41 protein-coding genes (1 of these 41 only partly in view) are annotated in these 48,620 nt (G+C 49.9%); 21 read left to right on the top strand and 20 right to left on the bottom strand.

Going from position 1 to position 48,620, the window contains the following annotated elements; translation table 11 throughout:
• The first annotated feature begins 393 nt into the window (after positions 1-393).
• Positions 394-1,119, top strand: a complete 726-nt coding sequence (cobB, locus tag L975_RS02260; protein WP_010863809.1) for a Sir2 family NAD+-dependent deacetylase — start codon at positions 394-396, stop codon at positions 1,117-1,119.
• A gap of 211 nt (positions 1,120-1,330) precedes the next feature.
• Here the strand turns inward: cobB and potD are convergent, their stop codons facing one another.
• From potD to potA, 4 genes are all read right to left on the bottom strand, one after another.
• On the bottom strand, positions 1,331-2,383 hold the full coding sequence (gene potD, locus L975_RS02255) for a spermidine/putrescine ABC transporter substrate-binding protein PotD (protein ID WP_010863808.1): 1,053 nt from the start codon (positions 2,381-2,383) through the stop codon (positions 1,331-1,333).
• A 114-nt stretch (positions 2,384-2,497) separates the two neighbouring features.
• Complete coding sequence (potC, locus tag L975_RS02250; protein WP_010863807.1) at positions 2,498-3,271, bottom strand: spermidine/putrescine ABC transporter permease PotC; 774 nt, start codon at positions 3,269-3,271, stop codon at positions 2,498-2,500.
• Positions 3,268-4,125, bottom strand: a complete 858-nt coding sequence (gene potB / locus L975_RS02245; RefSeq protein WP_010863806.1) for a spermidine/putrescine ABC transporter permease PotB — start codon at positions 4,123-4,125, stop codon at positions 3,268-3,270. The genes potC and potB overlap by 4 nt, the downstream gene beginning before the upstream one ends.
• Positions 4,109-5,227: a spermidine/putrescine ABC transporter ATP-binding protein PotA gene (gene potA, locus L975_RS02240; RefSeq protein ID WP_010863805.1), complete on the bottom strand. Its 1,119-nt coding sequence runs from the start codon at positions 5,225-5,227 to the stop codon at positions 4,109-4,111. Before potA ends, potB begins: the two co-directional genes overlap by 17 nt.
• A 454-nt stretch (positions 5,228-5,681) precedes the next feature.
• Here potA and L975_RS02235 point away from each other — a divergent pair, with 454 nt between their 5' ends.
• From L975_RS02235 to L975_RS02200, 8 genes are all read left to right on the top strand, one after another.
• Positions 5,682-6,374, top strand: coding sequence for a DUF2987 domain-containing protein (locus L975_RS02235; protein WP_047706939.1), 693 nt, complete (start codon positions 5,682-5,684; stop codon positions 6,372-6,374).
• Between the two features lie 67 nt (positions 6,375-6,441).
• Positions 6,442-7,677, top strand: coding sequence for a peptidase T (gene pepT / locus L975_RS02230; protein WP_047706938.1), 1,236 nt, complete (start codon positions 6,442-6,444; stop codon positions 7,675-7,677).
• A gap of 375 nt (positions 7,678-8,052) precedes the next feature.
• Positions 8,053-8,427 carry an Hpt domain-containing protein gene (locus tag L975_RS02225; protein WP_052181210.1) on the top strand — a complete coding sequence of 125 codons (375 nt, stop codon included), beginning with the start codon at positions 8,053-8,055 and terminating at the stop codon, positions 8,425-8,427.
• Positions 8,428-8,453: 26 nt separating this feature from the next.
• Complete coding sequence (locus tag L975_RS02220) at positions 8,454-8,981, top strand: molybdopterin-dependent oxidoreductase (protein ID WP_225624416.1); 528 nt, start codon at positions 8,454-8,456, stop codon at positions 8,979-8,981.
• Positions 8,982-8,997: 16 nt separating this feature from the next.
• Positions 8,998-11,259, top strand: a complete 2,262-nt coding sequence (locus tag L975_RS02215; protein ID WP_052181209.1) for a response regulator — start codon at positions 8,998-9,000, stop codon at positions 11,257-11,259.
• 353 nt (positions 11,260-11,612) lie between these two features.
• Entirely contained in the window at positions 11,613-12,578 is a 966-nt protein-coding gene (locus L975_RS02210; protein WP_047706965.1) for a DUF808 domain-containing protein, read from the top strand.
• A gap of 356 nt (positions 12,579-12,934) precedes the next feature.
• Positions 12,935-14,515 carry a multicopper oxidase family protein gene (locus tag L975_RS02205; protein ID WP_177326614.1) on the top strand — a complete coding sequence of 527 codons (1,581 nt, stop codon included), beginning with the start codon at positions 12,935-12,937 and terminating at the stop codon, positions 14,513-14,515.
• A 114-nt stretch (positions 14,516-14,629) separates the two neighbouring features.
• Positions 14,630-15,226 (top strand): antibiotic biosynthesis monooxygenase, encoded by a 597-nt coding sequence (locus L975_RS02200; protein WP_047706936.1) that lies wholly within the window; start codon positions 14,630-14,632, stop codon positions 15,224-15,226.
• Positions 15,227-15,300: 74 nt separating this feature from the next.
• On the opposite strand, the gene L975_RS02195 is transcribed toward L975_RS02200, so the two are convergent.
• Positions 15,301-16,623, bottom strand: coding sequence for a Na+/H+ antiporter family protein (locus L975_RS02195; protein WP_010863796.1), 1,323 nt, complete (start codon positions 16,621-16,623; stop codon positions 15,301-15,303).
• Between the two features lie 314 nt (positions 16,624-16,937).
• Here L975_RS02195 and rlmG point away from each other — a divergent pair, with 314 nt between their 5' ends.
• The 4 genes from rlmG to L975_RS02180 all read left to right on the top strand — a co-directional run bounded on the left by rlmG (position 16,938) and on the right by L975_RS02180 (position 22,555).
• Positions 16,938-18,059, top strand: a complete 1,122-nt coding sequence (gene rlmG / locus L975_RS02190; RefSeq protein ID WP_047706935.1) for a 23S rRNA (guanine(1835)-N(2))-methyltransferase RlmG — start codon at positions 16,938-16,940, stop codon at positions 18,057-18,059.
• 349 nt (positions 18,060-18,408) lie between these two features.
• Positions 18,409-18,825 carry an H-NS family nucleoid-associated regulatory protein gene (locus L975_RS02185; protein WP_010863794.1) on the top strand — a complete coding sequence of 139 codons (417 nt, stop codon included), beginning with the start codon at positions 18,409-18,411 and terminating at the stop codon, positions 18,823-18,825.
• Positions 18,826-20,417: 1,592 nt separating this feature from the next.
• Positions 20,418-20,594, top strand: a complete 177-nt coding sequence (locus tag L975_RS18015; protein ID WP_156121064.1) for a hypothetical protein — start codon at positions 20,418-20,420, stop codon at positions 20,592-20,594.
• Positions 20,595-20,695: 101 nt separating this feature from the next.
• A complete protein-coding gene (locus L975_RS02180) occupies positions 20,696-22,555 on the top strand; it encodes a U32 family peptidase (protein ID WP_047706933.1) in 1,860 nt (619 codons plus the stop codon).
• A 102-nt stretch (positions 22,556-22,657) separates the two neighbouring features.
• On the opposite strand, the gene L975_RS02175 is transcribed toward L975_RS02180, so the two are convergent.
• From L975_RS02175 to L975_RS02165, 3 genes are all read right to left on the bottom strand, one after another.
• A complete protein-coding gene (locus L975_RS02175) occupies positions 22,658-23,092 on the bottom strand; it encodes a lecithin retinol acyltransferase family protein (RefSeq protein WP_047706932.1) in 435 nt (144 codons plus the stop codon).
• Between the two features lie 176 nt (positions 23,093-23,268).
• Positions 23,269-24,318, bottom strand: a complete 1,050-nt coding sequence (locus L975_RS02170; RefSeq protein ID WP_047706930.1) for a 3-deoxy-7-phosphoheptulonate synthase — start codon at positions 24,316-24,318, stop codon at positions 23,269-23,271.
• A gap of 149 nt (positions 24,319-24,467) precedes the next feature.
• A complete protein-coding gene (locus tag L975_RS02165; protein ID WP_047706928.1) occupies positions 24,468-25,301 on the bottom strand; it encodes a pyruvate, water dikinase regulatory protein in 834 nt (277 codons plus the stop codon).
• 293 nt (positions 25,302-25,594) lie between these two features.
• Between L975_RS02165 and ppsA the strand changes: the two genes are divergently transcribed.
• Positions 25,595-27,976, top strand: a complete 2,382-nt coding sequence (gene ppsA, locus L975_RS02160) for a phosphoenolpyruvate synthase (RefSeq protein ID WP_047706927.1) — start codon at positions 25,595-25,597, stop codon at positions 27,974-27,976.
• Between the two features lie 113 nt (positions 27,977-28,089).
• On the opposite strand, the gene gdhA is transcribed toward ppsA, so the two are convergent.
• Positions 28,090-29,439 (bottom strand): NADP-specific glutamate dehydrogenase, encoded by a 1,350-nt coding sequence (gdhA, locus tag L975_RS02155; RefSeq protein WP_047706925.1) that lies wholly within the window; start codon positions 29,437-29,439, stop codon positions 28,090-28,092.
• Positions 29,440-29,950: 511 nt separating this feature from the next.
• Between gdhA and L975_RS02150 the strand changes: the two genes are divergently transcribed.
• Together L975_RS02150 and L975_RS02145 are read left to right on the top strand one after the other, a co-directional pair.
• Positions 29,951-33,016 (top strand): FAD-binding and (Fe-S)-binding domain-containing protein, encoded by a 3,066-nt coding sequence (locus L975_RS02150; protein WP_047706962.1) that lies wholly within the window; start codon positions 29,951-29,953, stop codon positions 33,014-33,016.
• A gap of 37 nt (positions 33,017-33,053) precedes the next feature.
• Positions 33,054-33,491 (top strand): hotdog fold thioesterase, encoded by a 438-nt coding sequence (locus L975_RS02145; protein ID WP_047706923.1) that lies wholly within the window; start codon positions 33,054-33,056, stop codon positions 33,489-33,491.
• Between the two features lie 112 nt (positions 33,492-33,603).
• On the opposite strand, the gene L975_RS18005 is transcribed toward L975_RS02145, so the two are convergent.
• Entirely contained in the window at positions 33,604-33,780 is a 177-nt protein-coding gene (locus L975_RS18005; RefSeq protein ID WP_156121062.1) for a hypothetical protein, read from the bottom strand.
• A 162-nt stretch (positions 33,781-33,942) separates the two neighbouring features.
• Here L975_RS18005 and zntB point away from each other — a divergent pair, with 162 nt between their 5' ends.
• Positions 33,943-34,950, top strand: coding sequence for a zinc transporter ZntB (gene zntB / locus L975_RS02135; RefSeq protein ID WP_081995574.1), 1,008 nt, complete (start codon positions 33,943-33,945; stop codon positions 34,948-34,950).
• Positions 34,951-35,502: 552 nt separating this feature from the next.
• On the opposite strand, the gene L975_RS02130 is transcribed toward zntB, so the two are convergent.
• Together L975_RS02130 and rnt are read right to left on the bottom strand one after the other, a co-directional pair.
• On the bottom strand, positions 35,503-36,081 hold the full coding sequence (locus L975_RS02130; RefSeq protein ID WP_010863783.1) for an alkylphosphonate utilization protein: 579 nt from the start codon (positions 36,079-36,081) through the stop codon (positions 35,503-35,505).
• A 232-nt stretch (positions 36,082-36,313) separates the two neighbouring features.
• A complete protein-coding gene (gene rnt, locus L975_RS02125) occupies positions 36,314-36,988 on the bottom strand; it encodes a ribonuclease T (protein WP_010863782.1) in 675 nt (224 codons plus the stop codon).
• A gap of 132 nt (positions 36,989-37,120) precedes the next feature.
• On the opposite strand from rnt, the gene L975_RS02120 reads away from it, so the two are divergent.
• Positions 37,121-37,993 carry an OmpA family protein gene (locus L975_RS02120; RefSeq protein ID WP_047706917.1) on the top strand — a complete coding sequence of 291 codons (873 nt, stop codon included), beginning with the start codon at positions 37,121-37,123 and terminating at the stop codon, positions 37,991-37,993.
• A 117-nt stretch (positions 37,994-38,110) separates the two neighbouring features.
• Here the strand turns inward: L975_RS02120 and gloA are convergent, their stop codons facing one another.
• A complete protein-coding gene (gloA, locus tag L975_RS02115; protein ID WP_010863780.1) occupies positions 38,111-38,515 on the bottom strand; it encodes a lactoylglutathione lyase in 405 nt (134 codons plus the stop codon).
• A 428-nt stretch (positions 38,516-38,943) separates the two neighbouring features.
• On the opposite strand from gloA, the gene L975_RS02110 reads away from it, so the two are divergent.
• From L975_RS02110 to L975_RS02100, 3 genes are all read left to right on the top strand, one after another.
• Entirely contained in the window at positions 38,944-39,168 is a 225-nt protein-coding gene (locus L975_RS02110; RefSeq protein ID WP_010863779.1) for a hypothetical protein, read from the top strand.
• A 256-nt stretch (positions 39,169-39,424) separates the two neighbouring features.
• On the top strand, positions 39,425-39,790 hold the full coding sequence (locus L975_RS02105; RefSeq protein ID WP_047706915.1) for a YcgJ family protein: 366 nt from the start codon (positions 39,425-39,427) through the stop codon (positions 39,788-39,790).
• Between the two features lie 127 nt (positions 39,791-39,917).
• On the top strand, positions 39,918-41,438 hold the full coding sequence (locus tag L975_RS02100; protein WP_072033002.1) for a cyclic di-GMP phosphodiesterase: 1,521 nt from the start codon (positions 39,918-39,920) through the stop codon (positions 41,436-41,438).
• Positions 41,439-41,560: 122 nt separating this feature from the next.
• Here L975_RS02100 and L975_RS02095 read toward each other — a convergent pair whose 3' ends face one another.
• From L975_RS02095 to mnmA, 7 genes are all read right to left on the bottom strand, one after another.
• A complete protein-coding gene (locus tag L975_RS02095; RefSeq protein ID WP_156121059.1) occupies positions 41,561-42,157 on the bottom strand; it encodes a phosphatase PAP2 family protein in 597 nt (198 codons plus the stop codon).
• A gap of 281 nt (positions 42,158-42,438) precedes the next feature.
• Complete coding sequence (locus L975_RS02090; protein WP_047706914.1) at positions 42,439-43,575, bottom strand: cupin domain-containing protein; 1,137 nt, start codon at positions 43,573-43,575, stop codon at positions 42,439-42,441.
• Positions 43,576-43,598: 23 nt separating this feature from the next.
• On the bottom strand, positions 43,599-45,080 hold the full coding sequence (phoQ, locus tag L975_RS02085) for a two-component system sensor histidine kinase PhoQ (protein WP_047706912.1): 1,482 nt from the start codon (positions 45,078-45,080) through the stop codon (positions 43,599-43,601).
• Entirely contained in the window at positions 45,077-45,754 is a 678-nt protein-coding gene (gene phoP / locus L975_RS02080) for a two-component system response regulator PhoP (RefSeq protein WP_010863773.1), read from the bottom strand. Before phoP ends, phoQ begins: the two co-directional genes overlap by 4 nt.
• A 290-nt stretch (positions 45,755-46,044) precedes the next feature.
• Positions 46,045-47,412: an adenylosuccinate lyase gene (purB, locus tag L975_RS02075; protein WP_010863772.1), complete on the bottom strand. Its 1,368-nt coding sequence runs from the start codon at positions 47,410-47,412 to the stop codon at positions 46,045-46,047.
• A 27-nt stretch (positions 47,413-47,439) separates the two neighbouring features.
• On the bottom strand, positions 47,440-48,066 hold the full coding sequence (gene hflD, locus L975_RS02070; protein ID WP_010863771.1) for a high frequency lysogenization protein HflD: 627 nt from the start codon (positions 48,064-48,066) through the stop codon (positions 47,440-47,442).
• Between the two features lie 4 nt (positions 48,067-48,070).
• A protein-coding gene (mnmA, locus tag L975_RS02065) for a tRNA 2-thiouridine(34) synthase MnmA (RefSeq protein ID WP_010863770.1) crosses the window boundary here: on the bottom strand, positions 48,071-48,620 show its 3' portion. The gene runs 554 nt beyond the window's last position; only the last 550 of its 1,104 coding nucleotides appear in the window; its start codon lies beyond the right edge, outside the window — the gene reads right to left on this strand; its stop codon occupies positions 48,071-48,073.

The raw sequence follows: 48,620 nt of genomic DNA, 5'->3' as shown, positions 1-48,620 counted from the left end.
TGTGTAAATATCGTTGCGGCTTGGCCGTTTTTCGCACGACTCAAACCCGAATACTGACCTTGGTGTGTGTTCGGGTTTTTCTTTGTCTGCGGATGGGTTACCGAGTGTGTGCAGATTTATTATGGACTAAAGGCGAACTTTATTTTTATCCCTAACAGTGACATGGTAATAGCTCTACTTATTGCGGCCGTGGTTTGCGCATCTTGATGGTAGAACAACAAACGGCACGCAAGATACCCGTGGTACTGAATGTAAATGACACACCTGATGACAACACGCGTCCGTCGGCGGCGGCATCTCTGGCAGTTTCAATGTCAGCGTCGTTCGTCTTGTAATCTTGGCCGCGGGGAATGCGGTGACACGCACGGTGAAATGAATCTAGGGAGTAAAACTATGCAGCATCAGCATATCGGCAAGGTTGTCGTATTGACTGGCGCCGGGATTTCCGCCGAATCCGGGATCCGGACTTTTCGCGATCAAAATGGGTTGTGGGAAAACCATCGGATTGAAGATGTCGCCACCCCTGAAGGTTATTTGCGCGATCCAGAGCAGGTGCAGCATTTTTACAACCTACGTCGTCAAGAGTTGTTGTCGGAAGACTTAGAGCCAAATCCTGCGCACGTGGCGTTGGCGACTTTGGAAGCGGCGCTGGGGGATAACTTCCTGCTAGTGACGCAAAACATCGATAACTTGCACGAACGTGCCGGAAATCGTCGGATTATTCATATGCACGGTGAATTGCTCAAAGCGCGTTGTCCGGAGTCAGGGCAAACCATTGAGTGGCGCGGCGATTTACATACCGATGATCATTGTCATTGTTGCCAAATTCCTTCTCCGCTGCGTCCACACGTGGTGTGGTTTGGTGAGATGCCAATTGGGATGGATAAGATTTACACCGCGTTAGCGCAGGCTGACTTGTTTATTGCGATTGGCACGTCGGGCAATGTGTATCCGGCGGCGGGGTTTGTGCATGAGGCGCGCTTGGCGGGGGCGCACACCGTTGAGCTAAATTTAGAGCCGAGCCTCGTGGAAAATGAGTTTGCTGAGAAGCTATATGGCAAAGCCAGTGACGTGGTGCCAGCTTTTGTGAATCAGCTATTGGCGGGCGAATATCGCTAATCACAAGAGTGGATCAAGTTGGGGCAATTTTTTGCACAACATTCGCTTTCACCAAACATCCGCTTTTGCCAAATATCAGTGAAGCGTCCGTGAAACACGAGTGACATTGTCGTGAAGTATCTTCGTGACGCATGCAGGTAGGGCAGATAAAAAAACCGAGCAGAGCTCGGTTTTTTAGTCATATCTAAATCAGTGAACTGAAATCAGACGATTAACGACCAGCTTTCAGCTTCTGGAAATAGGTTTCGTACAGTTCGTTGGCTGAACCCACATCACTTTGCCACTCACCGGCCATGATGGTTTTTTCATCAGGGTAAATGGTTTTGTCTTCTACCATCTCTTTTGGCAGCAGAGGCTGGGCAGCTTTGACTGGTGTTGGATAACCAATTTCTTTCGCGACTTTTGCCGCTACATCAGGACGCATCAGGAAGTTGATCAGCTTCAGTGCACCTTCTTTGTTACGGGCGTCAGCAGGGATAGCCAAGCTGTCCATCCAGAAGATAGCGCCTTCTTTTGGCCATACGATCTGTACTGGGGTGCCTTCTTGGCGCGCCATATAGGCAGAGCCGTTCCACAGCATACCCAGATTCACTTCACCGGCAATATAAGGATTCGCAGGGAAGTCAGAGTTGAAGGTCAGCACGTTTGGCATCAGCTTTTGCAGCTCATGGTAGGCTTCTTCAATCTGCTTTGGATCTGTGGTGTTAGCAGAGTAGCCCAGCTTGCGCAGTGCAACGTGGAAGAACTCACGCGCATCATCCATCATCAGCAGGCTACCGGCGTATTCCGGCTTCCACAGATCGGCCCAAGAGGTAACGGTTTTCGGATCAATTGCATCCGTATTCACGCCGATACCGGTCGCACCCCAAATATAAGGGATGGAGTAATCGTTATTCGGGTCAAACGGCTTGTTCAGCAGAGCGGGATCCAAGTTCTTATAGTTTGGCAGCTGGCTCTTGTCGATCTTTTGCAGCATGCCTTCTTTGCGCATTTTATCGACATAATAGGTAGACGGTACGACCAAATCGTATGCGTTTTCTTTATTCAGCGTTTTCAGCTTGGCATACATGGTTTCGTTGGATTCATAGGTGGAATAGATCACCTTGATCCCCGTTTCCTGCGTGAACTCTTCCAATAGACCAGATGGGATATATTCCGACCAGTTGTAGAAGTACACTACGTTATTGTCGTTGTCTGCCGCATTCGCAACTTGAATGCCGAGCGCCATCATCCCCACAGCAAGAAGACGTGACCATCGTTTCATTCAAGACTCTCCTATAAGTTAAGGTTAAAAAAGCGGGGTAGAGCCATTTCTCCCCCCGCAGATATGGATAAGTAACAGGTATCGCCTGTTTACAGCTTAATCTGCATCCGCAGATCAGGCATGTTTTTTACGCAGTAACAGCTGGCTGGTGATAATCAAAATCAACGAGCCGCCCAGCATCAGTGTCGCCAACGCATTCACTTCTGGTGATACGCCCACCTTCACCATTGAGTAAATTTTCAATGGTAAGATTTCATAGGTTGGGCCGGTCACAAATGAAGAGACCACCACGTCATCTAACGACAGGGTAAAGCTCAGCAACCAACCGGCGGCTACCGCAGGCATCGCCAGTGGCAGCAAGATCTTGCGTAAGATGACGGTTTCACTGGCGCCTAAGTCTTTGGCCGCTTCTAGCATCCGCACATCAAAGCCTTTGAGGCGCGAATACACGGTAACCACCACAAACGGCAAGCAGAATGTGATGTGGGCGAACAGCAGTGACCAAAAGCCCAGTGATACGCCAACTACCACAAACAGTGCTAACAGTGAAATGGCCATCACGATATCTGGCGACATCATCACCACAAACAGCATGCCGCTGACAAACGGCTTGCCGCGAAAACGATAGCGAAACAGTGCCACCGCAGTCATCGCGCCAATCAGGGTTGAGCAGGTTGCCGACAAAATAGAAATCGTCAGCGAGTGGCTCGCGGCCTGAATTAAGCTGTCATTGTTAAATAGGCGTTCATACCAGTTAAGGCTGAAACCTTCCCATTTAATGCCGTATTTCGAGCTGTTAAACGAGTTCGCGATCAGAATGCCAATCGGGATATACAGATAGGCATAGACCGTCACCATAAAGCTGCCACGCAGCAGTCGACCGATCATTCTAACTCACCTTTTCTGTTCAGCAGCTTACCAACGCGGTAGTACACCAGCAGCAGCAAGCCCATCAATACCGTCAGTGTTACGCTGGTTGCTGCGCCAAACGGCCAGTCACGGATGTTGAGGAACTGGCTTTTGATCACGTTACCGATCAACAAGTTCTTGGCTCCGCCCAGCAGGTCAGAAACGTAGAACATGCCCATCGCAGGCAACAGTACCAACACGCAACCGGCAACAATGCCTGGCATGGTCAATGGCAAAATCACGCGGATAAATGTCTGGAACTTGCTGGCACCCAGATCTTTGGCCGCTTCGATATAAGCATGATCCAGCTTTTCGATGCTGGAGTAGAGCGGCAGGATCATAAACGGCAACAGGATATACACCAGACCCATGATCACGGCCTGTTCGGTGTACATCAGCTTCAGCGGTTTATCGATCAAGCCAATGGAGAGCAAAATGGTGTTCAGCAGCCCTTTGGTGCCGATAAAAATTTTCAGCCCGTAGGTCCGGATCAGGGAGTTGGTCCAAAAAGGAACAATCACCAAAAACAGCATGATCGGACGCCACTTCGGCTTCATTTTGGCAATAATATACGCAAACGGGTAACCGATGATCAGACACAAGGCCGTGGCCAGCATCGCCATAGAAAGCGAGTGCCACATGACCTCCGCATACAGCGGATCGAACAAACGGGTATAGTTATCCAGCGTAAAAGTCAGCTGGATCAGGTTTGCGTCATCCCGCACCAGAAAACTGGTGGCGATGATCATCAGGTTGGGAATAAAGACAAAAATAGTCAGCCAGCCGACGATCGTCGCAATGACGAAATTCTGAAACTTACGCGTCGTCTTCATCGGCGAGTACCACCTCCCAGCTCTCTACCCAGGTCACGGCCACTTTCTGGTCAAGGGAGTGATCCACATCCGGATCATCTTCGTTGAAGAACTCGCTGACCATCACTGACTTACCGCTTTCCAGCTCGACGGTCGAGTCCAGTGTCATGCCTTTATAGTTACGCTCGCGTACATAGCCGATGATGCCATCGATTTGTTCGCTGTCGTGGATCTCTTCGATACGCAAATCTTCTGGGCGCAGCAGTACGTGCACTTTGTCACCCGCCTGCACATCCATCATCACGTTATGAATATGACATTCACGGCCTTCAACATTGGCCAGTACACGCTCGTCATCCACACGGCGGATAATCTGCGCGTCGAACACGTTGATTTCACCGATAAAGCGCGCCACAAACAGGTTGCGTGGCTCTTCGTAAATCTCACGTGGCGTACCATCTTGCTCAATACGGCCATCGCGCATCACGATGATACGATCTGACATGGTCAGGGCTTCTTCCTGATCATGGGTAACGAAAATGAAGGTGATCCCCAGCTTACGTTGCAGGGCTTTCAATTCGTTTTGCATCTGCTTACGCAGTTTGTAATCCAGTGCGGAAAGTGATTCATCCAGCAGCAGTACTTTTGGCTTGTTCACCACCGCACGGGCAATCGCCACACGTTGCTGTTGACCACCAGAAAGCTGATGCGGACTACGATCGGCAAATTCATCCAGCTGAACCATGCGCAGGGCGTCCATCACCCGAGGCTCGATCTCCGCAGCAGGGACTTTTTGCATCCGCAGACCAAAAGCCACGTTCTCGAATACCGACATGTGCGGGAACAGGGCATAGCTTTGGAAAACCGTATTCACGTGACGGTGTTCCGCCGGAATGTCGGTGATGTCCTGGTTATCGAGAATAATGTGGCCGGAATCGGCGTCTTCCAGACCCGCAATCAGGCGGAGCACGGTGGTTTTACCACAACCGGAAGGACCGAGGATGGTCAGAAATTCACCATGGTTGATGGTGAGATCGAGATTCGAGATGATGTCCCTGCCGTCGAATCCCTTACAAATTGCTCGGAGTTCTACTACCGGCGTACGAGAGCGTTGTTCAGTCATTTAGTTTCTTACTCTATCCTTAATGTGTACAGATAGAACCGTCTTTGGAAAAGACTGTTAACCAAAGACGCCACTGGATATAAAAAAGAGCGCGAATGATAATGGTAACTGCCCAGAAATAAAAGGCGTTTTCCCCTTATCGGCGTAATTTTCCTCTTTTCACTGCGAAAGCTCAAATGATAGTTTGCGCCCATAAATTTGCCATTGGACGTTTCGCGGTACAAACCGGCACCTTGCAGTGCCACGTGGTGTCACGGCCATTTTCAACTTGGCATGTAACTCATTTATTACGTGTTACATGGGTTTTGCCTATCACGATACAACCATCACTTACAAAACTATGACTTATACAGAGCTATCACTTAGAGAACTCAGGAAGAGCGGTGGAAAACCGTTCGCTCTGTTATTATGCCGTATACAAGGAAGTCATACCGACAAGGGAGTAAAGGGACTGATGGCATTCTTCTTTTCTGCGCGAGTGACCGCATATGTGGCTGCTGCATTAACGTTGTTACCCTGTACGGCTGTGCAAGCTGTCACTCAGGTCTTTGAATACAAAAATTTCTATGACGACCCGATGCGTATAGCGGCGGCAGATAAGCCCGCGCTGCAAGCGCGTCTTGCGTATTTCCTAGTTAATCCGCAAAACGGCCAAACCTGCCAGATTCGCCAGATTGTGATGTCATCCGGTCGGCATCAGGAAGTGTTGCAGCCCGGTGCAGATCAGGAGATCAAAATCCCGCTGGATACCAATTTGCGCAGCCTTAACCCAAATCTGGCGATGGATATCAACGCGGAGCAGCCATGCAGTTTGTCTGTACAAGTGGTTAGCACGTTGCCGATGACGACGCAGATAGAAGGTAAGCAACTGGCCGCATTGGTAAAAGATATGAACGAGGTTTATCAACGCCTTGGCACCTTTGTCACCCGCCGTTATATGCCGCATGTCTCGGGGTTAGTGCTGCACTTTCCGGTGGCGGATGGCAAAGTTCTTGGAACCACATCAAAAAATCCGCTTTATATAAAAAATCATATTTTGACCCTGAATACGGAACAAATGGTAAATATAGAGACAGATTTACTTACATTTCCGGCCATTCCAGAAAAAATAACACCGTTTATTCAGCAGCATTCGACAAAAAACTGACTTGCCGCAATTCTTGCCTGTGCGCTCTTTGCATAATAGAGGGACTAAATACGAGGCACAGACAAAGATGGATAGACTGTTAGACAGATTTTTCTTTTACGTTTCTTTCGATACGCAATCTAAAGCCAGTAGCCGGCATGTTCCCAGCACCGAAGGGCAGATGAAATTGGCGCATGCGCTGCAGGACGAATTGCAGGAGATGGGGCTAACAGATATTCATTTGGATGAACACGGTTGCCTGATGGCTACGTTGCCGGCCAATGTGGATTGGAAGGTGCCGACCATCGGCTTTATTGCGCATCTGGATACCTCGCCCGATTTTTCTGGCAAAAACGTTAACCCACAAATCGTGGATAACTACCGTGGCGGTGATATTGCTCTCGGTATCGGTGACGAGATTCTCTCGCCGGTTATGTTCCCTGTTTTGCACGAGCTGCATGGTAAAACGCTGATCACCACTGACGGTAAAACCTTGTTGGGTGCAGACGATAAAGCCGGTATTGCTGAAATCATGACGGCCATTATGCGTCTGAAAGAGAGCAATATTCCGCACGGTGATATTCGTGTGGGCTTCATTCCTGATGAAGAGATTGGCCGTGGCGCGCAGTATTTCGACGTTAAACGTTTTGCGGCTGATTGGGCTTATACCATTGATGGCGGTGCGGTTGGTGAGTTGGAGTATGAAAACTTCAATGCCGCCAGCGCAGTGATCCATATTCAAGGTAACAACGTTCACCCAGGCTCAGCCAAAGATGTGATGGTCAATGCACTAACATTAGCTGCTCAGTTTCATGCCAGCATGCCGGTAGAAGAAACGCCAGAGCATACCGAAGGCTATGAAGGCTTTTTCCATCTGAATCAATTTAAAGGCACCGTGGAAAAAGCGGAGCTGCATTACATCATTCGCGATTTTGATAGCGATAGTTTCGCGGCACGTAAGCGTCTGCTGCAAGACAAAGTTGACAGCTTAAATGCCAGTATGCGAAACGGCTGCCACGCCACTATCAGCTTTAGCGATGCCTACCGCAACATGCGTGACAAGGTGCTTAAGCATCCGCACATTATCGATATTGCGCGTCAAGCGATGCAAGAGTGTGGCGTTACCGTATGCGAAAAACCTATCCGCGGTGGTACCGACGGTGCGCAGCTTTCGTATCGCGGGTTGCCATGCCCGAATATCTTCACCGGTGGCTATAACTTCCACAGCAAACATGAGTTTGTGACGGTTGAAGGCATGGAAAGCGCCGTTGACGTGATCGCCCGAATTGCGGCGTTGACTGCTGAGCGTGCGCGTAACGCATAAGCGAGCTACATATCCTTTTTCGTTTCTAAAGCCGCTGATTTCAGCGGCTTTTTCTTTGGTGCATCCAGCGCCCATCAAGCTCGTTTTCCCAATACTCTCTGGTATTTATTTAGCCGGCGTTACCGCGCATTTCTACATCGTGACAGTGTGAATATTTTGTTATCCAATGCTATCTTGTTAGTTAAAGCAGCAATACTTAATACAATCCTATTAAGGTGCTAAGCCTACGGCTGAGTTGAGGTGTTAGGCGCATGGTATCAGTCGACAGGCAGGCGCAGAGCAGAGATATAGAGAATATATTTGCATCGGTTCACATGGCAGACACATCAATACAGACATGTGATACGGGTGGCGTGACAGCAGGTGGGAGAGAATATGATGCAGCTGCAAAAATCAGAACTGGCAGACGCTGAATGGATAGATTTACAGGTGCTGGGTGAGCTGAAACACGAAATCGGTGCCGATGTGCTGAAAGAAGTGATTGAGGTTTATCTCACTGAGCTGGGTGAACATGTCGAGCAGATGCAGCAAGCTCGTCATCAAAACGATTGGGTAGCGTTGGGCAAGTTAGCGCATTGCATTAAAAGCAGCTCCGGTTCATTAGGCGCTTTGCGTTTGTATCAAGCCGCTTTAAGTGTTGAAACGCTGTGCCGCAAAGGTGCAGGGGAGCAGTGCGTGCCGGATTACGACAACTTTTTGGATTTTGCCGGACCAACGCGCGATGCGTTGCTGGCGTACCTAGAAAACTAGCCATTACTCCCAAGGGGGAAATCCTGATGAGTGTGATTATGTTGCGTTCATGGTTGTTGGCCGGGCTGATGGCCGTGACCGGCCTTGTCTCCAGCACTGTGTCGACTTCGGCACAAGCGCTTGAGGCGGTGACGGGCGATCCGGTCCTGACGGTTTCCGGCTCTATTGCTAAAACCAATGTGGGTGATAGCGCCGTTTTTGATAATGCGCTGTTAGATGCCTTGCCGCAGTACACCATTACCACCACCACACCATGGTATGAAGGTGAGAAAACTTTCGAAGGGCCGCTAATTAAAGATGTGTTGGCTGCTGTGCAGGCATCAGGAAAAACGCTGACCTTTACCGCATTGAATGACTATGAGTCGACACTGCCCGTGTCGGATTTAGCCAAATACAATGTGATTTTAGCGCGCAAAATTGATGGAAAAATGCTCAGTGTGCGCGACAAAGGCCCGCTGTTTGTGATTTATCCGTTTGATGCCAATCCAGAGTTGAAAACCAAGTCTTATTACAGTCGCTGCGCGTGGCAAGTGACATCCATGAAGGTCGAGTAGTGTAGAGTATGCCTGCATGAGAACCAATTATCGGCTGCTGGTCGTGATTTGCTTGGTGCTGCTGGGGAGTTTCTTCAGCATCGCCTTTATCCAGTATCGGCAGTTTGATGATCTGAAACGGACCGCCAGTATCGGTGACGATAACCTGATGTGGACCTACTTTCAGTTGCAGAATGAGTTTTACCGTCTGCAGTACCAGTTACTGAAAGTACAAAATGAACAGGGCAGTCCGGATACCATGCAGGCACTACAGCTTCGCTATGACACCTTTGTTAGCCGTATCAATCTGGCGTTGCATGGCAGTGATAGCCGTGAAATTCTCAATGGCCAGCCGATTTATCAGCAAATCAAACATGAACTGCCGAAATTTATTGCCTACGCCGACACTATTTTAGGGCCAGATGTTGACGTGCAATATGATCCGGTGCGCTTTAAACAGCTAGAACTGGCATTGGCGCGTTTGCACCCACTGATTCAAAAAACCATCTTGCAAGTGAATGTCTCGTTTACGGATTTCGACGAAAGCCGTAATCAGACCGTCAGTAACCAGATTGTCACTACTACTGCGATTGCCTCCTTGCAGTTTGTGCTGATTATTGCGTTTGCCTTGCTGGCGTGGCGTCAATTGCAGCGCAGTAAAAAGCACAATCTGGAGTTGTTACGCCTAACCGAAAAACTGGAAGAGTCCCGTTTCCAAGCAGAAGCCGGTAACCGAGCGAAGAGTGTGTTTTTGGCGAACATGAGCCACGAGATCCGAACCCCAATGAACGGGGTGATTGGCATGATCTCGTTGCTGGAAGACAGCACACTGAATTCTCAACAAGCCGATTATTTGGCAACAGCGCGCGACTCCGCCGAGCATTTGCTGGGATTACTGAACGATATTCTGGATGTGTCTAAGTTGGAAGCGGGGCATGTCCGGCTTGATGTTTCGGCCTGTTCGCTGTCGAGCTTACTGATTAATGCTCATCGCTTGGTATTCAATGCGGCAAGCCAGAAAGGGTTGGAGTTCACCTTAAATCTGCAACCGGATTTACCAACTTGGGTTGAGGTGGACCCGATCCGGATCCGGCAAATTGTAATGAACTTGCTCAGTAATGCCGTCAAGTTTACCGAAAAAGGCTTTATCCGCATGGATGTGCGTAGTAAGGCTATCAGTGGTGGTAATTACCGCATTGATATTGCCGTAACGGACAGCGGTATCGGTATTGCCCCCGATGTGATCCCCAAACTCTTTCAGCGCTTTTCACAAGCGGAGCTGTCCACCAACCGTTTTTATGGCGGTTCGGGTTTAGGGCTTGAGATTTCCAAGAGTCTTGCCAAATTGATGAAAGGGAATATCACCCTCACCAGTGAGCTTGGCAAAGGGAGCTGTTTTACATTCTCGTTTATTACTAAAGATGCCCCGAAACAGGATATGCCGCCGCCTAACGAGAAGTGCAAAAACATGGCCTGTGAGCAGTGCATCCCGCAAATCCGGATCTTGCTGGTGGATGACAGTGCCGCCAACCGCAAATTTATCTCTACGCTGCTGATCAGTCACGGTCATAAGGTACAAACCGCGGAGAATGGCTGCATTGCTATCGATAAAGTACGCGACGAGGTCTTTGATCTGATTTTGATGGATATCCAAATGCCACTGATGAGCGGCCTAGAGGCGGCTGCCGTGATCCGCAAAATGAAAAATGAGCGCGGCGAAAAAGTGGTGATCATCGCTCTGACCGCCGATGCGATGGAAGATTCACGTGAAATGTATTTGGCGGCCGGGATGGATGACTACCTGACTAAACCGCTGAAAGCACAAGGTTTACAAGCGGTTATCGCTAAACACTTTGATGCTCGTGAATATCATTGCGCTCCGCATGAAAGCGCGGAAATCGAGAAAATCTACAGTGCTAAGCAGCTGCTGGTGGTTGATGATAACAAAGTGAACCTGATGGTGGTGAAATCGATGCTCCGTAAAATGGGGCATGAGGTGGATACCGCCACCAGTGGCGAAGAAGCCTGTGAGAAGGTGCGACAAAAACACTACGATATTGTGTTTATGGATTTACACATGCCCGGCATGGGCGGTATTGAAACCACACAAATCATTATCCGTGAATTGGGTAGCACAGCTCCGCGCATCATTGCGCTGACGGCGGATGCCACTATTGGGGTGCGCAATGATTGCCTAAGCGCTGGGATGGTGGATTACTGCACCAAACCCCTGACGATGAGCCGTTTGAATGACACGATTAACCGGACTTTATTGAAAGACTCAGCGATTGCGTCTTAACAGCTTCGTTTGCGGCGAGCTCTTTATGCCAACAATTTTTACATCAACCTTAATATAGCGACACTCTGATTTTTATCATATGAATCAATGGTGGATTCCCGTTATACTTTCTGTGACCTTGGTCGTGCAGCCGACAAATAACCATCACCATAATTAACCTGTCGGCTGGCGTATTGTCCGCGGTGCTCTATGGCTCATTTTTCACATTATGTACATGGCAGCTCTGCCTATTTACATGAAAAACCTGATGAAATTGGAGCATATCAGTGAGTGCGTAGCCACTACCGAGGGTGTTAGGTGATCTCGTGCGGGATCGCCTTTTATTATTTTTTGAGATGAAAGCGGGGTTTCCCTTGGCTGGAGCAAGTTTTTTCGCATTGCTGGATGATATTGCAGGTATTTTGGATGATGTCGCTGCCATGACTAAAGTGGCGGCGAAGAAAACCGCCGGTGTATTGGGTGACGACTTGGCGCTGAATGCGCAACAAGTTTCCGGAGTGAATGCTGATCGTGAACTACCGGTTGTGTGGGCAGTTGCAAAAGGTTCGTTTCGTAATAAGTTAATTTTGGTGCCGGCCGCATTGTTGATCAGCGCCATTATCCCTTGGGCTATTACGCCGCTGCTGATGTTGGGCGGTATGTTTTTGTGTTTTGAAGGGGTTGAAAAAATCTGGCACTCGCTGACTCATACCGCAGACGCGGACAATGCCGGGCATGCTGATGCAGACGATGAAAATGCGGCTTTATTACAAGCTGCGGCCAGTGATGAAGGGCGTCGGCGTATTGAACAGCAAAAAGTGAAAGGTGCGATTACTACCGATTTTATTTTATCGGCTGAAATCATCGCGATAGCTCTTGGTACGGTGGCTGCTTACTCTTTGACTGTGCAGTTCTCGGTATTGGCGGCGGTGGCGATTGTCATGACCGTTGGGGTGTATGGCATTGTGGCGGTGATTGTGAAGCTGGATGATGGTGGTTTGTATCTGGCGCGCATCCCCGGTAACAGTTTACCGGTACGGGTATTGCACAAAGCGGGTTATGGCATTTTGATGGCCGCGCCGTATTTGATGCGTTCGCTGACGGTGATTGGCACCGTTGCCATGTTTATGGTCGGTGGCGGCATTGTTGCGCACGGCTTGCATTTTGTGTCGGTGGCTATGTTGGATTTGACTGCGTCACTGACATTGATGGGCTCTATGGGGAGCGTATTAACAGCCCTGATGCCAATGTTCCTGAATGCACTGTTTGGTGTATTGGTCGGCATGGCGGTTTTTGTGGTAGTGAGCGCGTTGGGGCAGGTTAAAAAACGCTTATTCTAACGAAAACTCCCTGAATACAGGCCGGAGAGTGCGTGGTGCTCTTCGGCTTTTTTGTTTGTGTTGCGATACCCTTCCTTCCTGTGATTTTTACTTACAGTCTCACCTAGCTCGTTACGCCAACGTCATTATGGTGCTTGATATTGCGGGTTGTAGCGGATGAATACTGGATATTGCCAGTTGTAATTGCCAATACGGTTTGCGGCTTTTGCTTACATAGCCTGATAACCCGACAAATCCCACAGCGTTATCCTACCAACAACGATGCTGCACGCCGCTAGCTCACTATCTGATGGATTTATACGCAGTTAGCTGTGTGGCGCAGCATGACAATATTGACTGTATTTTTGGTTGTCCAGATGAATATCAAATCTATTTTCCATCGTACCAGTGCAACGGCTTCAACGCAGGAGTCAGGCACCTGCAATTTGACTCGTCGTAAGCTGTTAGGGGTGACAGGTGCAATGCTGGCGGCGCAGCCGCTATTGGCTTTGTCGTCGAGTGTTAGAGCGGCATGCATGCCATCTTCAGCGCCTGAGGGTGAAGGCAAAGCGGCGATCCCGACGCCGTTATCCGGCAATTTCCCATGGCAACAATTTAACTTGGATATCGCCTACGGGCCAAAAATGCCGCAAGGCTGCCAGCTGATTCAGATTAATGATCAGCCATGTGGGCCGGAAATTCGGCTCAAAAAAGGGAATATCTTTTACACCACCGTGCGTAACCGGATGAAAGAGCCGACCACCGTGCATTGGCATGGCATTTTAGTGCCTAACTTGATGGATGGGGTGCCGAATGTTTCGCAAGTGCCGCTCCCGCAAGGTGTAGAGACCACCTACAGCTGGCCGGTAGTGCAGGGGGGAACCTATTGGTATCACTCGCATTTTGGCTTGCAAGATCAGCAGGGCTTAGCTGGCCCGTTGATTTTGGAAGATCCTGATGAGCCGTTTGTTTACGACAAAGAAGCGGTGCTGTTTATGGAGGACCGCTTATCCGCTGATCCGTATCAGGTGTTGGATGCGTTGCAGCATAAGCCAGCGCCAGAGGCGGCAATAGCGCCAACATTACCGCCGAAAGAGGCTGTTTTCCCATATCCGGGTGGCAAAAAATTTGGTGTGGATGTGCAATATACCCGTTTCCCACTTAATGGCTGCTTGCCAGAAAAGCCATTTATCGTGGAGGCGAAGCCCGGTGAGCGTATCCGGCTGCGTGTTATCAACGGATCTTCATCTTCTTATTTTTGCTTTTCGGTGCAGGGGCATGAACTGCAGGTGATTGCTAAAGATGGCAACATTGTGCAGCCACTGGCGTCGGATGCCATCTTGATGGCGACGGCTGAACGCTATGATGCGCTGATCACCGCTGGTAAACCGGGGATTTATCGGATTGTGGGCGAGGCGGTCGGGCAGACAACCGGTGCGTTGGCGATCCTACGGGTTGGTGATGTGGCGTTGCCGGCAGAGTTTGCTGTGCCAACACCGGCAGATAGCATCGCAACACGGGCTCAATTACGGTTAGCTGATGCGTGGGTGATCCGTTCCATGTTACCGACAACTATGCCAGATGTACCGCAAGAGCGAATTGCTATGCGGCTCAATGGTGATATGAAAACCTACCATTGGAGTGTCAACGGAGAATATTATCCTGATGCTGCGCCGGTTGATATTTCTCAGAAACGGCGCGTGGTCTTGGAAGTGATCAACGAAACCATGATGTATCACCCGATGCATTTACATGGCCACTTCTTCCGCGTATTGGATCGACATATGCGGGATGCCAATCATTCGGCCTTGATGGACACCATCTCAGTACCGCCAATGGCCAAGGTGGCATTGGAGTTTTATTCGGATAATCCGGGGCGTTGGGTGTTCCATTGCCATAATATGTATCACATGGTTTCAGGCATGTTGCGGGTGATCCAATATCGCGCTACTGAGTAAAACCGCTGAAAGAATAATAGGTTGCGGTGAGAGGAAAATAAAAGGTCACCGGTGTGCGGTGGCCTTTTATCTGTTGTAACAGGCTTGGTGCACATCAAGTACCACGGGTGACATGTGGAAGAAAATCATCACATTATCTCCTCGGTGATCAGTCATAAAGTGATCCCCGGGAATGAGTTTGCATTTGAAAAATTGGTGGAGCATTTACTGCATGATACGCAGTCATTTGCTGGATTTCTGGGTGCGAGGGTCGTGCGTCCAGATCAAGCGCAGCCGGAGTTTAAAGTGACGTTTAACTTTGCTTCGCGTGAGCAGTATGAGGCATGGCTTAATTCAGAGTTACGCCGCCGCTGGACTGTGCCTATGGAAAAATTGAGTACAGGCAGTGAAGTGGAGATTCAGCGTGGGCAAGAGATTTGGTTTACGTTGCCAGAGCTGACCTCCAGTAGACCACCGAACCGGCACAAAATGGTGTTCTTAACGTGGCTGGCGATTTATCCCTCAGTACAGATTTTTTCGTATTTGATCCACAGTTTGCATCTGCACTGGGTCACTCCGGTGATTTTTTTGTTTATTACCGGATTAACGGTACTGTTCGTTTCATACCTACTGTTGCCTTGGTATACGCGGTTGTTCAAATTTTGGCTGTGGCCTAGGCCTACGGCGCAGGGCAAACAACTGTCACATAACAGCGCGCAGCAGAAGCCATGATCTAAAAAGGCCGCTAACACTTGGCATATTAGCGGCCTTATCTTGCATGATCGTCGTAATTAATGTCTTTGTAATTACAAAATCATGGCGGCAATCCAGCCGAAAATCAGCAGCGGGATGTTGTAGTGAATAAAGGTTGGCACTACGGTATCCCAGATATGGTCGTGCTGATCATCCATGTTCAGGCCGGATGTTGGGCCCAATGTGGAATCAGAGGCCGGTGAACCCGCATCGCCCAGTGCACCTGCTACACCCACCAGCGCGATAGTCGCCATTGGCGAAAAGCCAAACGAAATGCACAGTGGCACATAGATGGTGGCAATGATCGGTACGGTCGAGAAGGAGGAGCCGATCCCCATGGTGATCAGTAACCCAACAACCAGCATCAGGAACGCACCCAGCGCGCGGTTATGACCAATCACATCGGTAATGGAATGCACCAGCGTTTCCACGCTACCGGTAGCTTTCATGACAGCGGCAAAGCCAGATGCGGTGATCATGATAAAACCAATCATCGCCATCATCTGTACGCCACGGCTAAACACATCTTGCGTGTCACGCCAGTTGATCACGCCGCCAACGATGAACACGATAAATCCCATCAGTGCACCCAGAATGATGGAGTTCGTGTACAGCTGCACACTCAGGGCACCTAAAATCGCAACACCTGCAACCCACAAATGACGCGTTTGGATTTCTTTTTTCTCGGGCTCGGCAGCCAGAATTTTCTCAACATCGTAATGACGAGGCTTGCGGTAGCTGATGAACAGTGCGGTGAACAAACCCACCACCATACCGGCAACCGGCAGCGCCATCGCGCTAGGAACTTGAGCTGCAGTAACACTCAGGCCATTGTTATTCAGGTTTTGCAGCAAAATGTTGTTGAGGAAAATACCGCCAAAACCCACCGGCAAGATCATGTACGGCGCGGTCAAACCAAAGGTAATGGCACAAGCCACAGCGCGGCGATCTAACTTCAACTGTGCCATCACATGCAGCAACGGCGGGATCAGAATAGGGATAAACGCAATGTGGATAGGGATGGCGTTTTGCGAAGAAATCGCAATCAGGGTAATGGCCAGCAGCAGCATATACTTGAACCAGAACACCTTATTGGCGCTGGCTTCACGGCCAAGACGTTTGATGACATATTGTGCCAAAACATCGGTAATACCGGAGCGGGAAATCGCGACAGCAAACGTACCCAGCATGGCGTAGCTCAGGGCAATTTCAGCACCGCCACCCAGACCACCGGTAAACGTTTCAACTGTTTGTGTCAGACTCATGCCACTTAGCAGGCCGCCGATAATGGCTGAAAATGTCAGCGCAATCACGACGTTTACCCGCATCAGGCTCAGCAAGAGCATAATACTGACGGCAATAACAACAGCATTCATAGGAAAAAGGATATCATTCAGTGAAGTTGTAGAATACCGGTTAAGATTCCGTATTCACTGGCATTTGTCGAGCATAAATTTTGACATCCGAGTAGTTATATTGAGGCAAGTCGTGATTTTTGCTGTGACAACCGCCTACTGTTTGCAAAAAGCCAATATCTAACCAATTGTATTTTAAGGTTTGTTTTTTATAATTGCCTTTTTTCTCATCACTATCGCGATTCTTGGCCGCGTAGCAGAATCAATCTCAATACATTGCGCTGAATTCAGGCTAAAATGCAGTACTTTTCTTGTTTTGAATGGGCGGAGATCGAATGGGCCATTTTGTGTCGGGCAACGTAAGCTTGCAGCTGGAGCGTTATCCGGAAGAGGAGTCTGCCGAGTTACAGGCCTGGGAAGCGGCGGATGAATATCTGTTGCAGGAATTAGAGGGCGTGCAACCGGGTGGGCCGGTACTGATTTTTAATGATCAGTTTGGCGCACTGACTTGTGCTTTGCATTCGCATCATCCGATCAGTATTGGCGACTCCTATATTAGCCAACAGGCTTTGCTGCGCAATCTGGTTCGTAATGAACTGCCAGCTGATTGTGTAGCTTGGCAAGATACCTTGCAGGCGCTACCCGAAAATCCAGCGTTGGTGGTGATTAAGATCCCGAAAACCTTAGCCTTACTAGAGCATCAATTATTGATGCTAAAGGCGGTGATGGGGCCACAGACGCAGATTTTGGCGGCAGCGAAAGCGCGCGATATTCATACCTCTACCTTGAAGCTGTTTGAGCGCATTATTGGCCCTACGCGTACCAGTTTGGCATGGAAAAAAGCACGCCTCGTGTACGCCACGCCAGATCTGGCTCTGAGTGCGCCGGTATCGCCTTATCCAACGGTGTGGACCTTGGAAGGCAGCGGCGAGCGTATTCATAATCATGCAAACGTGTTTTCTCGCGCATCACTGGATATTGGGGCGCGTTTTTTCATGCAACATATTCCTTCAGGCATGAGCGGTACGCTGGTGGACTTGGGTTGCGGCAATGGTGTGATTGGTCTCACTGCATTAAAGCAAAATCCAGATGCGGACGTTATTTTCATTGATGAATCTTATATGGCGGTGCAGTCCAGCCGGATAAATATTCAGGAAAATCATCCGGAATTTATGTCACGCTGTCGTTTTATTGTCGGAAATAGTCTGGAAGATATTCCTGCTAATTCGATTCAGTTGATATTATGTAACCCACCATTCCACCAATTGCAGTCAATTACAGATCATATTGCATGGCAAATGTTCCGCGATGCGCGTCGTTGTCTGAAAAAAGGGGGCTGGTTGCGCATTATTGGTAACCGTCATCTGGCATACCATCTGAAATTACGTCGTCTGTTTAATCAGTGCACGACAGTGGCTGGAAATAAGAAATTTGTCATCCTGCAGTCAGAGAAATAAAAGACGGCTTGTCGGATGATGCTAGAGCTAAATCGGTACGGTGTTGCGTGAGCAGCGCCGTATTTGTTTGGTTTTTTGTGGCGTGATACTTTGCGCCTGATCAAATGTCGTGCATTTGTTAATGCTGATCGGATGAGTGCTCTGCGGCATTTAAACGATGAATGTCGCCGAAATATCGTAGATATTTTCAATTCCTGATATTCATCAGGGTTATCTGAATGGGTGAATTGCAATTTAATCGATAGTATATATTGGCAGATGCTGAAATTCGTTCTATTATAGAAGTCTCGCAGTCATCATTATCTATGATGGCTTACTATTAGAACAATATCTGTTAGTTGCATTCATTATGTCACAAGAAATTATTAGCTTATTTAAAAACATTCGTTCTCTGCGTGCATTTGCTCGCGAAGTGGATCTGGAAACTTTAGAATCTGTACTGGAAAAGCTGACCGTCGTTGTTGAAGAGCGTCGTGAAGAGCTGTCCACGCTGAAAGCGCAAGAAGAAGAGCGAGCGCGTAAACTGGAACAATACCGCGAAATGCTTAAAGAAGACGGTATTGATCTGAACGATCTGCTGGATATCGTGGCAAAAGAGCCAGCGAAGAAGCAGGGTAAGCGCGCGCCACGTGCACCTAAGTACGAATACTTGGATGAAAACGGCGAAGTTAAAACCTGGACTGGCCAAGGCCGTACTCCGAGCGTAATTGCTAAAGCGCTGGAGAAAGGTGAGTCTCTGGATACTTTCCTGATCAAAACTCTGTAAGTTTGACCGCGTCTGCAAACGGATAATGTTTCAGTGGCGAATGGCTGGGTTAAACGTACCTGACTACCGCAGCGAGCTATGGCTAAGTAAGCCATAGCGGTAAATCGCGGTAATGTGGTGCGCGGTAATGTAGTGTTAGCTGCGGTGCTGGCAACAGTCTTCCCATCCGCTCGTCATTATGGGTTTTCGGAGTGACCCGCAGTATCTCTGATCTTAACCGGTATATGCTGTTATATCGTGAGTTTGTCTAACGTCAGGGTGCTGTTTTACAACGTGCAAGCACAGTACAAAGAATATAACTATAGAGTTAGTGCGACATTGTGTAATGTCATGATTTCAAAAGGAGCCGAAAGGCTCCTTTTTTCGTTTATGAATTATCAGTAACGTTATTGTTTTTAATATAAAAAATACAGCCACGGGCGAAGATAGGTTCAGTGCGATTGATGCCCTTGTTTTGCCTGATATTTTACAATCAGGCTGTGGACGTTTGGATAGTAACTGCCGGTAATGCTTGGCGAGAGTAAAAACAGTAATACGCCGTTTGGCTATGACTACTCCGAGGTATTTTCGAGGTGTTTACTCAGTTTTTATAGGGGAGTATCGGTTTATGGTTAGTACTATTATCCGGCGTATCATCACAGCAATCATTTTATGAATGTACATACAAAATTTTAAATCAACGTTACCAAGATGAGTGACTTTTCTGCCGTGCGTACAGGACGTTTAGTTTCTGTCATATGACGTTTATAGGCCACGATGTTAGGTGGGTTATGCGAGTGATGTGCATAGGATAATAGACTGCCGAAAGGGGAGATTATTTGCCGCAGATCTGAGTTGATCCTGATTATCTGTTTGTTATCTATCTTGTCTTGCTTATGTAGTGTGTTGTTTTTCCTTTTTTCATCCCTCTTCTTTTGTCTTTCTTCTTATCTTGTTGCTTCCTTTGCTGATGATTCTTAGTTGCTACATAACCGGTTTTTTCTCTGGGACTGAAAGGTGAGATTCTTACGCGAGGTAGTTAGGTGAGAATGTAAAAACATTCCTAACAAATGATTACAAGTCATGATGATTTTGCAGATTACTATCCTATATATCATTTAAATCACAATTGATGGATAAAGGCGTTAATTGATTGGCGGTCTATGTTGTTGCTGATTTTTGCTGTCGATAAATTGACTCGCATCACAAGCGCATAAAATTGGTCTATGCTTGAAATTTGATTGGATTGGCTAAACGTGTTTGAGGCGGAGGTAATTACACTGGCTGAACTTGATGTGCTCGAGGAAGTAAAAACAGACTGGACATCATGACGAGAATTGCCATAATGCACTGTATAAAAAAACAGTGTTAAATCGACGTTATCTTACAGGTAAGCAGTACGCAGGAGTAACGGTACGGATCGCGCTTAAGGATGAGTGAACAGGAATGCAGTCATTCAGGATGAAACCGTAAGGGTGTGACTAGCTGGAGTAAGGGCTGGTAGCGGCGACATTAACGAATCAATGAGAAGAAACCTGTTCATACCGCACTATTGGGCATGCGTAATATTCCGCATGGCTGGCGGGTGACGATCATACTTGAGGCGGATGGTTATGACTGAACTTAATCTCGATTCAGTAGCAGATGAATTGCTGACAGTGATCCGTAAACACCTTGGTGATGAGGCGGATATCAACATTTTGGTGATGGAAAACACCCCAAATCATATGCGGTTGAAAGTGGAAGCGCAGGGGCGTGAAGTGTTCAATATCGCGCTTAAAGGCGAGTAACCCATTTACCACCCACATCGGGGCAAGATTGGTAACAGAATGCTGATTGGTATACACTCTCGCCCCTTAATTACTCGGGTTTTACAGGGTTTTGCTGACTGATGATGGTAAGAGATAACCGGTTAGAGCTGCTGGCGCCGGCCAAAAATCTGGCGTTTGGTATTGAAGCAATCAAACATGGTGCGGATGCGGTGTATATCGGCGGTCCGGCCTTTGGTGCCCGTGCAGCAGCCGGCAACAGTGTGGCAGACATTGAGCAACTGGCGGCCTTTGCGCATCGCTATGGTGCGCAGGTGTTTGTGGCACTGAATACCATTTTGAAAGATAGCGAATTGGCGCAAGCGGAAGTGCTGGCGCATCAAATCTGGAATGCGGGCGCAGATGCGTTGATCGTGCAGGATCTGGGATTGCTGCAATGTGATCTGCCGCCGATTGCGCTGCATGCCAGTACGCAGCTGGATAACCGCACACCGGAGAAAGTCCGTTTCTTACAGGATGTCGGTTTCTCACAAGTCGTGCTGGCTCGTGAGCTGAGTTTGGAGCAGATCCGCGCGGTATCTGAGCAGACATCAGTACAGCTGGAGTTTTTCATCCACGGTGCGCTGTGTGTGGCCTACAGCGGTCAGTGCTATATCAGTCATGCGTTAACCGGCCGCAGTGCTAACCGCGGTGAATGTGCGCAGATTTGCCGCGTGCCATGTTCGCTGAAAACCCGAGAAGGGGAGACGCTGGTACAAGATCAGCATCTGCTATCCCTTAAAGACATGAACCAAACGGCCAACTTACGTGCGATGATTGATGCGGGTATTCGTTCGTTCAAAATCGAAGGCCGTTTGAAAGATCTCTCCTACATCAAGAATGTGACGGCGTGGTATCGCCAGCACTTGGATGAGATTTTGGAAGAACGTCCTGAGCTATCGCGTTCTTCTGCGGGGCGAAGTCAGTACAGCTTTGTGCCGAATCCTGATAAAACCTTCAACCGAGGTAGCACCGATTACTTCTTGTTGGGGCGTCAGCCAACGATCACTTCATTCCGCACGCCGAAATATATCGGTGAGGAAGTGGGTAAGGTGACTCGCGTTGGCCCGAACTGGTTTGAAGTGAGCGGTGAGACTGAGTTTAACAACGGTGATGGCCTGTGCTATTTCAATGCGCGTCAGGTGGTTAATGGGTTGCGGGTAAACCGTGCGGATGGTCGTCGCTTGTTTACGGCAGAGCCGGTACGGGGTTTGACGGTAAATACGGTGTTGTACCGTAACCGCGATCAGGTGTTTGACGGCACGCTGGAAAAAGAATCTGCGACTCGCCAGATTGGTGTCACGCAGCACTTTAGCGAAACAGCCGACGGTTTCCTGTTGCAGATGACCGATGAGCAAGGTTTTAGCGTTAGCATCCCGTTAGCGGTAGAGAAGAGTCCGGCGAACAACCCTGAGCGAGCGTTCCAAAGTATCCGTGAGCAGTTGGCTAAACTGGGTAACACGTTGTTCTACTCGCAGCACATCGATGTGACATTAGAGCAGGCATGGTTTATTCCGGTTTCTGCGCTAAATGCGTTACGTCGTCAGGCGGTTGAGGCGTTAGAAGCGGCGCGCATCAATGGCTATCAGCGTCCGCTGCGCCATCAGGCCATTGGTAATCCGGCTTTCCCACAGGAAAATCTCAGCTATCTGGGTAATGTGTATAACCATGCGGCGGAAAATTTCTATCGCATGCATGGGGTCGATGACATTGCGCCGGCTTATGAGCTGAATCAGGAAGCGGATGAAGTGTCGCTGATGATCACCAAACACTGTTTGCGCTATACCCAGAATATGTGTCCGAAAGAGGTGAAGGGATTAAAGCCGGATCCGCTGGTGCTGGAGATGGGTAACGACATTTTCCGTCTGAAGTTTGACTGTAAGCGCTGCGAGATGCATGTGCTGGGAAAACTGAAAAGCAAAGTACAGCGTAGCGCGAGCTAATTTAGCAAAATTTCGTCTTGATAACGCCTAACACGCTCAATCAACTCAATAAAATAACAGGCGCAATCAACATTCAACATGCCGTGGATAGGCGAAGGAGAATTACACCCGTTCGCTGCCACGGTATTTTTTTAACGCCCAGCGACCTACGCCAGTGAGAACCACGGTGGTCAAGCCAATCAACGCATTGTTAACCTGCTGACTGCGGGCTTTGCCGTGCAAAACCCAATGCACGAAGTGCTCACAGTTGTTAAACAGCAAGTGATACTTATCTTCCCCAAGGCGACTACGCGCGCGTTTCACTGCTTCTTGCCCTTGGTATCGGCCTTTATTGTTTTGTACGCGAAAACCAAAACCGGCATGAAATTCATCTACACTGATTTCACACACACTGCCGCTGACCGCATTGCGGTGCAGGCCGGAGTAGTGGATCACGGTATTATTGCCGATATAAATGCCGTGGTGAGAATAGCCGGGGCGTGGGGAAACTAAGTGATCGCCGGGACACAAGGCGTCAGGATACTGCGCGTGCTGCATTATCGAACCTCTTGATAACGAAAGCCGGTTTGAGGTGATGGCTAATCATGATGCGCTCATGTGCAGTGCATGATAGTCGTGATGGAAAGAAATAACACGAGAGGGATGGAGAGAAACTCATCCCGCCATGGCCATCAGCCAGATAACGGGATGAGTATAGCCGTTAATCACCGATTTCAGAAACGTGCGGTGACCGCGTCGGCCAGTTTTTCCAGCAGTTTTTCGGTATCTGCCCAGCTCAGGCAAGGATCGGTAATTGACTGCCCGTACACCAACGGCTGACCGTTAACGACTTTTTGCGCGCCTTCGGTGAGGAAGCTTTCGGCCATGATGCCGGCAATGGCTCGTGAGCCAGCGCGAATTTGGCCGCACACGTCATCACACACATCCAGCTGACGGCGATGCAGTTTCTGGCAATTGCCATGACTGAAATCCACCACCAGATGTTCGGCCAAATCAAATTCCCGCAGACGATCGCACGCTTGGGCCACATGCTTCGCTTGATAGTTCGGATCTTTACCACCGCGCAGAATAATATGCCCGAATGGATTTCCTGAGGTGCGGTAAATGGTCATATGGCCGGTTTTGTCTGGCGATAAGAACATGTGTGGTGCACGGGAAGCGCGAATTGCATCAATAGCGATACGCACGTTGCCGTCAGTACCGTTTTTAAAGCCGACCGGACACGAAAGCGCTGATGCCATCTCGCGGTGGATCTGGCTTTCGGTGGTACGGGCACCAATTGCGCCCCAGCTGATCAAATCAGCAATGTACTGACCGGTCACCATATCCAAAAATTCGGTCGCGGTAGGCAGGCCAATCGCGTTGATATCCACCAGCAGCTTGCGCGCCATGCGGATCCCTTCGTTGACCTGATAGCTGCCATCCAAAAACGGATCGGAAATCAGCCCTTTCCAGCCCACCACGGTGCGCGGCTTTTCAAAATAGGTGCGCATGACGATAAACAGGCGATCCTGATAACGTTCATGCAAAGCATGCAGGCGGTTGGCGTAGTCCAGCGCGGCCTTCGGGTCGTGAATGGAGCAAGGGCCGACAATCACCAGCAGGCGCGGATCCTGTCCGCTTAAAATATTTTCAATGCAGGTTCTGGCCTGCAATACCATCGCGGCGACCTGATCATCGAGTGGATAATCGTCAGCCAGCTGAGCAGGCGTGACTAAGCTGTCAACGCGCTCAGTGCGTAACTCATCAGTTTTAATAGACATCTAAATTCTCTTGGTAACTTCATACAGACGCGCTGTGAAGAGACTCACAAACACACAATAACGGAATTTATCCGCGCTGCAAGCAGTCCGGCCAAGATAGGTATCGATTCCCTACACAATGGAAGGAATCGTTAGCAGATTGTCTAAATTTAAAACATCTGACGGTTAAGCTGCATGATGTCCATAATTTTGGTTGAGATCTCCTCTACCGAGAAGTTGGTTGTATCGATAAAGGGAATTCGCTCGCATTGATATAGCAGTTCAACCTCGGTCAGCTCCAGTCGGCATTGGCGTAACGACGCATAACGGCTGTTATCGCGCCGTTCACTGCGAATTGCCATCAAACGCTCTGGATGAATGGTTAAACCGAACAGTTTACCGTGAAACGGTTTCAGTGCTGCGGGCAGGCTGAGGTTATCCATGTCATCGGCAATAAACGGGTAGTTAGCGACTTTCAAACCAAATTGCATCGCCATATACAAGCTGGTGGGGGTTTTACCGCAGCGCGATACACCCAACAAAATCACGTCAGCCTGCTCCATGTTACGCAGCGAAATGCCGTCATCGTGCGCCAGAGCAAATTCGACCGCGGCGATGCGGGAGTCATATTTTTCCAAGTTACCGCGCGCCAGCCCGTGGGTTCGATGCAGGGTTGGGGTCGGGGCAATTTGCAGCTCATTTTGTATCGGGGTGACTAAGGTATTCAGAATATCCTGACAACAACCTTCGCTGCGCTCGATGATCGCTTTAATTTCCGGCATCACGATGGAATAAAACACCAATGGGCGTGAGCCGCTATTTTGATAGCAGGAATTTATTTGCTGCCGGATCGCTTCGGCCTTCTGTGGCGTTTCAACAAACGGCACGGTGATTTGTTGCAGGGTTAACGGAAACTGTGAAAGAACCGCGTGCCCTAACACTTCGGCAGTGATCGCCGTTCCGTCTGAGATATAAAATACCGTCCGTTCCAGATGAGATGACATGCAGGTGGCTCCGTAACAGGGGGTGCACCACAGTGCTATCTGGTGGCGCAGAGGCTGTGATGGCTAGAGTTTCATTTCATTGATTGAATCTGAGTCCATACTGAATCAGGCGCGGAAAAACACCAATCTGAAACACCAGAAACGTAAACCAACGCACGAAAATTGATGCTCGGTATGGCGTCAGTGAGGGCGCGCCGAGTGAACGAATCCCTTGTACTAGCAGCATTGCACTAGAAACACCGCACTAACACCATCGGACTGAAAACATCGCATTGACACAGGAGAGGCGAGCCGTGGAACCGTATGTACTCTGGTATCACCAGTTAGGCATGAATGATGTAAACCGTGTTGGGGGTAAAAATGCGTCGCTTGGCGAGATGATCGCCAATCTGTCTGGGTTGGGCGTCAGTGTGCCGGATGGTTTTGCCACCACGGCGCGTGCATTTAATGAGTTTCTGGAGCAAAGCGGGTTGAATCAACGTATCCATCAATTATTGGATACGCTGGATGTGGACGATGTACGTGCACTGGCAAAAGCGGGGGCGCAAATTCGGCAATGGGTGGTGGATACGCCATTCCAGCCCGCGTTAACGCAGGCTATTGCTGAGGCGTATGCGCAGTTGAGTGCGGATATGCATGCGGAAGGCTCGTTTGCGGTGCGCTCGTCGGCCACGGCGGAGGATATGCCGGATGCGTCATTTGCCGGTCAGCAAGAGACGTTTTTGAACGTGCGCGGGTTAGATGCCGTGATGCTGGCGGTGAAACATGTGTTTGCGTCGCTGTTTAATGATCGCGCGATCTCTTATCGCGTGCATCAAGGCTATGACCACAAAGGCGTGGCGTTGTCGGCGGGGATCCAACGCATGGTGCGCTCAGATAAAGCGGCATCGGGCGTGATGTTTACGTTGGATACGGAATCTGGTTTTGACCAGGTGGTGTTTATTACCTCGTCCTATGGATTGGGGGAGATGGTAGTTCAGGGCGCGGTGAATCCGGATGAGTTTTATGTCCATAAGCCGATGCTGGAAGCGGGACGCCCAGCGGTTGTGCGTCGGACGCTAGGCTCGAAGCGGGTGCAGATGGTCTACTCGGGTAGTGCTGAGCACGGTAAGCAAGTCGAAGTGTGTGATGTGGATGCGGCGCGCGCGCAAACCTACTCCCTCAGCGATGCCGAGGTGGAGCAATTGGCACGTCAGGCGCTGGTGATCGAGCGTCATTATGGTCGCCCGATGGATATCGAGTGGGCCAAAGATGGGCTCGATGGCCGGCTGTATATTGTGCAGGCGCGTCCGGAGACGGTGCAGGCAAATCAGCAAGTCACCGAGCGTTTCCGTTTGGAGCAAGCCGGTGAGGTGTTAGCCGAAGGGCGTGCCATCGGCCATAAAATCGGTGCCGGTACGGTGCGCATTGTGGCGCGTATCGATGAGATGGACAAAGTCCAACCGGGGGATGTGCTGGTGACTGACATGACCGATCCGGATTGGGAGCCAGTCATGAAGCGAGCGGCGGCGATCGTGACTAATCGCGGTGGACGAACTTGCCATGCGGCGATTATTGCCCGCGAGCTGGGTATTCCGGCGGTGGTCGGCTGCGGTGATGCCACTCAGACGCTGCATAATGGTATGCCGGTTACGGTATCTTGCGCCGAAGGTGACACCGGTTTTATCTACCAAGGCATATTGCCGTACAGCGTGCAAAGCTCACAGATTGATGCGATGCCGCCACTGCCGCTGAAAGTGATGATGAACGTAGGTAACCCCGATCGCGCCTTTGATTTCGCGCGCTTACCTAACGAAGGGGTGGGTTTGGCGCGACTGGAGTTCATCATTAACCGCATGATTGGCGTGCACCCGAAAGCCTTGCTCAATTTCGAACAGCAGCCAGCTGAATTGCAGCACATTATTCGCGGCATGATGGCGGGCTATGCCGATCCGGTTGAGTTTTATATCAGCAAACTCACGGAAGGGATCGCCACCTTAGCGGCGGCATTTTGGCCGAAGCGGGTGATTGTGCGGATGTCAGACTTTAAGTCCAACGAATATGCCAATTTGGTGGGTGGTGAGCGCTATGAGCCGCACGAAGAAAACCCGATGCTGGGCTTTCGCGGTGCGTCGCGCTACGTTTCGGCATCCTTCCGTGATTGCTTTGCGCTGGAGTGCGCGGCCATTCGCCGCGTGCGTGAGGTGATGGGGCTGACGAATGTCGAGGTGATGATCCCGTTTGTCCGTACACCGGATGAAGCGCGATCCGTGCTGGCGTTGTTGGCCGAGCAAGGTCTGCAACGCGGGGAGCAAGGGCTTAAAGTGATCATGATGTGTGAAATCCCATCGAATGCCCTGTTGGCCGATGAGTTCTTGCAACTGTTTGACGGCTTTTCTATCGGCTCGAATGATATGACGCAGCTGGCGCTGGGGCTAGATAGAGACTCCGGCATCATCTCGCACCTGTTTGATGAGCGTAATGCGGCGGTCAAAGCACTGCTGGCGATGGCGATTCAGGCCGCGAAACGGCAAGGTAAGTATGTCGGGATTTGTGGACAAGGCCCATCGGATCACCCTGATTTTGCGGCCTGGCTGCTGGAGCAGGGGATCGACAGTGTCTCGTTAAACCCAGATACGGTGGTGGAAACCTGGTTGTATCTGGCCGAACAGGCCGAGCGACAAGGAGCTTGCTAAAGCTTGCAGAGATAATCTGCAGCGTATCAAGCGGCTAAGTTAGCCGTAATTCAAGGGAATACCATCCGGTATTCCCTTTTGTTTGGCGCATATTGAATTGAAAATTGTGAGTGTTACAGCACACCTTGCGCCAACATGGCATCGGCCACTTTCACAAAACCGGCGATATTTGCTCCGCGCACATAATCGACATGGTTGCTCTGCGGATCGCGGCCATAACGTACGCATGCTGCGTGAATACTCAGCATGATGTCTTGCAGACGCTGATCCACTTCGCGATCTGACCAGCCTAAACGCAGCGCATTTTGCGACATTTCCAGACCCGAGGTCGCCACGCCGCCTGCGTTGGCCGCTTTACCGGGAGCAAACAGCACGCCGCACTCTTGCAGCGCATAAACCGCCGGCTCAGTGGTCGGCATATTGGCGCCTTCGGCGACGAGGCGCACACCGTTTCGGATCAACGCCGCGGCATCATCGGTATCCAGTTCATTTTGTGTCGCGCATGGCAGCGCAATTTCGGTGGCAATGCCCCACGGGCGCTGTCCGGCTAGATAGGTCAAATCGTGCAAACGGGCATAATCGGCAACGCGTCCGGCTTGCTCGTTTTTAATGCGACACAGGTCGGCCAGTTTCTCCGGCGTAAATCCAGCGGGATCGTACACTGTGCCGGAGGAGTCTGAGGCACTGATAACCTTGGCGCCCAACTCAAGGGCTTTTTGGATGGTAAATTGTGCCACGTTACCAGAGCCAGATACGGTGACGGTGCGACCGGCCAAGCTTTCACCGCGTTCGGCCAGCATCGCTTGCACAAAATAGATGAGCCCGTAACCGGTGGCTTCTGGGCGCATCGCGCTGCCACCAAAACTCATGCCTTTACCGGTAAATACGCAGGCGGCATTGTTGGTCAGCTTTTTCATCATCCCCGTCATGAAGCCGACTTCACGCGCTCCAACGCCGATATCGCCAGCCGGCACGTCAGTATCTGGCCCCAAATGGCGGTATAGCTCGGTCATCAATGCCTGACAAAAGCGCATGATCTCAGCATCACTTTTCCCTTTGGGGTCAAAATCGGAGCCGCCTTTGCCGCCGCCCATCGGTAAGGTGGTCAGGGCATTTTTAAAGGTTTGCTCAAAAGCCAAAAACTTCAAAATGGAAGGATTCACCGAAGGGTGAAAACGCATCCCGCCTTTGTATGGCCCAATGGCTGAGTTGTGTTGAACGCGAAACGCGCGGTTAACCTGCACATTGCCGTGATCGTCGGTCCAGCAAACGCGAAACTGAATTAAGCGCTCAGGCTCCACCAAACGCTCCAGCAAACCTTGGGCGGCGTAGTGAGGGTTTTCCTGAATAAAAGGCCACAGGGTTGCCATCACTTCATGTACCGCTTGCAGATACTCCGGCTGGTGGGGGTTACGCTGGTTAACACCGGCGATAAAATCGTCCAAAGAAGGTATATGGCTCATAACTTATCCTGTCTGAATTAAAATTGTGTGCACTTTGTTGTGTATAGCAAGAGCAAATTATTATATTTGTCTGTCATATCTCTACCTTTGTTTGCCATTTCAGGTCAAATGGCGCGCACTGAGTAGGGGATGAACTCGTGAGGTATAGCGCACAAAACGTACGGCGTTATCACTGTTTTCATTGTGGGCTTTGCTGTTTTAGCTGAATCGGTATTGCTGAATAAATACGCAGTGGTAAACAGACAACATAAAGCGCAGTAAGTCAGTTGCAGGGGCGTTTTATCCCGTGTAATTTTTATTCCGATAAGCGATTGATACGGTATGGATGCGCGATAAAACCGCGTATCAAGGATAAGCGCGTTATGCACGGCTCCCGTTGAAACGCTGGTTTTATGCAGACAGATTGTTGATACTGCGGGTTAAATACACATTTATGCAGGCTAGGGTGACGCCAATGATCAGGTGCGTTCACCGTGGTTTCAGGATGCAAGGCTGTAAGGGATAACCAATGATGATTCCGCAACTTTCCGACGTGCCCGGCGTAGCGCCGTTGACCCACTCTTTTTTATCGGCGCTGAGCGCAGCCGGTTTTAGTGGCGATACGGATGTGACCTATGGCGGGCGTTTGAGTATGGCGACCGACAACAGTGTCTACCAGCAATTGCCACAGGCGGTACTGTTTCCACGCTCGGTGGCGGATATCTTATTATTGACCCGCACGGCGCAGCAGGCGGAATTCAAAGAGCTCACGTTCGCCCCGCGTGGCGGCGGAACTGGCACCAATGGTCAATCATTGACGACCGGTGTGGTGGTGGATACTTCGCGCTACATGAACCGGATTTTGGAGTTAAATCTGGAAGAAAAATGGGTGCGGGTGGAAGCGGGTGTGGTCAAAGATCAGCTCAATGCTTATTTAAAACCGCACGGCTATTTTTTCTCTCCTGATCTTTCCACCAGTAACCGTGCCACGATTGGCGGCATGATCAATACCGATGCCTCCGGGCAAGGATCACTGCTGTACGGCAAAACCTCTGATCATGTGCTCGGTTTACGTGCAGTGATGCTCGATGGTTCGCTACTGGATACCGCACCGATGCCGGTGGAAGTGGCGGAGCAACTGGCGCAGCAAAAAGACCCGATTGGACGGGTTTATCAGACCGTGCTGCAACGTTGCCGTGACCAGCGTGAGCTGATTTTGGCGCGTTTCCCTAAGCTCAATCGCTTTTTAACCGGCTATGACTTGCGCCATGTATTTAGCGATGATTTGCGTCAGTTTGATTTAACTCGCCTCCTTACCGGTTCAGAAGGCTCATTGGCATTTATTGCCGAGGCCAAGCTGAACATTACGCCAATCCCTAAGCAGCGCCGCCTGATTAACATCAAATATGACAGTTTTGACTCGGCGCTGCGTCATGCCCCTTTTATGGTGGCCGCGCAGGCGCTCTCTGTGGAGACCGTGGACTCCAAGGTGCTGAATCTGGCCCGCGAAGACATCGTTTGGCATTCGGTACGCGAACTGATCACCGATGTGCCAGGTTGCGATATGCAAGGGCTGAATATTGTCGAGTATGCCGGTGATGATGCCGAGCTGATCGATGCGCAGGTGAGCGATCTCTGTCAGCGCCTCGATACACTGCTGCCAAGTCGCGAAGGTGGCGTGATCGGTTATCAGGTATGTCATGATTTAGTGGATATCGAGCGCATTTACACCATGCGCAAAAAGGCCGTCGGGCTGCTGGGGAATACCAAAGGTGCGGCCAAGCCGATAGCTTTTGCCGAGGATACCTGCGTTCCGCCGAAGCATCTGGCGGATTATATCGCCGAGTTTCGTGCGCTGCTCGACAGCCAAGGGCTGCATTATGGGATGTTTGGTCACGTTGATGCGGGGGTATTGCATGTGCGCCCTGCGCTGGACCTGTGTGACCCAGAGCAAGAGCGCTTGATGAAAACCATTTCCGACCAAGTGGTGGCGCTAACGGCCAAATATGGCGGCTTGATGTGGGGAGAGCACGGTAAAGGCTTTCGCTCGGAATACAGCCCGCTATTTTTCGGTGAAGCACTGTGGGCTGAGTTGCAACAGATCAAAACCGTGTTTGACCCAGATAACCGCTTAAATCCGGGCAAGATTTGCACGCCATTGAAAGCGGGCGCTGAACTGGTGCAAGTGGCGGGAGAAAAACGCAGTTGGCATGACCGTAAAATTCCGCTCAACGTGCGCGAGTCTTATCGCGGCGCACTGGAGTGTAACGGTAACGGCTTGTGCTTTAATTTTGATACGCACAGCCCGATGTGCCCATCAGTGAAAATAACCCGTGATCGCCGCCATTCACCAAAAGGGCGTGCCGCGTTGGTGCGAGAATGGCTGACCATGTTGGCCGATGACGGTGCTGATGTGCTGGGCATTGAGCAGCAACTGGCCGGTTCGTCATTTAGCTTTCGCGAGCTGATGGATAAAACCCGCTATACCTTGGCGGCGCGCCGTGGCGAGTATGACTTTTCCCATGAGGTGAAAGAGGCAATGGCGGGCTGTTTGGCCTGCAAAGCCTGCTCGACCCAGTGTCCTATCAAGATTGACGTGCCGGCGTTTCGTGCGCGCTTTTTGCAGCTCTACCACACCCGCTATTTGCGGCCAGCCCGAGATTACATGGTGGCGACAGTTGAGCAGTATGCACCGCTGATGGCCAAAGCGCCGAAACTGTTCAATGCCATCATGCAACCGTCGTGGATGCAGACGTTAACCGAGAAAACCATCGGCATGATTGATGTGCCTTCGCTGTCAGTGCCGACGCTGCGCGAAGAGTTGACGGGCCATGCGGCACTGACTTTCTCGTTGGAGCAGCTACAAGCGTTATCGGCAGAAGAGAAAGCTCGCCATGTGCTGGTCGTGCAAGATCCGTTTACTAGCTTCTATGATGCACAAGTGGTCGCGGATTTTGTCCGCTTGGCCGAGCATCTGGGCTTCAAGCCGGTATTGTTGCCGTTTAAACCCAATGGCAAGCCGCAGCATGTGAAAGGCTTTTTACGTGAATTTGCCCGCACGGCGGCCAGCACGTCCGAATTTTTAAATCAGCTCTCTGCGTTAGAGATTCCGCTGGTGGGCGTCGATCCAGCACTGGTGTTGTGCTATCGCGATGAATACCGTGAAGCGCTGGGTGACGCGCGCGGTACATTTGAGGTGCAATTGGTGCAGGAGTGGCTGCGTCCGCGTCTTGGCTCGGTTCCGGCACTGAGTAAATCATCAGATGTCTGGTATTTGCTGGGGCACTGCACGGAAAGCACCGCGTTGCCACAAAGCTCGGCGGATTGGAAAGCGATCTTTGCTCATTTTGGCGCCGAGTTGCAGGCGGTCAGTGTCGGTTGCTGTGGTATGGCCGGCACGTATGGGCACGAAGCGAAAAACCGAGATAATTCCCACGGAATTTATCGCCTGTCTTGGCAAGCGCAGCTGAAAATTCGGCCATTGAATCGCTGTCTGACTACCGGTTATTCGTGCCGTAGCCAAGTTAAGCGCATGGAAAAAGAGCGTATCTTGCATCCGGCGCAGGCGCTGCTTTCTATCCTGCGCAGCCAAGCGTAATCATCACTTACTGACGGATAATAAACAGAATATCACCATGAAAATTTGGAAACGAACTGCAACATTGGCTCAGCTGAATGAAATGGGCAAACACTGTATGGTAGGACATGTCGGCATCGAGTTTACTGCCATTACCCCTGATGCGCTGGAAGCGGTGATGCCGGTTGATCAGCGTACTACCCAGCCATTTGGCCTGTTACACGGCGGCGCGTCAGTAGTATTGGCCGAAACGCTCGGCTCTGTGGCCGGCTATCTGTGTACCGAAGGGCGTGAACAAGTAGTGGGGTTGGAGGTGAATGCCAACCATTTGCGCGCGATCCGAAGCGGTATGGCGCGTGGTGTGTGTAAGGCGTTACACGCCGGTCGTCGGCATCAGGTCTGGCAGATAGAGATTTTTGATGAGCAGCAGCGTTTATGCTGCAGTGCGCGTCTGACGACTGCCGTGATCGCTGAAAACACAAAAGGCGAGCAGTAAAACGTCAAACCTAAAGCAGCAATACGCTGTAGGGAAGAATACCCAGTGAAGATGCATGGTGAGCAATACAGGGCGCAGTGTGGGGCCATACTGCACCCAAAATCGGGTTGAATTACAAAGTTCCGCGCTTGCAGCGTTTGATCTGGCGGCGGCGACAGGTTCTGCGCCGGTTGCTCATATCGGTAAACGCATCTTCATGTTCTTCACGTATATGGCGAAGTTTTTCTGCCCGGATCACTTCCTGCAGCATTAACTCCTGTTCCAGCCAATTATCGACTACTGGTTTCATGGCTGATAGTCCTCAAAAAGAATATCTGTTGGTCGTGCGGGCTGGTATGACGAGATTGCGTCAGCCCGCGGGGAATCTACCATATTTTTGGCTGGCGTAAATGGGTTAACGCGAATTTGTGATCCGGTAAACAGGTTTCTTTCAATGTGTCAGGAAAGGCTCATGCAAGTTAACGATGTGCAGGTAAAGGGAGCAATCAGTGCCCTGTGGTTAGATGGGCAGGGTGGTGCTCTGCCCATTGATAAGCTGGCAAAGGCCAACACAACGCAGGCTAAAGATGCAAAACTGAGTGCAGAGCAAGGACCTGTGTGGCTGCATTTGGATTACAGCCAGCCTGATTCAGCTAACTGGATCCGCGATACCGGCTTGCTGCCGGAAAACGTAAAAGAGGCATTGCTGGGGGAAAGCTCGCGCCCGCGCTTTACCCGATTAGGGGAAGGGGTCTTAATCACCCTCCGTAGCATCAATTACAACAACGATGAGCGCCCCGATCAGATGGTGGCGCTGCGCGCTTACGTCAGTCGTGATCTGATAGTCTCTTCGCGGCGGCGGCGACTGTTTTCCGTGGAAGATCTGGAAACCGAACTGTGGAATGGTAACGGGCCGACCAACAGCAGCGAATGGGTGGTCGAGATTTGCGATTGCATGACCGATTACGCCTCTGAGTTTATCGACGACCTGCATGAAGTGATTATCGAGCTGGAAGATGGCTTGCTGGAGCACAAGATCCCCGATCGCGGACGGCTGGCGTTGATCCGCAAGCAGTTGATTGTGTTGCGTCGGTATCTGTCTCCGCAGCGCGATGTCTATTCACGCATTGCAACAGAGAAAATCAGTTGGTTCGATGATGACGATAAACGGCGTATGCAAGAGGTTTCCGAGCGATTAGGCAGAACCTTGGACGATTTGGATGCTGCGATTTCCCGTACCTCGGTCTTGGCTGATGAAATTGCGAACTTGCTGGCAGATGCCATGAACCGGCGCACTTATGCCATGTCTTTGCTGGCTATGATGTTTTTACCGATTTCGTTTTTGACAGGTCTGTTTGGGGTCAACCTAGAGGGCATTCCGGGCAAAGGCTTTAGCGGTAGTTTTCCACTGTTTTGCTTGGCGCTGGTGGGGCTTGCGGGCGGTATTGGATTTTGGCTGAAAAGAAAACGCTGGTTATAAGCGTTTTGCGAGAAAATGTGTGTCATTACAGATAATTGACTGCAATGACGCAAAAAATTGCGCGAAATCAATACTTGCAACCGCATTCAGTAGCAAACTGCACTGGCAGGTGAATACAGTGTTTAAGCGATGGACACTGTACTCCACGTTGTCTTAACTTCCTTCTATTTTCCTTGCATTACAGCAAACTTATTCTTGCTACGCCGGCATTGAAGACCGGCGTTTTTCTTTTTTGGCTCTTTCTCTTCTCTTTTTTCTGCTTTTTTGTCTGTCTTTCATATCCAAGTATGCATTTTTAGCTTACTCGCATCGTCAGTATTTCGCTTTTATTTCAGTTTTATTCTACTGCGATTTGCTGTGCTCTTTAGGTGATGCAAGTACGATAGACGCAACGTTTGTGATAAATCAGAGTTACTGAGAATGACTAGATAAATGAGAAAATAGATAAAAAAAACGACCACCCTACAATATACATAATACGTATATATTGTAACGGGCAGTCGTATTATCAGCGGTATGAATCCGAAACTAAATGTTTCGTGAACCGCTGAATTAAGCCTTCTTCAGGAAGTTGGCAACCAGAACGATTTGCACGCCGTTTACGCGGCCTTCAATGTGCTCTGGGTTGCTGGTCAGAGAGATATTCTTCACCATGGTGCCACGCTTGGCAGTGAAGTTAGCACCTTTAACGACCAGATCTTTGATCAGGGTGACAGAGTCGCCGTCTTGCAGCACGTTGCCGTTGCTGTCCAGAGTCGGGGCGGTGTCATCGTTGCTGCTGGTTGCAGCCACACCGGCTTCTGCCCATGCCAGAGTTTCTTCGTCCAGATACAGCATATCCAGCAGATCCTGAGCCCAAACTTCGTGAGACAGGTTCTTCAGCTGACGCCATGCCATTACCTGTACTGCAGGCACTTGGCTCCACATGCTGTCGTTCAGACAACGCCAGTGAGCCTGATCGGCAGTTTCAGGGTTTTCGATCTGATTACGGCATGTATCGCACAGAAGTACGGAATGATCTGCATCATCAGACGCTGAGTGAGGGACAGAATAAACAGAAAGATTATTCTCACTTCCACAGAGTTCACAGTGTGAGCCACTGCGTTCTTGTAAGATTTGCTCAATTGACATCGTAATTCGCTCGTAATACGGAATAATACAAGCAAAGTATAGCATAAACGCAGAGAAAAGGGGAGTTAAGCCTGATAGCGGCTAATTATCGAACTAAACCGGATGATTTTATTGTAAAAATCATCCGGTAGATTGTCATGTTTACCACGCAACAAGCTGCAATGTGTGCGGCTGAAATGCGGGTTTCACTATTCTGTTGATGATGACAGTGAGATAGCCCAGAGGCTTAATTTCAGTCAGCAATTTCAGCGGTTGACTCTTCATCATCTGCTGCGAATGCCAGTGGCCAGCCACCCAGACGCTTCCAGCGATTAACCAGCTCACAGAACAGCTCTGCGGTGCGTTCGGTGTCATACAGGGCAGAGTGAGCCTGATTATTATCGAACGGGATCTTGGCGGTTTGGCAAGCCTTCGCGAGCACGGTTTGCCCTAATACCAGACCACTGAGCGCGGCAGTATCAAAGGTGGCAAATGGGTGGAACGGGTTGCGCTTGAGGCCAGCACGCTCTGCGGCGGCCATCAGAAAGCCGTGGTCAAAGGCTGCGTTATGCGCGACAACAATGGCGCGGTTGCACTCATTGGCCTTTTGCTCTTTGCGCACCACTTTGAAAATCTCGTGCAATGCCTCATATTCGCTCACGGCACCGCGCAGTGGATTGTGGGGATCGATACCGGTAAACGCTAGCGCTTCCGGATTGAGGTTGGCGCCTTCAAACGGCTCAACATTGAAGCTCAGTTTCTGATCCGGCATCAACCAACCATCTTCATCCATCTTCAGCGTGACGGCCGCGATTTCCAGCAGCGCATCCGTCTGCGCATTAAATCCTGCGGTTTCCACATCAATAACCACCGGGAAATAGCCTCGGAAACGGGCGCTCAGACAATTCGGGTTAAGAGTTTTAGCCATGATTTCTCTTTGGTGCTGTACAGATCAGCGTGCGTGAAATAAAGAGAGCTTATTATTGCAATTTATGGCGCTTAACTAAAGTATTCCTTCCCGCGGTCGCTAATCACTATGATACGCAGGAGTTGCCACCGAATGATTAAAAAAGTTGTAGTTGCCGGTTTGATGCTAGTTAGCCCCTTTTTACGGGCTGAAAGGCAGTTTTTCGCCGGAATTGATGATTCTACCTGGGTGATGACGCAGGATACGCCGCTGGAATGCCGTTTAGAGCATCCGGTTCCGGGTTATGGCACCGGGGTGTTCAGCTCCCATGCCAGCAAGAAAATCAACCTCGATTTTGAACTGCAAATGTTCCGGCCGATGGCGGAAACCCGTCAGGCAACGCTGCTATCGTTACCTCCTCGCTGGATGCCAGGCACTAATGCCGGCACCATCAATACCTTAAAGCTGTTCAAGCAGTTTGATGGTTATGTGAATGGACAAGATGCATGGCGGATGTTGACCGAGCTAGAGCGTGGCCGTTTACCAACCTTGAGCTATCGTGATTGGTACTACAACAACGAACGGGTGCAAGTGAGTCTGTCTCCGGCGCACTTTAAAGGGCCATATAAGAAATATTTAGCCTGCGTGCAACGTTTGTTGCCGTACAGCTTTGATGATATTGCCTACACTGTGTTGCATTATCAGGCCAATAGCGAAAAACTGACCTTTGATTCGCAGAAAAAGCTCGATCAAATTGCGCAGTATATCCGTCATATCAAGGATGTTGAGCTGGTATTGGTGGCCGCGCACAGTGACGATCGGGAAGTGGCCTCCAATTCAGAAGAGCTGGCGCGTAAGCGAGCCGAAAACATGCAGCACTATTTTGTGAAGCAGGGATTAAAGCCAGAGCAAATTCAGCTGCAGGTACATGGTGATCAGCGCCCAGTGGCGGATAATCGTTCAGCGCTTAATCGTGGCCTGAACCGCCGCTTGATTATTTCGCTGTCGCGTGCATCGGATATGTGACTGTTAGCCAATCGAGAGCTATCGATTACGTCTTGCGATAAAAAAAGCGCTGTCACTGACAGCGCTTTTTGTTTTCACCCACAAGACTGACTTGCCGAGTGAGAGCTAGGCGAGTTTTCAACCTAAACCTTGGCTGGCCTGCTTGTTTTGGATCAGTTCGATCTTATAGCCATCCGGATCTTCAACAAACGCAATGATGGTGCTGCCGCCTTTGACAGGGCCTGCTTCACGCACGACTTTACCGCCAGCTTGCTTGATAGCCTCACAAGTGGCTGCAACATCATCAACGCCCAGTGCGATATGGCCAAACGCCGTACCCATCTCGTATTCGCTAACACCCCAGTTATAAGTCAGCTCAATCACAGCACCTGAACTCTCATCACCAAAGCCGACGAAGGCCAGTGAGTACTTATATTCTTCGTTATCGCTAGTACGCAGCAGTTTCATGCCGAGAACCTTGGTGTAGAACTCAATAGAGCGCTGCATGTCGCCAACACGTAACATGGTATGCAGAATGCGCATGGCTTATATCCTCTTCTGAAATATCATCCTTCAACTCTCATGATCGCAGGAACTGCCGCCAGAATAAACCCCCACATTGGACAATAGTGGCGCGGTGGCGAGAAATTAAATAGCGCGCCAAATGAATTTTTATTCCTTTCTTGTTGTGTGGATTTATCGCGGCCTTTCTGAGTGTGTAGCAGAACACTTTGTGTTGCGGTATGTGTCAGATCTGCGGCTGACAGCTGTTTTCATGCCGATACCTGCGATGAAATCTCATAATTATATGATTTTAAAGTTATGTTTTTGCTGAGAGGAGCCGGTGCTTAATGGAAATATTTTGCATCACTCATGCAATTAACTTTCTGTAAATGTGACCAAAATCACAGACGATAGTGGATTTGACCTGATAGATTTAATGCATGGTTATTCAATAAAAGAGAATGAAAATGCGGATATCAGTTAACGACACTACTATCATGAACCTGAGTCGGACTTTGCTTTCGGATCAGTTTACAACCAAGCAATTGTCTTCAGCATTGAAAGCCCATTGCGGCATTGAAGTGGGTTTGGCGCGGTTGAATGCGATTTTGGCGGCTAAGTACGGTAACCCGATGAAAAGCTCAACTGACAACCGCTTCTGGTCACGGGCAATGAAACCGCAAAGGGGATAAGAATTGATAAGTCAGCGATAAAAGCCCGCCTCACTGTTGGCGGGCTATTGCTGTGTTAAACGCGAGTGCATTATGTCAGTTGTTTTGTTCTGCTAGCCGAGCGTTTGGTTTGTCGTGTTGATTTGGCTTAGCGTTGCACCCAGCTAAGTTCAGAGGCTTAATTCTTTAGACTTACTTAGTTATTTAAAAACCTTCAATATAATTTTCTGCTCTATTTCTGCACTATACTGTAAGCAGTTTAAAAGCGGATAGTGCAATGAATCCCTTCATCATTTTACTTTCAGTCGTCATCAGTGGAGCCGCAATACTGGACTCTCTGGTTTTTACCGCGCCGGATATCTTTATTCCGGAAGAGGGTGTTGTCTGTGATAAACCGAAAGCATTTTGTGCCACGCAGCAGGGAATATCAAAAAATAAGACGTTAAGTCATTTTTATGTGGAGCGTAAAAATGTAAACAGTCAAACCGCATGGGATAGTCTGTTACATGCCAATCAACGTGGTGTCATTGAGTTTTCTGACGGAACGTATTGTTATTTAAAGGAAAAAACATGCCAGCCAGTATCTTTTAGCGCATGGTATATCCAAAATAGCTTATTTAACCGAACCAATAACTTGCCGTAATCATTTTTGCGTGTTTTTTATGCAAAAAGAATGAATCCCGCGAGGATAGCGTGTGTATTGTTGCATAACGGTGCTATAGTCATTCATAGAAAGGCAGTGGATGAGCCTGTAATCTATGGAATGAAATATGAGAAGTAAAATATCAATAATAATATTCTCTGGCGTATCTACGTTCATTCTTGTCTTTATTCTTTCTCTTCTTTTTATCCAATCTTATTCGGCTAATGAAACCAATGCAGCATTAACGCAGACTCGTATCAGTATTGATCAGCGCCTTGACCGAGTCGTTGGTGAAATTGATAAACTATTTTCACTTCCTCAGTTGACCTGTTCTGCGATAAAAGAAGATCTCGTTAAACTGGCAGCATTCGATGATATGGTTCGCTCTTATCTTATTGTGAACGGGGATGAGATTTACTGTTCATCGGCATTAGGCAGTCGCACTTTTTTGCTTAAAAACTATTTCCCAGATACGCGCGTAGATAAGCCTTATGGCCTGCATATGAGTTTGGGAACCGCCGCCTTGCCTAATAAGCCCATCGTTTATTTGTGGGTAAAAGATCACAGCGGGCGCGTTTCTGGTGGGTTGGCGACAATCCCGCTGCCAGTTAACAGTGCACAACTTTTGGTGTCGGCCTCAGCCAAATTAACTGCGATTGCTATCGTGATTGATGACAAAGCCTTGGTGACAGGACAGCATGAGTTTCAAAGCCCGACTTCATTGCCTAAACCACTCGCCAGTATTGAGTCAGAAAAATATGGTTATCGATTGTATTTTTTTGGCAAATTGCTAACGGTAACTTCATGGTATGAGATGATCTTTTTCTCATTAACGATCAGCATGTTAGTCATGATGCTGATCTATATCTACCATGGAAAAGCACAAGATATGCGCTCGGAAATTCTGCGAGGAATCCGTGAGGAGCAGTTTTTCGTGGTGTACCAACCGGTGTTTAATTTACATACCCAAGTTATGGCCGGTTTTGAAGTGTTGCTACGCTGGAAGCATCCGGTGAAAGGGCTCATTCCGCCGGATCAGTTCATCGCGTATGCCGAGCATAATGGGGTAATTATTGAGCTCACGAAGCATATGTTCGAGCTGGTGGCTAAAGATGCCAAATTGATGAGGCAACATTTCTCACCGGGGATGAAGCTGGCGGTTAATATCTCGGCGGTGCACCTGCAATCAGAGCATATTATTGCCGATTTAAACGCGTTTCGTGCTTGCTTGCCAGCGCAGCATTTTGTCTGTGTGCTGGAAATTACCGAACGGGTGTTAATTAAAGATGATGCCGAGGCTGAACGGTTGTTTAAAGAGCTGCATGACCTCGGTTTTGAACTGGCGATTGATGATTTTGGCACTGGCCATAGTGCTCTGATTTATCTGCAAAAGCATAAGATGGATTTTTTAAAGATCGATAAAGGTTTTATTCAATCCATCGGGCAGGAAACAGTACATACCCCAGTGCTGAATTCGATTTTGCAGATGGCAACCGATCTTTCGATGAAGGTGGTTGCCGAAGGGGTAGAGACAGAAAAACAACTGACCTATCTACGTCGGAGCGGTGTTTTGTACGCGCAAGGTTATTATTTCAGTCGGCCGCTGACGTGTGAACAATTGCTGCATGATGTGAGCCATACCGACTAGCACGGGCTGCCAGCATGGCTCTGTAGTTAATTGCGAGAGTTAAGTGTGTGTGAAGCGCCTGTGGCCAGCAGCGCAGATGACGTTTTTCACATATTCACATAGTGGAACTCACGTGGTTGAACTTATGTGCGGCGTTGAGGTGGTGTGCTGCGCGGCGGACAGAGATAACAGGCTAAACGCCATGTCAGATAAGCCGCCAACAGGCTGACCGGAATCGCACCCAGAATATCGAACGGGAAATGGACGCCCAAAAATACCCGCGCCCAACTGATCGCCACGCCGAGTAACAGGATTAGCCAAGCGCTTTGTGTTTTCCCGCTAAGTTTTCTCTCTTTGACGGTTCTTTCACTAAACAGCAGATAAAAGCCGAGGCTGAACATTAACGTGGCATGTCCGCTTGGGAATGAGGCATTGGCATTGTGGAGCAGGTAGGTTTTCCCGATAGGCACCATAAACGGGCGTGGATGCGGATAAATCTTGCCAATAATAAAGCAGGCTAAATAGGCTAGTAGGGCACAGATAAACAGTGCAATGATATGCTGCTGGGTCTCTTTATCGCCGCGGATAAATTGAAATATAAACGTGGCTAAAACAATATAAATAAGCCAACGAGCAATAAAATGAGCTGTGCTGATTAACCACAAGGGCGTATCGGCTGTGGCGTTAATCAATAAGAAAAGATGCTGATTCAGCGCTTCCATCATCATGTCCAAAAGCAAGGTTTCACATGACTATAAACACTGTCAGAGAGGTGAGCCATAGTGGGGACGAAGAACGAATTTCCTGTATCAGATTGATTTAATTTTTGCTGTCACACTCGGCCGTTGCACAGGGGAAGGTAGCTTCATTGGGGGGAACATTCATTAGGTGAAGAACGCTGTGCATGATCAAGAAAGCTCAGCATGATCAACAAAGTGACCATGCTGAGCTCAGTTTTCGTGGATTAAGCGCTTTCGCGGATTCAGCCAATGCGGGTTAGCGAATCTGCGCGGAGAGGGATTTACTCTTCGTCAGTAAAATACCAATAGCCGCAATTCACCAGCTCTGTGAGCGTCGACATCAGTGCTGGGTTACCCAGATTGTCACCCAGATCGTCGGCAGTGAATGATTCCTGATCGCACAGCAGATGACGAACTTCAGCGCAGCCTTCTGGCAGATGCAGCTCTTCACCATTGATAAAGCAGCGCTCACCGATATAAAACGCACGCAAACCACCAAGGCGATACAACGGCAGCGCATCTTGCTGCAGCATGTCGTAAATTTCTTCGGTGGTGAATTCTGGATCGGCCGGAGCCAGATCTAACTCATGGCTCGATTGGCTGATGAAACTGCCGAACCAGTCAGTAAAGATGGCGGGATCTTTCAAGGTCGCCAACATCATGGTTTGCAGCTTGTTCAATTCAGCTTCAGTGATCGCGCCAGGAGTGCGAGTCAGCGCTAGTTCAGGATCGTCATAGCGTTGATTGCCAAGATCATTGGCCAGCAGGTAGTCCGCAAAGCTGCTGATCAGGTCGCGCTGATTCGGCGCACGGTAACCCACAGAGAAACTCATTGAGGTTTCCAGTGAGTAACCATCGTGCGGGAAGCCAGGCGGAATATACAGGATATCGCCGGTATTGAGCTCTTCATCGATAATCGGCTCAAATTGCTCAACATGCAGCAGACTTGGGTGCGGGCAGTGCTCTTTAAGCGGCAACTTGTCCCCAACGCGCCAGCGGCGACGACCTGAACCTTGAATGATGAATACACCATACTGATCGATATGCGGGCCAACGCCACCTTGCGGTGTTGAAAACGAAACCATCAGATCGTCAAAACGCCAGTTAGGCAGAACGCGAAATGGCGTGACCAGCTGCGCAGCCACTGGATGCCAATGGTTAACTGACTGTACCAGCAGTGACCAGTGGGTTTCACCCAAGTGGTCGTAGGCTTCAAAAGGGCCATGTTCAGCTTGCCAAGTTTGATTTTTAAAGCTCACCAAACGGCTGTCGGCATCGGGCTCCATCGCTAAACCGGCCAATTCATCCGCGGTCAGCGGATCGACAAAGCCAGGGAATGCTTGGCGTAGGATCACCGGTTTTTTCTGCCAGAATTCAGCCATGAATGCTGGCCAATCAAGATTAAGTTGATACTGCATGCGGTTGTGTTCCTGTCGTACTTTTATCCGCGCATTATACGTGTTTTAGGGTAAAGCGCCTTGTCTTCTTGATCGGCAAAGGTAACCGTAAATTTCGCGCCACCTAGCAAACTTTGCGCTATCTCAATTTTACCGCGGTAGCGTTCTAAGATACTGGTGGCGATGGCTAATCCCAAGCCTTGTCCTGGTTTGAGCGTATCGGCGCGTTGCCCTCGTTGGATCACCGTTTCGCGCTTGGCTGGGGGAATGCCGGGGCCATCATCTTCAATGATGAATTGCAGCACATCGCCTTGCTGGCGCGCAGAGATGGTGACGAATTCGAGGCAGTACTTGCAGGCGTTATCGATGATATTGCCCATCACCTCCATAAAATCCTCCCGATCGCCGCAGAAAATCAGCTCTGGCGGGATGTCTAGCGTCAGGCTTACGCCTTTACTGGCATAGACTTTATTCAGCGCGCCACAAAGCGGGTCAAGCATGCCGGGTACGGAGGTCAATTGCCGGTGTAATGGATCATCGTGGGGACGATCAGCGCGGCGCAAGTAATAGCCAATTTGCTGCGAAATGCGATCGATTTGCTCTTGCAAGACCGGTTCGGCTTCCTCCAGTGAGGTTTTTTCGGGCGATAAACGCAATGAGCGTAGGGTGCTTTGTAGCACCGCCAGCGGGGTTTTAAGGCTGTGCGTTAGATCGCCGAGCGTGGCGTGGTAGCGCTCTTGCATCTGCTTTTGCGAGCTGATCAAACGGTTGAGGTTTAAGATCAAGCGGCGCAATTCTTGTGGTGGCTTGGGGCGTAAATCCAGATGTTCGCGGTCGTGGGTTTCTAGCTCTTCCACCTGCAACGAAAGCTCAGCGATGGGGCGCAAGCTCCAGTTGGCCGCCAGCCATAACAGTGGCATCACCAGCAGCAAATGTGCGACCAGCACCCATTCGAATAAGGTCCAGACATAATCGGAGTCTTGTAACTCTTGCGGAACGGCATCGAGGGTGACGATGGTCATCGAAGGAAGCTCGTTCATCGCCGGATAGGTGTTAACCGCTACCGAATAGGTCACATCATCATCAATATAATCCGGTAGGCGGTTTTTCAGCCGCTCGTTACCCAGCAGCGGATACGTGGCGATGGGGTGTGGGCTATCAATTTCATAGAAACCGGGTTTTTTCAGCCATTCGGATCTGATTTGCTCTTCAAACTCCGGCAGGTCAGCCAGCCGCCACAGCAGCTTGCCGTCCGCATCATAAATCCATGCCAGGAGCATTTTGTTGCGGATCAGCGTTTTTGGCACGTTAACGTTCAGTTTGCCGTCTTGCCAATGGGCAAAATTGATGAACATGTTGCCTTCGCTGCTCATCAAGCGGTAGGTGTTACGTTCAAATACGTACACATAGCCGCCGATGGCGACCACGCCATACAGCAGAGATAAAAAACCCACCAGCAGAGCGGTTGCCAGCAGAAAACGCAGCCGCAGCGACTGGATTTTAAAGAGCGGCGAGGTCCGTTTCATTGGCACTGCAACTCAAAACGGTAACCTTGACCGCGGATGGTGGTGATCACCTCATTCAAGCCTTCTACTGCCAGCTTGCGCCGTAGGCGTCCCATTAATACATCAATAGTGTGGGTTTCGCGCAGTTCGGCATCGGCATACAGCTGAAACATCAGGGTATCTTTGCTGATCACCTGCTGATGGTGACGCATCAGGTATTCCAAGATCTTGTATTCGAACGCCGTTAACTTCACGGCTTCTTGATTGATGGTCAGCTCACGGCGTGACAAATTAAGCTGATATGGCCCTGCCGTCATATAGGTTGACGTGATCCCACTACTGCGGCGGACCAGCGCTTGCAGCCGAGCGACTACCTCTTCGAGTTGGAACGGTTTGGTGACATAGTCATCGGCTCCCGCTTCCAAACCTTGGACCTTTTCTTGCCAGCTATCTCGGGCGGTGAGGATCAGGATGGGTAATTTTTTCCCACAGGCGCGCCAGCGGCGGATCAGCGATAAGCCATCTTCATCCGGTAAACCTAAGTCGACCACCGCAATATCCAGTTCATGCTCTTGCTGGAAATAATCCGCTTCTACCGCATCTTTGGCAGCATCCACCTGATGTCCTTGCTCTTCGAGCTGTACCTTAAGATGGTGACGAAGCAGGGCATTGTCTTCAACAATCAGAATCCGCATGAGAACCTCACAACAGGGGCGCGACAAAGACAGCCTGTATTGTATACCGCAATGCGCCCAAGGAAATGTGGCAATAATAGAGTTATTTAGTGACCAAGAGGCGCGCTACGCAAACACAGCTTTGCCACCCAAATACATGCCACGAAAAAATAAAGGGACGAGTGTAAGCATAGAGTATGCCGCATCTTGGTTAAACCAACGATAAATAACAAAAAAGCCGGTAACACAGTTACCGGCTGATTCAGCATGCTAGCAGAGGCTATACACGATAGCGCTTGGTGATGTAAGACTTAAAGCTCATCCACCATTTGTGCCGCGCGGCCAATATAGCTGCCCGGCGTCATGGCCTTCAGGCGTGCTTTTTCGTGTTCTGGCAGCTCCAGACCATCGATAAAGCTTTGCATGCCTTGCGCGTCAACACGCTTGCCGCGGGTCAGCTCTTTGAGCTTCTCATACGGCTTTTCGATGCCGTAACGGCGCATTACGGTTTGGATAGGCTCTGCCAACACTTCCCAGTTGTGATCCAGCTCGTCGGCCAGATGGTCGGCGTTCACTTCCAGCTTGCTAATGCCTTTCAGGGTAGAGGCATACGCAATCAGAGAGTAACCCATGCCCACGCCCAAGTTACGCAGAACGGTGGAGTCAGTCAGGTCACGCTGCCAGCGAGAAACTGGCAGTTTAGCGGCCAGATGGTCAAACAGCGCATTGGCCAAGCCTAAGTTGCCTTCGGAGTTTTCGAAGTCAATTGGGTTAACTTTGTGCGGCATGGTAGAAGAGCCGATTTCACCGGCGATGGTCTTCTGCTTGAAGTGGTTCAGTGCAATGTAGCCCCACATGTCACGATCGAAGTCCAACAGGATGGTGTTGAAACGCGCCATTACATCAAACAGCTCGGCGATGTAGTCGTGCGGCTCGATTTGCGTGGTGTACGGGTTCCATGTCAGGCCCAGTGACGTCACGAACTCTTCGCTGAAACGGTGCCAATCCACTTCAGGGTAGACCACCATGTGCGCGTTGTAGTTACCGACCGCGCCATTGATTTTGCCCAGAATCTCAACTTGTTGCAGCTGCTTAAACTGGCGCTCCATACGGTAAGCGACGTTCGCCATCTCTTTACCAACGGTCGATGGCGTTGCTGGCTGGCCGTGAGTACGCGACAGCAGCGGCATATCGCGATAGGTGTGCGCCAGACCTTTGATCTCATCAATCAGTTTGCGCCACAGAGGCAGGATCACAGTTTCACGCGCGGTGCTCAGCATCAGACCGTGAGACAGGTTATTGATGTCTTCGGAGGTGCACGCAAAGTGGATGAACTCATTCACGGCGTGCAGCTCAGGGATCGCAGCTACTTTTTCTTTCAGGAAGTACTCCACGGCTTTCACATCGTGGTTGGTTGTCCGCTCAATGGTCTTGATACGCAGCGCGTCTTCTTCGTTGAAGTTGCTGACGATGTCGTCTAAAAACGCATTGGCCTGCGCGCTGAAGGCAGGCACTTCGGAGATCCCCTGGCAGGCTGCCAGTTTTTGCAGCCAACGTACCTCAACTGTCACCCGGAATTTCAGTAGGCCAAATTCACTGAAGATACTACGTAAAGCCGTAACTTTATCGCCGTAGCGGCCATCAATCGGGGATACAGCGGTCAGTGCGGACAGTTCCATGGGTATAAAAACTCCTGAGTTCAGAGATTAAAGGGATCCTAAAATTCGCTTGGCTTGGTCAACTAACCGGCCCCGCGAGAAAATCAATTGCAGACGGCTACCGCCAACCTGACGCCACAGCACGGCCGCGCGAATACCGGCCAACAACGCAGCGCGAACGCGGTTTTGCACCAGCGGACTTTGCAGTTGTATTGGTGAGCCAGTGACTTGGATGCGTGGGCCGAGTGGGCTGATTACATCCACGTAAATGGCGGCGATAGCGCTGATCATTTGCTCATCGAGCAGATCAAAGTGTTGCTGCTGACGATCCAGACCTTGGATCCGATCGGCCAGAATAGACAGGCTGTCTTTACGTGCGGAGAGTTTCTTTTCCAGAATGATGAGGCCAATCAGGTAGCGGGTCAGTTCACTGTCTTGCTGGCCACTGAGGCCGGAGAGTTGGGTAATCAGCGTTTCAAGACCTAGCTGTAGACTGTGAGGCGACTGGCCGAATACATCCAGCGTGGAGGAGGGGGCCGTCTGCATAATACTGGTGAGTGAGGCGCGTAGCGCCTCACTGTTGGCATTACCATTACGGGAGATATCTTGTACTAGCCGAACGGCTTGGCACATGCCGGCAAGGGCGTAAACAATATCTGTCGTATTTTTTGCCACTGAATCACTCCCTGATTTGGGCTTCGATAATACCGCCGCCCAGACATACTTCACCTTGATAGAAGACCGCAGATTGACCTGGTGTTACGGCAATTTGCGGTTCGTCAAAGCGGACTTCGATTTCATCTTCGCCGCGCGGGATTACCGTACAGGCGATATCTTGCTGACGGTAGCGGGTTTTCACGCTGCAGCGGAAAGTTTCTTGCACGGTTTCGCGGTCAACCCAGTGCAGCTGGCGGGCAATCAGGCCCTGTGATTTCAGACGCGGGTGATCATGACCTTGTGCGATGATCAAACGGTTATTTTCCGTGTCTTTATCGACCACGTACCAGGCTTCGTCGGTACCTTCTTTGGTGCCGCCTATCAGCAGACCTTTACGTTGACCCAGTGTATGGTACATCAGACCTTGATGTTCACCCATCACCACGCCATCCACGGTGACAATCTGACCCGGCTGTGCAGGCAGGTAGCGCGCCAGAAAATCACGGAACTTACGCTCACCGATAAAGCAGATGCCGGTGGAGTCTTTTTTCTTAGCTGTTGCCAGACCGATC

Origin of the sequence: Plesiomonas sp. ZOR0011, assembly GCF_000800945.1 — a bacterium.
In the GTDB taxonomy this organism is placed as follows: domain Bacteria; phylum Pseudomonadota; class Gammaproteobacteria; order Enterobacterales; family CAMTGL01; genus Plesiomonas; species Plesiomonas shigelloides.
Note: the sequence above shows the minus strand (reverse complement) of the source record. Positions and strands in the feature narration are given on the sequence as shown.

Excerpts from the sequence above, each read along its gene's own strand:
- cobB (WP_010863809.1), top strand. The coding sequence starts at position 394 with ATGCAGCATCAGCATATCGGCAAGGTTGTCGTATTGACTGGCGCCGGG.
- potD (WP_010863808.1), bottom strand. The coding sequence starts at position 2,383 with ATGAAACGATGGTCACGTCTTCTTGCTGTGGGGATGATGGCGCTCGGC.
- potC (WP_010863807.1), bottom strand. The coding sequence starts at position 3,271 with ATGATCGGTCGACTGCTGCGTGGCAGCTTTATGGTGACGGTCTATGCC.
- potB (WP_010863806.1), bottom strand. The coding sequence starts at position 4,125 with ATGAAGACGACGCGTAAGTTTCAGAATTTCGTCATTGCGACGATCGTC.
- potA (WP_010863805.1), bottom strand. The coding sequence starts at position 5,227 with ATGACTGAACAACGCTCTCGTACGCCGGTAGTAGAACTCCGAGCAATT.
- L975_RS02235 (WP_047706939.1), top strand. The coding sequence starts at position 5,682 with ATGGCATTCTTCTTTTCTGCGCGAGTGACCGCATATGTGGCTGCTGCA.
- pepT (WP_047706938.1), top strand. The coding sequence starts at position 6,442 with ATGGATAGACTGTTAGACAGATTTTTCTTTTACGTTTCTTTCGATACG.
- L975_RS02225 (WP_052181210.1), top strand. The coding sequence starts at position 8,053 with ATGATGCAGCTGCAAAAATCAGAACTGGCAGACGCTGAATGGATAGAT.
- L975_RS02220 (WP_225624416.1), top strand. The coding sequence starts at position 8,454 with ATGAGTGTGATTATGTTGCGTTCATGGTTGTTGGCCGGGCTGATGGCC.
- L975_RS02215 (WP_052181209.1), top strand. The coding sequence starts at position 8,998 with ATGAGAACCAATTATCGGCTGCTGGTCGTGATTTGCTTGGTGCTGCTG.
- L975_RS02205 (WP_177326614.1), top strand. The coding sequence starts at position 12,935 with ATGAATATCAAATCTATTTTCCATCGTACCAGTGCAACGGCTTCAACG.
- L975_RS02195 (WP_010863796.1), bottom strand. The coding sequence starts at position 16,623 with ATGAATGCTGTTGTTATTGCCGTCAGTATTATGCTCTTGCTGAGCCTG.
- rlmG (WP_047706935.1), top strand. The coding sequence starts at position 16,938 with ATGGGCCATTTTGTGTCGGGCAACGTAAGCTTGCAGCTGGAGCGTTAT.
- L975_RS02185 (WP_010863794.1), top strand. The coding sequence starts at position 18,409 with ATGTCACAAGAAATTATTAGCTTATTTAAAAACATTCGTTCTCTGCGT.
- L975_RS18015 (WP_156121064.1), top strand. The coding sequence starts at position 20,418 with ATGACTGAACTTAATCTCGATTCAGTAGCAGATGAATTGCTGACAGTG.
- L975_RS02180 (WP_047706933.1), top strand. The coding sequence starts at position 20,696 with ATGATGGTAAGAGATAACCGGTTAGAGCTGCTGGCGCCGGCCAAAAAT.
- L975_RS02175 (WP_047706932.1), bottom strand. The coding sequence starts at position 23,092 with ATGCAGCACGCGCAGTATCCTGACGCCTTGTGTCCCGGCGATCACTTA.
- L975_RS02170 (WP_047706930.1), bottom strand. The coding sequence starts at position 24,318 with ATGTCTATTAAAACTGATGAGTTACGCACTGAGCGCGTTGACAGCTTA.
- L975_RS02165 (WP_047706928.1), bottom strand. The coding sequence starts at position 25,301 with ATGTCATCTCATCTGGAACGGACGGTATTTTATATCTCAGACGGAACG.
- gdhA (WP_047706925.1), bottom strand. The coding sequence starts at position 29,439 with ATGAGCCATATACCTTCTTTGGACGATTTTATCGCCGGTGTTAACCAG.
- L975_RS02150 (WP_047706962.1), top strand. The coding sequence starts at position 29,951 with ATGATTCCGCAACTTTCCGACGTGCCCGGCGTAGCGCCGTTGACCCAC.
- L975_RS02145 (WP_047706923.1), top strand. The coding sequence starts at position 33,054 with ATGAAAATTTGGAAACGAACTGCAACATTGGCTCAGCTGAATGAAATG.
- L975_RS18005 (WP_156121062.1), bottom strand. The coding sequence starts at position 33,780 with ATGAAACCAGTAGTCGATAATTGGCTGGAACAGGAGTTAATGCTGCAG.
- zntB (WP_081995574.1), top strand. The coding sequence starts at position 33,943 with ATGCAAGTTAACGATGTGCAGGTAAAGGGAGCAATCAGTGCCCTGTGG.
- L975_RS02130 (WP_010863783.1), bottom strand. The coding sequence starts at position 36,081 with ATGTCAATTGAGCAAATCTTACAAGAACGCAGTGGCTCACACTGTGAA.
- rnt (WP_010863782.1), bottom strand. The coding sequence starts at position 36,988 with ATGGCTAAAACTCTTAACCCGAATTGTCTGAGCGCCCGTTTCCGAGGC.
- L975_RS02120 (WP_047706917.1), top strand. The coding sequence starts at position 37,121 with ATGATTAAAAAAGTTGTAGTTGCCGGTTTGATGCTAGTTAGCCCCTTT.
- gloA (WP_010863780.1), bottom strand. The coding sequence starts at position 38,515 with ATGCGCATTCTGCATACCATGTTACGTGTTGGCGACATGCAGCGCTCT.
- L975_RS02110 (WP_010863779.1), top strand. The coding sequence starts at position 38,944 with ATGCGGATATCAGTTAACGACACTACTATCATGAACCTGAGTCGGACT.
- L975_RS02105 (WP_047706915.1), top strand. The coding sequence starts at position 39,425 with ATGAATCCCTTCATCATTTTACTTTCAGTCGTCATCAGTGGAGCCGCA.
- L975_RS02100 (WP_072033002.1), top strand. The coding sequence starts at position 39,918 with ATGAGAAGTAAAATATCAATAATAATATTCTCTGGCGTATCTACGTTC.
- L975_RS02090 (WP_047706914.1), bottom strand. The coding sequence starts at position 43,575 with ATGCAGTATCAACTTAATCTTGATTGGCCAGCATTCATGGCTGAATTC.
- phoQ (WP_047706912.1), bottom strand. The coding sequence starts at position 45,080 with ATGAAACGGACCTCGCCGCTCTTTAAAATCCAGTCGCTGCGGCTGCGT.
- phoP (WP_010863773.1), bottom strand. The coding sequence starts at position 45,754 with ATGCGGATTCTGATTGTTGAAGACAATGCCCTGCTTCGTCACCATCTT.
- purB (WP_010863772.1), bottom strand. The coding sequence starts at position 47,412 with ATGGAACTGTCCGCACTGACCGCTGTATCCCCGATTGATGGCCGCTAC.